This window comes from Paenibacillus pasadenensis, assembly GCF_023715725.1.
Taxonomy (GTDB): domain Bacteria; phylum Bacillota; class Bacilli; order Paenibacillales; family Paenibacillaceae; genus Paenibacillus_O; species Paenibacillus_O pasadenensis_A.
Genome location: NZ_JAMBOT010000011.1, coordinates 1 through 57,671 on the forward strand (window position 1 = coordinate 1; position 57,671 = coordinate 57,671).

General features: G+C 53.9%; 53 protein-coding genes, 1 pseudogene and 3 riboswitches. Of the genes and pseudogenes, 28 read left to right on the top strand and 26 right to left on the bottom strand.

What is annotated here, in order from left to right; all coding sequences use genetic code 11:
- From M3223_RS19520 to M3223_RS19530, 3 genes are all read left to right on the top strand, one after another.
- A partial coding sequence (locus M3223_RS19520) for an RNA-guided endonuclease InsQ/TnpB family protein (RefSeq protein ID WP_251564707.1) occupies positions 1-626 on the top strand: 626 nt, incomplete at its 5' end.
- Between the two features lie 379 nt (positions 627-1,005).
- Positions 1,006-1,551, top strand: coding sequence for an RNA polymerase sigma factor (locus M3223_RS19525; protein ID WP_251564709.1), 546 nt, complete (start codon positions 1,006-1,008; stop codon positions 1,549-1,551).
- A complete protein-coding gene (locus M3223_RS19530) occupies positions 1,548-2,498 on the top strand; it encodes a DUF4871 domain-containing protein (RefSeq protein WP_251564711.1) in 951 nt (316 codons plus the stop codon). Before M3223_RS19525 ends, M3223_RS19530 begins: the two co-directional genes overlap by 4 nt.
- A gap of 109 nt (positions 2,499-2,607) precedes the next feature.
- Here the strand turns inward: M3223_RS19530 and M3223_RS19535 are convergent, their stop codons facing one another.
- Complete coding sequence (locus M3223_RS19535) at positions 2,608-3,213, bottom strand: TetR/AcrR family transcriptional regulator (RefSeq protein ID WP_251564712.1); 606 nt, start codon at positions 3,211-3,213, stop codon at positions 2,608-2,610.
- Positions 3,214-3,307: 94 nt separating this feature from the next.
- Between M3223_RS19535 and M3223_RS19540 the strand changes: the two genes are divergently transcribed.
- A complete protein-coding gene (locus tag M3223_RS19540; protein ID WP_251564715.1) occupies positions 3,308-3,859 on the top strand; it encodes a hypothetical protein in 552 nt (183 codons plus the stop codon).
- Between the two features lie 534 nt (positions 3,860-4,393).
- Positions 4,394-5,671 carry a GTPase HflX gene (gene hflX / locus M3223_RS19545; protein ID WP_435368030.1) on the top strand — a complete coding sequence of 426 codons (1,278 nt, stop codon included), beginning with the start codon at positions 4,394-4,396 and terminating at the stop codon, positions 5,669-5,671.
- 110 nt (positions 5,672-5,781) lie between these two features.
- Here the strand turns inward: hflX and M3223_RS19550 are convergent, their stop codons facing one another.
- The 4 genes from M3223_RS19550 to clpP all read right to left on the bottom strand — a co-directional run bounded on the left by M3223_RS19550 (position 5,782) and on the right by clpP (position 8,085).
- A complete protein-coding gene (locus M3223_RS19550) occupies positions 5,782-6,096 on the bottom strand; it encodes a DMT family transporter (protein WP_251564720.1) in 315 nt (104 codons plus the stop codon).
- Positions 6,096-6,440, bottom strand: a complete 345-nt coding sequence (locus M3223_RS19555) for a DMT family transporter (RefSeq protein WP_251564721.1) — start codon at positions 6,438-6,440, stop codon at positions 6,096-6,098. Before M3223_RS19555 ends, M3223_RS19550 begins: the two co-directional genes overlap by 1 nt.
- A gap of 216 nt (positions 6,441-6,656) precedes the next feature.
- Positions 6,657-6,766, bottom strand: a riboswitch (guanidine-I (ykkC/yxkD leader).
- A 348-nt stretch (positions 6,767-7,114) separates the two neighbouring features.
- Entirely contained in the window at positions 7,115-7,318 is a 204-nt protein-coding gene (locus tag M3223_RS19560) for a hypothetical protein (RefSeq protein WP_251564724.1), read from the bottom strand.
- Between the two features lie 134 nt (positions 7,319-7,452).
- Positions 7,453-8,085, bottom strand: a complete 633-nt coding sequence (gene clpP, locus M3223_RS19565) for an ATP-dependent Clp endopeptidase proteolytic subunit ClpP (RefSeq protein WP_353057719.1) — start codon at positions 8,083-8,085, stop codon at positions 7,453-7,455.
- A gap of 137 nt (positions 8,086-8,222) precedes the next feature.
- Between clpP and M3223_RS19570 the strand changes: the two genes are divergently transcribed.
- The 3 genes from M3223_RS19570 (at position 8,223) to sdaAA (ending at position 11,064) form a co-directional block, all read left to right on the top strand.
- Positions 8,223-9,005, top strand: coding sequence for an RNA polymerase sigma factor (locus tag M3223_RS19570; RefSeq protein ID WP_251564728.1), 783 nt, complete (start codon positions 8,223-8,225; stop codon positions 9,003-9,005).
- A 161-nt stretch (positions 9,006-9,166) separates the two neighbouring features.
- A riboswitch (glycine riboswitch) is annotated at positions 9,167-9,266 on the top strand.
- A riboswitch (glycine riboswitch) is annotated at positions 9,267-9,372 on the top strand.
- A 122-nt stretch (positions 9,373-9,494) separates the two neighbouring features.
- On the top strand, positions 9,495-10,214 hold the full coding sequence (gene sdaAB, locus M3223_RS19575; RefSeq protein WP_251564731.1) for an L-serine ammonia-lyase, iron-sulfur-dependent subunit beta: 720 nt from the start codon (positions 9,495-9,497) through the stop codon (positions 10,212-10,214).
- A complete protein-coding gene (gene sdaAA / locus M3223_RS19580; RefSeq protein ID WP_251564733.1) occupies positions 10,183-11,064 on the top strand; it encodes an L-serine ammonia-lyase, iron-sulfur-dependent, subunit alpha in 882 nt (293 codons plus the stop codon). The genes sdaAB and sdaAA overlap by 32 nt, the downstream gene beginning before the upstream one ends.
- A gap of 136 nt (positions 11,065-11,200) precedes the next feature.
- Here sdaAA and M3223_RS19585 read toward each other — a convergent pair whose 3' ends face one another.
- A complete protein-coding gene (locus M3223_RS19585) occupies positions 11,201-11,719 on the bottom strand; it encodes a hypothetical protein (protein WP_251564736.1) in 519 nt (172 codons plus the stop codon).
- 314 nt (positions 11,720-12,033) lie between these two features.
- Between M3223_RS19585 and M3223_RS19590 the strand changes: the two genes are divergently transcribed.
- Complete coding sequence (locus M3223_RS19590; protein WP_251564738.1) at positions 12,034-13,836, top strand: ABC transporter ATP-binding protein; 1,803 nt, start codon at positions 12,034-12,036, stop codon at positions 13,834-13,836.
- Between the two features lie 58 nt (positions 13,837-13,894).
- Here M3223_RS19590 and M3223_RS19595 read toward each other — a convergent pair whose 3' ends face one another.
- The 10 genes from M3223_RS19595 to M3223_RS19640 form a co-directional block, all read right to left on the bottom strand.
- Positions 13,895-14,113 (bottom strand): hypothetical protein, encoded by a 219-nt coding sequence (locus tag M3223_RS19595; RefSeq protein ID WP_251564741.1) that lies wholly within the window; start codon positions 14,111-14,113, stop codon positions 13,895-13,897.
- Positions 14,114-14,665: 552 nt separating this feature from the next.
- Positions 14,666-15,109, bottom strand: a complete 444-nt coding sequence (locus M3223_RS19600) for a hypothetical protein (protein WP_251564744.1) — start codon at positions 15,107-15,109, stop codon at positions 14,666-14,668.
- Positions 15,110-15,144: 35 nt separating this feature from the next.
- Positions 15,145-15,588: a hypothetical protein gene (locus M3223_RS19605; RefSeq protein ID WP_251564746.1), complete on the bottom strand. Its 444-nt coding sequence runs from the start codon at positions 15,586-15,588 to the stop codon at positions 15,145-15,147.
- 52 nt (positions 15,589-15,640) lie between these two features.
- A complete protein-coding gene (locus M3223_RS19610) occupies positions 15,641-16,084 on the bottom strand; it encodes a hypothetical protein (protein WP_251564748.1) in 444 nt (147 codons plus the stop codon).
- Positions 16,085-16,231: 147 nt separating this feature from the next.
- Entirely contained in the window at positions 16,232-17,272 is a 1,041-nt protein-coding gene (locus tag M3223_RS19615; RefSeq protein ID WP_251564751.1) for a cation diffusion facilitator family transporter, read from the bottom strand.
- 219 nt (positions 17,273-17,491) lie between these two features.
- Positions 17,492-18,451 (bottom strand): 1,4-dihydroxy-6-naphthoate synthase, encoded by a 960-nt coding sequence (locus M3223_RS19620; protein WP_251564753.1) that lies wholly within the window; start codon positions 18,449-18,451, stop codon positions 17,492-17,494.
- A complete protein-coding gene (locus M3223_RS19625; RefSeq protein WP_251564755.1) occupies positions 18,448-19,173 on the bottom strand; it encodes a futalosine hydrolase in 726 nt (241 codons plus the stop codon). The genes M3223_RS19620 and M3223_RS19625 overlap by 4 nt, the downstream gene beginning before the upstream one ends.
- 332 nt (positions 19,174-19,505) lie before the next feature.
- The gene (locus M3223_RS19630; protein WP_251564758.1) at positions 19,506-20,399 is read right to left on the bottom strand and encodes a DUF4097 family beta strand repeat-containing protein; all 894 of its coding nucleotides are present in this window, start codon (positions 20,397-20,399) and stop codon (positions 19,506-19,508) included.
- Positions 20,396-20,956: an HAAS signaling domain-containing protein gene (locus tag M3223_RS19635; protein ID WP_251564761.1), complete on the bottom strand. Its 561-nt coding sequence runs from the start codon at positions 20,954-20,956 to the stop codon at positions 20,396-20,398. Before M3223_RS19635 ends, M3223_RS19630 begins: the two co-directional genes overlap by 4 nt.
- A complete protein-coding gene (locus M3223_RS19640; protein WP_251564763.1) occupies positions 20,953-21,273 on the bottom strand; it encodes a PadR family transcriptional regulator in 321 nt (106 codons plus the stop codon). Before M3223_RS19640 ends, M3223_RS19635 begins: the two co-directional genes overlap by 4 nt.
- A 299-nt stretch (positions 21,274-21,572) precedes the next feature.
- Between M3223_RS19640 and M3223_RS19645 the strand changes: the two genes are divergently transcribed.
- On the top strand, positions 21,573-22,025 hold the full coding sequence (locus M3223_RS19645; protein ID WP_251564766.1) for a helix-turn-helix domain-containing protein: 453 nt from the start codon (positions 21,573-21,575) through the stop codon (positions 22,023-22,025).
- Here the strand turns inward: M3223_RS19645 and M3223_RS19650 are convergent.
- Both M3223_RS19650 and M3223_RS19655 read right to left on the bottom strand, forming a co-directional pair.
- Positions 22,022-22,951: a helix-turn-helix transcriptional regulator gene (locus M3223_RS19650; protein ID WP_251564768.1), complete on the bottom strand. Its 930-nt coding sequence runs from the start codon at positions 22,949-22,951 to the stop codon at positions 22,022-22,024. The two genes, M3223_RS19645 and M3223_RS19650, sit on opposite strands and share 4 nt — an antisense overlap.
- Positions 22,952-23,129: 178 nt before the next feature.
- The gene (locus M3223_RS19655; protein ID WP_251564771.1) at positions 23,130-24,290 is read right to left on the bottom strand and encodes an epoxide hydrolase family protein; all 1,161 of its coding nucleotides are present in this window, start codon (positions 24,288-24,290) and stop codon (positions 23,130-23,132) included.
- 224 nt (positions 24,291-24,514) lie between these two features.
- Here M3223_RS19655 and M3223_RS19660 point away from each other — a divergent pair, with 224 nt between their 5' ends.
- The 12 genes and pseudogenes from M3223_RS19660 to M3223_RS19720 all read left to right on the top strand — a co-directional run bounded on the left by M3223_RS19660 (position 24,515) and on the right by M3223_RS19720 (position 38,955).
- Positions 24,515-25,849, top strand: a complete 1,335-nt coding sequence (locus M3223_RS19660) for an extracellular solute-binding protein (RefSeq protein ID WP_435368031.1) — start codon at positions 24,515-24,517, stop codon at positions 25,847-25,849.
- A 45-nt stretch (positions 25,850-25,894) separates the two neighbouring features.
- Positions 25,895-26,788, top strand: a complete 894-nt coding sequence (locus M3223_RS19665) for a carbohydrate ABC transporter permease (protein WP_251564776.1) — start codon at positions 25,895-25,897, stop codon at positions 26,786-26,788.
- Positions 26,789-26,806: 18 nt separating this feature from the next.
- Positions 26,807-27,631, top strand: coding sequence for a carbohydrate ABC transporter permease (locus M3223_RS19670; protein WP_251564779.1), 825 nt, complete (start codon positions 26,807-26,809; stop codon positions 27,629-27,631).
- A gap of 96 nt (positions 27,632-27,727) precedes the next feature.
- Positions 27,728-29,665: a sensor histidine kinase gene (locus tag M3223_RS19675; protein ID WP_251564781.1), complete on the top strand. Its 1,938-nt coding sequence runs from the start codon at positions 27,728-27,730 to the stop codon at positions 29,663-29,665.
- Positions 29,666-29,687: 22 nt separating this feature from the next.
- Positions 29,688-30,893, top strand: coding sequence for a response regulator (locus M3223_RS19680; RefSeq protein WP_251564784.1), 1,206 nt, complete (start codon positions 29,688-29,690; stop codon positions 30,891-30,893).
- A 582-nt stretch (positions 30,894-31,475) separates the two neighbouring features.
- Positions 31,476-33,170 carry a peptide ABC transporter substrate-binding protein gene (locus M3223_RS19685; RefSeq protein WP_251564786.1) on the top strand — a complete coding sequence of 565 codons (1,695 nt, stop codon included), beginning with the start codon at positions 31,476-31,478 and terminating at the stop codon, positions 33,168-33,170.
- A gap of 134 nt (positions 33,171-33,304) precedes the next feature.
- Positions 33,305-34,231 carry an ABC transporter permease gene (locus M3223_RS19690; RefSeq protein ID WP_251564788.1) on the top strand — a complete coding sequence of 309 codons (927 nt, stop codon included), beginning with the start codon at positions 33,305-33,307 and terminating at the stop codon, positions 34,229-34,231.
- Between the two features lie 6 nt (positions 34,232-34,237).
- The gene (locus M3223_RS19695) at positions 34,238-35,179 is read left to right on the top strand and encodes an ABC transporter permease (RefSeq protein WP_251564791.1); all 942 of its coding nucleotides are present in this window, start codon (positions 34,238-34,240) and stop codon (positions 35,177-35,179) included.
- A 156-nt stretch (positions 35,180-35,335) separates the two neighbouring features.
- Positions 35,336-36,313 carry an ABC transporter ATP-binding protein gene (locus tag M3223_RS19700; RefSeq protein WP_251564794.1) on the top strand — a complete coding sequence of 326 codons (978 nt, stop codon included), beginning with the start codon at positions 35,336-35,338 and terminating at the stop codon, positions 36,311-36,313.
- Positions 36,314-36,325: 12 nt separating this feature from the next.
- On the top strand, positions 36,326-37,297 hold the full coding sequence (locus tag M3223_RS19705) for an ABC transporter ATP-binding protein (protein WP_251564797.1): 972 nt from the start codon (positions 36,326-36,328) through the stop codon (positions 37,295-37,297).
- A gap of 66 nt (positions 37,298-37,363) precedes the next feature.
- A pseudogene (locus M3223_RS19710) lies at positions 37,364-37,519 on the top strand (transcriptional regulator); the annotation flags it as partial.
- 416 nt (positions 37,520-37,935) lie between these two features.
- A complete protein-coding gene (locus M3223_RS19720; protein WP_353057720.1) occupies positions 37,936-38,955 on the top strand; it encodes an acetylxylan esterase in 1,020 nt (339 codons plus the stop codon).
- Positions 38,956-39,028: 73 nt separating this feature from the next.
- Here M3223_RS19720 and M3223_RS19725 read toward each other — a convergent pair whose 3' ends face one another.
- On the bottom strand, positions 39,029-41,173 hold the full coding sequence (locus tag M3223_RS19725) for an RICIN domain-containing protein (RefSeq protein ID WP_251564799.1): 2,145 nt from the start codon (positions 41,171-41,173) through the stop codon (positions 39,029-39,031).
- 247 nt (positions 41,174-41,420) lie between these two features.
- Here M3223_RS19725 and M3223_RS19730 point away from each other — a divergent pair, with 247 nt between their 5' ends.
- Positions 41,421-42,428, top strand: coding sequence for a Gfo/Idh/MocA family protein (locus M3223_RS19730; RefSeq protein WP_251564801.1), 1,008 nt, complete (start codon positions 41,421-41,423; stop codon positions 42,426-42,428).
- Positions 42,429-42,497: 69 nt separating this feature from the next.
- On the opposite strand, the gene M3223_RS19735 is transcribed toward M3223_RS19730, so the two are convergent.
- Both M3223_RS19735 and M3223_RS19740 read right to left on the bottom strand, forming a co-directional pair.
- Positions 42,498-43,202 (bottom strand): PspA/IM30 family protein, encoded by a 705-nt coding sequence (locus M3223_RS19735; protein ID WP_251564804.1) that lies wholly within the window; start codon positions 43,200-43,202, stop codon positions 42,498-42,500.
- Between the two features lie 75 nt (positions 43,203-43,277).
- Positions 43,278-43,496, bottom strand: coding sequence for a PspC domain-containing protein (locus M3223_RS19740; RefSeq protein WP_251564806.1), 219 nt, complete (start codon positions 43,494-43,496; stop codon positions 43,278-43,280).
- 303 nt (positions 43,497-43,799) lie between these two features.
- Between M3223_RS19740 and M3223_RS19745 the strand changes: the two genes are divergently transcribed.
- Complete coding sequence (locus M3223_RS19745) at positions 43,800-43,994, top strand: hypothetical protein (protein WP_251564809.1); 195 nt, start codon at positions 43,800-43,802, stop codon at positions 43,992-43,994.
- Between the two features lie 74 nt (positions 43,995-44,068).
- Here the strand turns inward: M3223_RS19745 and M3223_RS19750 are convergent, their stop codons facing one another.
- Positions 44,069-46,480: an ATP-dependent helicase gene (locus M3223_RS19750; protein WP_251564811.1), complete on the bottom strand. Its 2,412-nt coding sequence runs from the start codon at positions 46,478-46,480 to the stop codon at positions 44,069-44,071.
- Between the two features lie 295 nt (positions 46,481-46,775).
- On the opposite strand from M3223_RS19750, the gene M3223_RS19755 reads away from it, so the two are divergent.
- From M3223_RS19755 to M3223_RS19765, 3 genes are all read left to right on the top strand, one after another.
- A complete protein-coding gene (locus M3223_RS19755) occupies positions 46,776-47,195 on the top strand; it encodes a MarR family winged helix-turn-helix transcriptional regulator (RefSeq protein WP_251564813.1) in 420 nt (139 codons plus the stop codon).
- 66 nt (positions 47,196-47,261) lie between these two features.
- Positions 47,262-47,906: a nitroreductase family protein gene (locus tag M3223_RS19760; RefSeq protein WP_251564908.1), complete on the top strand. Its 645-nt coding sequence runs from the start codon at positions 47,262-47,264 to the stop codon at positions 47,904-47,906.
- Positions 47,907-47,976: 70 nt separating this feature from the next.
- A complete protein-coding gene (locus M3223_RS19765; RefSeq protein WP_251564815.1) occupies positions 47,977-48,522 on the top strand; it encodes a translation initiation factor IF-3 in 546 nt (181 codons plus the stop codon).
- Between the two features lie 150 nt (positions 48,523-48,672).
- Here M3223_RS19765 and M3223_RS19770 read toward each other — a convergent pair whose 3' ends face one another.
- Positions 48,673-49,671, bottom strand: coding sequence for an AraC family transcriptional regulator (locus tag M3223_RS19770; protein WP_251564817.1), 999 nt, complete (start codon positions 49,669-49,671; stop codon positions 48,673-48,675).
- Between the two features lie 250 nt (positions 49,672-49,921).
- On the opposite strand from M3223_RS19770, the gene M3223_RS19775 reads away from it, so the two are divergent.
- The gene (locus M3223_RS19775) at positions 49,922-51,292 is read left to right on the top strand and encodes an MATE family efflux transporter (RefSeq protein WP_251564820.1); all 1,371 of its coding nucleotides are present in this window, start codon (positions 49,922-49,924) and stop codon (positions 51,290-51,292) included.
- A gap of 623 nt (positions 51,293-51,915) precedes the next feature.
- Here M3223_RS19775 and M3223_RS19780 read toward each other — a convergent pair.
- From M3223_RS19780 to M3223_RS19790, 3 genes are all read right to left on the bottom strand, one after another.
- Positions 51,916-54,657, bottom strand: a complete 2,742-nt coding sequence (locus tag M3223_RS19780; protein ID WP_251564822.1) for an alpha-mannosidase — start codon at positions 54,655-54,657, stop codon at positions 51,916-51,918.
- A 203-nt stretch (positions 54,658-54,860) separates the two neighbouring features.
- A complete protein-coding gene (locus tag M3223_RS19785; protein ID WP_251564825.1) occupies positions 54,861-56,189 on the bottom strand; it encodes a glycoside hydrolase family 125 protein in 1,329 nt (442 codons plus the stop codon).
- Between the two features lie 302 nt (positions 56,190-56,491).
- On the bottom strand, positions 56,492-57,415 hold the full coding sequence (locus tag M3223_RS19790; RefSeq protein ID WP_251564828.1) for a carbohydrate ABC transporter permease: 924 nt from the start codon (positions 57,413-57,415) through the stop codon (positions 56,492-56,494).
- Positions 57,416-57,671: the final 256 nt, after the last annotated feature.

Genomic DNA, 57,671 nt, shown 5'->3' on the forward strand with positions numbered 1-57,671 from the left:
AATGGTTTGCCCAAATTTCACTCACCTGTCCAACAACAGTACAAACAGGACATGAAGTGATGGGTATTGATCTGGGCTTGAAAGTGCCTGCTGTTCTTGTCACATCAACAGGCAAAACCAAGTTCCTCGGCAACGGCAGAAAGAACAAGTATATTCGGCGCAAGTACAATTCGAACCGCCGCAAGCTTGGGAAGCTGAAAAAGCTTTCTGCCATTCGAAAGCAGCGGAATAAAGAAAGCAGGTACATGAAAGATCAGAACCATAAAATCAGCCGTCACATTGTGAATCTAGCTCAACATGAAGGGGTATCGATCATTAAGCTAGAAAGTCTGACCCATATTCGAAAAACGACAAGAACAAGTCGTAAAAACGCAAAGAACCTACATAACTGGACCTTCTATCAATTGCAAACCTTCATTGGCTATAAAGCTGCAATGGCAGGCATTCAAGTCATTGAAGTCAATCCTGCCTATACCTCGCAACTCTGTCCTGCTTGCGGAGTGAAGAATAAGGCAAAAGATAGAACCTACCAGTGTTCATGTGGTTATTCTGCACACCGAGACAGAGTTGGAGCAATTAATATCATGCGCCAACCTGTGATCGATGGTAACAGTCGATCAGCCTAGTTAGCTAAACGCTCTGAACTAGGACGGGCTATTGATCTAGCCCTAAACTTGGCCGTTGAACAAAACAGAAATGGTCTGCGTTCGCTAACGAGCTAGGAATCCCACGGTTTTAACCGTGTGGAAGATCAATTGTTTTTTACAAGAGAGCCGGTAGGGATAATTTTTCAAAGTATATCGAATTGAGAAAGAGTTTGATTTAGACAAATTGAAACAAGTCATTAAAGAATAGAACCAAACTATCCGTACAAGCTTCTAGACAGACACCGTAAGGATGTTTAGAAGTTTCTTGGCGTTTTAAGGGCTCCTATCTTTAAAGAGAGAGCAATCACATGGGAACTTTTTTTGAGTTGCCTGGTTTTATAAGTAAGGGGGGAGGCGCTTGCTTGATCGTTTCGACTATTTGCGGAATTTGGCAGAAGGCTATGAACGGGGGCCTGTGCTGGAAGATATGATGAGTCGGTTTGGTACCGACGTATGGAATTTTGCCTACTTCCTGACCCGGAGAAGTGAGGCTGCGGACGATGTGGCCCAAGAGGTTTTTCTTGCAGCTTACCGGAACCTGTATTCGTTTCGCGGCGGCGAGAATTCACTGAAAAGCTGGCTGCTTAAAATAACGCGGAATAAATCGCTGAACTATTTGCAAAGCGCATTTGTGCGCAAGGTACTGTTACTTGGAGATCGGCTGCCATCTGAAAAGGCGCTTGCGGCTGAGGACAGGCATTTCGAAACTCTGGAACGCGAAATGTTATGGCAGGCGGTGCTGGAACTTCCTGTGAAATATAGAGAAATAATCATTTTGGAATATCATTACGATTTAAAATTGAAGGAAATCACACAATTAACGGGAATTTCGGAAGGGACGGTCAAATCGAGAAGCCACCGGGCAAAAAAGAAGCTGGCGGCTAGTTTGGGGGAGAACCATTGATTGAGGAGCGGTTAAAAACGCTGCTGAGGGATCCGCCCATCCAAGATGATGGTTTTCGCACGGAGCTCAGCATGCAGATTAGGAACAAGGCGCGGCAGGCTGAAAAGAAAAGGCCGTTAATTAGAATGCTTAATTCGGTAATTTATATGTCTGTCGCTGCGGCTGTGTGCATCATTGTATTATACAACCTCTTGCCGGGATGGGGAGAGCGCGGGGCTGGCAGTGACTCGTTCGTTGAGGAGCGGTTAATCTATGAGCAAAGCGGTAAGAAAATTTTAGCTATATACCCTGATCCGGAGAGAATGGCGGGACAGTACAGTGGTTTTATTTTTAGCTTCACAGAGCCGTTATCGGTATTCAAAGGAAAGCAGTTGACTATTCAAGCAATTCATCTGAAAACTGGTGCCAGTGAGCTCGTGTCAAGCGAAACAATCACAACCTCCAGCTCGGGGTACGAAGGGCTTCAAAGGTATACAACAAATCTCGTGGTGCCTTTCGGCGGCGCTTGGCGTCTAGAGGTTAAAGTAGATGGCAAGTTTTACGCCGATGCAGTCATTCATTATGCAGAGCCGAGTTGGGAGGAAAGCGAACGCTTTAATGCCGGGACCGTTAAAATGATTGGAACGGAAGAGCGAATCGGGCTTGTTGACGTTCCATTTTACGCTGGGCAGGCGCAAAAAGCGATGTGGTGTATTTGGCGGTTTCCGTTCGAGCTCAAGGAAAGCAGTCTGGAAATTCAGGCGCTACGCAAAGGAAGCGTTGAAAAACGGACGCTATTTTCATCCAAAGCTTATGGAATTAAGCAGCCATTTGCGGCAATTGGGGGAGGAGTAAGGCAGTCAGTAAATTCCTTAAATTTTCCGGAACCTGGCCTGTGGCGAATCCTTCCTTACGTAAACGGTAAACTGCTCGACACAATAGTTATAAAAGTACAGAAATCTGAATAATGGTAAACTTCAAGTCGCCGATCATTAATCGGCGACTGTTTCTTAATTTTGTTGGAATGCGATTTGAAGCTGTTCCATGGACATGGAAGCAAGTTCTTTTTTATCAGAATTATTGATCGCCCATGCCGATAATCCGGTCCAATTGGCGCTCCACGAGGGCCATCGCCGTCTCCGGGCTTAGTCCCTCCAGTTCGAAAAGGAGATGCACGGCAAGACCATCAATAAGAGCATGGAGAGCGCGGGCTTCTGCAGCCGCCACCGGCGACAGAGGGCGGTTATAGGGCTGGCCCCAGCACCTGCAAACGATTTGCTCAAACAGGCGAAGCAGGCTGTCGTGCACTTCCAGAAACAGGATGCGCAGAGATGGATCGGCTAGAGATTTGGCGGTCATTGCAAGCCACACCTCTCCCTCAATCCGGCGTTCCTCGTCTAAAGGCAGCACCTGAGCGGCAAGCATGATACAGTCTGTTCTAATATTGCCGGTAAGCGGAGTCTGCCGGATTCTTTTTGTGACCCGATTGGACACCAGATCCATGGAAAAGGCAATTAGCTCGGACTGGGTCTCGAAATAATGGCGCAGAGAGCCCAGAGACATGCCGGCTTCCTCAGCAACTTTGCGTACAGTGGCGGCTTCGATGCCGCCTTGTTTTATAACGCGCCAGGCCGCTTGGGCAAGTTCCTCCCGGCGTTGGTTGTGATCGACAATTTTAGGCATAGGTCCAGTGTAACATCTTGTTTTTTATAATACAACTGTGCTAATATGCGAAAGGTAATTTAATACAACTGTGTTGTAAAAAGGAGTCGGTTCTATGATTACCGCTTTGATTATCGGCTGTGAGATTGCGTTTTGGGCGCTCGTTGTGGCTGGACTTTCTTTTCGTTATATTCTCCGAATGCCGCGCACAGGAGCTGCTTTGCTCATTGCGACCCCTATCGTCGATCTCATTTTGCTTGCCGCCGTCCTTGTTGACTTGCAGCAGGGCGGAACTGCCGGACTGACGCACAGTTTAGGAGCGATATATATAGGCGTTTCGATTGCGTGGGGCCATTCCTTCATCGCTTGGGCGGATGTTAGGTTTCGTCATCGTTTTGCGGCCGGACCCGCTCCGGTGAAACCTGCTAAATATGGCCGAAAGCATGCCGCTCGTGAACGCCGTGGCTGGCTAAGCCATTTGTTAGCCTTTGCAATTGGAGCTGGAATTCTGTACGGCATGATTCTTTATATAGGAGATGTGAAGCGGACGGAGGCGTTTATGGGAACGATTCGCATTTGGAGCCTTGTACTGGCCATCGACTTTGTCATCAGTTTCAGTTACACGTTTTGGCCGCGTCAGGAGAAGGGGAGCGTGAAAGAAGTCTAAAGGGCGGCACTTCTCGGCATAGCTTGAAGGCAACCGGACCATTATAGGGTATAGAACAACTATAGGCGTTGTGCCCGGTTGCACGGCTGGAAGGAACTGTGATACACTCGAACCACTTACTGCGGAACGGCTCTTTTCGAAAATGGCTGTTCACGCTTGAACGGAGGGTTACGTGTGATTCATTACATCCGGATCCGCACGGTGCGTGGCTAATTGAATAGCGCCCATGTTCTGCCTTAGTGCAGGGATTTCGAGATGTGGATGAATCCATGTTCATAGCCCATTTGCGTCCTTTTTTGCTATATGCTGACGGTTGTTATACTGTTCTGCGGGCATGAGGAATGCTTCTTCACGCTATGGAGGGGTATGCGGTTGAGAATACGCGGTTGTGCCGCCTCTGTTCTCGACGGCTGCCCTCTCGGAGGTTTCTTTGCTGAACGGCACGAACACGGGCGCGAACCGCCCGTGTTTTTTTGTGCGCATTTTCCATGAGCGAGAACGACTTTACCTATGACCCCCGAGAGGATGATTGATATGACGCAACAACTACGCGAAAAAGCCATACTCGTTGGTGTGCACGAGCAAAACAACCACCAATTCGCTTACTCCATGGAGGAGCTGCGCAATCTGGCTGAAGCCTGCAACATTGAAGTTGTAGCGGAGTTAACCCAGAAAGCGGAGCGCATTCACAGCACCCATTATCTTGGCTCCGGCAAGCTGGAAGAGCTGGCTCATCTGATGGAGGCTTACGACACGCCTACCGTCATCTGCAACGACGAGCTGTCGCCGTCACAAATCCGCAACCTGGAAGCAGCGGTAAAAACGAAAGTAATTGACCGCACGATTGTCATTCTGGATATTTTTGCGGAGCGCGCGCAGACGAAAGAGGCGCAGCTGCAGGTTGAGGTAGCGCGGCTCAATTATATGCTGCCCCGCCTGGTCGGCCTGCGTGAGTCGCTTGGCCGTCAGGGCGGCGGCTCCGGCCTGAAAAACCGCGGCGCCGGCGAGACGAAGCTGGAGCTCGACCGCAGACGGATCGAGGATCGCATCCATGCGATGGAAACTGAGCTAGAGAAGTTAGTCGCCCAGCGGCAGATACAGCGCAAGCGCCGCAAAAAGAACGAAATTCCCGTAATCTGTCTCGTTGGCTACACCAATGCGGGCAAGTCGACGCTGATGAACGCTCTGGTCGACACGTTCCACCCGGAATCCGGAAAAACTGTTTTGGCTAAAGATATGCTGTTCGCCACATTGGAAACATCCGTGCGCAGCATCGAGCTGCCGGACCGCAAATCGTTCTTGCTGACCGATACGGTCGGTTTTGTCAGCGGCCTGCCGCATCATCTCATCAAAGCATTCCGTTCGACGCTGGAGGAAGTGTCGGAGGCCGATCTGCTCGTGCATGTCGTTGATTCCTCCAACCCGGAATTTAAACAGCAGATTGAAGTGACGGAAGAGACGCTGAAGGAGCTTGGCGCAGAGGGGATTCCGATGATCTATGCGTTCAACAAGTCCGATCTGGCCGGAACTAGTTATCCTCGTATCGAAAACGACCGGATCTACCTGGCAGCAGCCCGCCGCGAAGGCGTAGCAGAGCTGGTCGGAGCGATCCGCAAGCAGGTGTTCCGGGATTATGTCATGGCGGAAGTGGTTGTGCCGTACGATAAGGGCGCCTGGGTTGCATTTTTCAACGAGCATGCTCAGGTTCTGGAAACAGAATACGAAGAGGCGGGCACACGGCTTAAGCTGGAGCTGCGCGAAGCGGATCTGAACCGGTTCAACCAAGAGGTTGGAGCCGTTCAGGCGGAATAAATAAAAGCCTTTCCCTGGGCAACGGGGAAAGGCTTTTGCTATACTGCTAAGCTTGGGGCGCTGCCGGTTCTAAGCCTGGGAGCACCAATTTATTGCGGCAGAATAAGCTTTTAACTTAGCGCCTTTAATCCGACTGCGGCTGCAAGCACAAGCGTAATGCAGAGAATGCGCATCGTGCTTTTGGACTCGCCATAATAAAGCATTCCGACCAGCGCGCCGCCGGAAGCTCCGATGCCGGTCCATACGGCATAAGCGGTTCCCATCGGAAGGTCTCGCATGGCTAGGCTTAACAAAAAGAAACTGCAGACGAATCCAGCGGACATCAGCGAGTAATTCTTCATGCTGCGCCGTTGGTTTATTCGGTTGATCATTGTGACGCCGAACACCTCAAACAATCCGGCTCCAACGAGATAGATCCAAGCCATTAGCGTGCACCTTCCTTCTGTGCAGCTGGCTCGCTGCCAATCATTTTCAGACCGATAACGCCAAGCAGCAGAACGGCGATAAGAAAAAGCTTCATCGGTTTAAACGGATCGCCAAACAGTAACATATCCATAATGACCGTTCCTGCAGTGCCAAGTCCGACAAAAACGGCGTAAACGGTTCCGACAGGCAGATGGCGCGCCGCGTCCAGCATGACGTAAAAGCTGACCAAAATGCCTACGGCAGTCGCCGCCCATTCCAAAGGAGTGTTGGAATGTTTGAGGCCTATAACCCAGCCTACCTCAAATACGCCTGCCACAAAAATTTTCAGCCAGTGTTTGTTCATCTAAATAATCCCCTTCCGCGGCCGCAGCGATTAACCGTTGACCTCATACTTCAAAGAGCTGCCTTGGCAAGGCGCCTTTTCCGTATTCGCCGCCTGTATTCGCCCATTTGAAAGTTCGGCATTATTTTTGCAGCGGTGTAATGATTGCAGTATGCCCTTATTTCGCAGTCAAAATGTCCGCAAAAATGCCCGGGTAGACAGGCCGCTACAGCGGTCATCTCCCGGGCTTTTATCCCTCCGTGTGAGCACGGCCTATCGGCCGGCCGTTCCCTCTCGGACCAGTCCGGCACGATGCTGTACGCCGCGGAACCCTAGGGAACTTGGTTGTGTTGCTGCTAACCATTGAATTTAACGGCTATTATAGCAACAGTCGAACGTAAAGGCAAGGTAACGGCGATGGATATTTTTGAAGGTCGGGATTCAAACCGAAAAACAGCGAATGGGCGCGGCGTTAACAGTGGAACGAATTGAAGGACTAAAAATTAGGACTACGGAATACTACGGCTTGATGAATTTAGGCGGCCTATTTGAAATGATTGTTCTTTTATACAAAATCGAGTTTGTTGAGCATTACGTTAGAGATGAATAAATAAAGCAGGCGTTGGCCTGCAGTAAAAGCCCCGGTTTTCCGAGAGGCCGGATACGGGGCTGTAGTCGTTTCACCTTTTAGCTTGTCAGCCGAAGCCAACCTTGGGCCGTTCTCTTTCCTTCAGATTGAATTTGATTTCACGAACCGACGTGATTGGAATATAAAGCTCCTGATATTCAGTGGTGTACTTGATATACTTATCGTCAAAATCCTCTAGAATACCGCCGTCCGCAAGCGTTCCGTCGATAAAGTGGACGAGTACCTTTTGCCCTTTGAGTTTAGCGAGCATGGAAATCACCTCTTGATTAGAATGTATTCCCGCGTGTAAGGAATGTATGCGATTGATAATCGCGAATGGAACAATCGCGGTCGCGTTAAGATTGTATACGATCGATAATCGCGAATGGAACAATCGCGGTCGCGCTAAGCTTGTATGCGATCGATAATTCCATATTCCAGAGCCTCCTGCGCCGACATAAAATAATCGCGGTCCATATCCCGCTCGATTTTCTCAAGCGGTTGTCCGGTGCGCTCGGCGGTAATCCGGTTCAGCGTATCGCGAGTGTGCAGAATGCGCTTGGCGGAAATGGCGATGTCGCTTGCCTGCCCTTGAGCTCCGCCATGCGGCTGATGGATCATGATCTCGCTGTTGGGAAGGGAGCTGCGTTTTCCTTTGGCCCCGGCAAGCAGCAAAATCGCTCCAAACGAAAAAGCCGCTCCCGTGCAGATGGTTTGGATATCCGGCTTGACGAGCTGCATCGTGTCGTAAATCGCAAGGCCGGCTGTTGTTGAACCGCCCGGACTGTTAATATACATGTAAATATCCTTCTCGGCGTCATCGGCTGCCAAAAACAAAAGCTGCGCAATAACGGTATTTGCTACGGCGTCATCGATAGCGGAGCCGACCATAATTATTCTTTCCTTAAGCAGACGGGAATAAATGTCGTAGGAGCGCTCGCCTTTATTGGTTTGCTCAACGACAAACGGCACATGGTTCATTGAGTGTTCCTCCTTGGAAGGCCCGCTTTGGGAGGCGGAACCGAATGCTTCTTGCACATGGAAAACGTTCCGGGGTACGGGAAGGATACGGGCAATCAGGGAGAAAAATATTTTGAGGAATTGCGTATCCTCCGCCATCGCTCATTCGTTTACTAAGTACCGAATTCGTATATGTGGAAAGGAGCTGCCGCTGCATGAATATGGCGTCAAAGCTGGAAACGGAGCGTTCGGCGCTGCGCAGATATTGCCTGGCGCTGACAGGGAAGCCTTGGGAAGCCGAGGATTTGGAGCAGTCCGTCTGGTGCCGCGCGCTTGCTTATCCAGGCTGGGAGAACCATGCTAACCCGGAAGCTCTGCTGCTGCGCATCGCACGGAATTTATGGACGGATCAGCAGCGCCGTAATGCGCTGAGCCAGCGTCTGCTGCCCGAGCTTATGCCGCTTCAGCCGGAGACGGAGCAGCAGGCGGACAGCTGGGAGCTGGAGCTGATGCTTCACTCCCTGGACCGCCGTTTAACGCCGCTGCAGCTGGCGGTATGGCTGCTGCGCGAAATGCACGGCAGCGCCATCGCGGAAACTGCAAAACGTCTTGGCATGACGGAAGGCGCGGTTAAAGCGGCTATGCACCGGGCAAGGCGCGCATTGGGCGAGGTGCGGCGCGATTTGCAGGCGGGCGGCTTGCGAGAACCGGCTGACGAGGGGCTGCTAGCCCGCGTGCGCATGCTGGCCGCTGCGCTGCGCACCGGTGATGCCGCGGCGATCGCCGCTTTGGCGGAGCAGGACGCACTGGAGCCAGCAGTAGCGGCGGCGAATCTTGCAGGCCGCGTGCAGGCGAGCAGAGCCGTTCAACCGGAGTCTGGTGCGGCAGACAGCCCGCAAGCGAACATCGGCTTCAGCAGCACAGGCCGGTTGGCAGGCAGCTCCAGTCATCCAGCTGTTAGCTGCTGGATGAACGGCAGTTTTACTGTGGCTGCTTAGTCGCCTTAATATCATACAGAATGCGGCGTCGGACAGCGGGAACCGCCTAGATGCTGCGTTCTGTCTTTTATAAAAGACAGCGTTTGCACAATTTTCTCAGAAGAGGCTTTTCCCGGTTGATGATCGCCGTCCAACTGCATATAATGGGATATGCACAGCGGATGATGGCAGCGGGAGAGATTGCCCGGACGTTCAGGGCAGCGCCGAAGGAGCAAACCCGGCAAGGGGGAATCTCTCAGGCAAAAGGACCTTTGCCGGACGCAGCTCTGGAGAGAATTCCGCGCCGCGGGCGCAGGAATCACCCAAGGGGAAACTTTCGCCGCAAGGCGGGAGGCAACTCTCAGGTACAAAGGACAGAGCGGTGGGATACAAGAGAATGGGAGCTTAAGGCTCTTGTTTTGTTGTATGCCTCCGCCCTGTCCTTTTTTGGCGTGTTGGGTAAGATAGGGGCAGGGCGGTGTTCTGAACAAGCAAAGGAGGACGGCGGCCATGCGCTTTAAGGATGTGTTTTCAATTATCGGGCCTTCCATGATCGGCCCTTCAAGCTCTCACACCGCAGGCGCGGCACGCATCGGCCTGGCGGCCCGCAGACTGCTTGGCGTTATGCCTGACGCAGCCCGGGTCAGTTTCTACGGCTCTTTTGCTGCGACTTATCAGGGACACGGGACAGATACGGCGATTGCAGGCGGACTGCTTGGCTTCAGAACCGACGATCCTCGTCTGCCAGATGCTATCGAGCTGGCGGAAGAGGCGGGCATGGAACTGATTTTTCGTGAAGGAAAGGGCTTGTTCCCTCACCCTAATACGGTCCGGCTGGAGCTCCAAGGAGCAGGTGGACAACGGCTTTCGCTGCTCGGCACCTCCATAGGAGGCGGCAACGTGGAAATCGTTGAGGTTAACGGTTTCTCCGTGAAATTTGGCTGCGCCTGTCCTGCTTTATTGGTCCGCCACAGCGACCAGCCTGGCGTTATCGCAGCCTTGACGGCAGCGCTGCAGCAGGCTGGCCTTAACATTGCCGGGCTTTCTCTCAGCCGCATGGAGCGGCAGGGCGAGGCGCTGGCTGTCGTGGAGCTGGACGGCGAGGCGCAGCAAGGGCTGCTGCGGCAAATTCGCGGATTGCCGAATGTGCTTGGCACAGACTATGTAAATTTAAACGGAGAAGAGGAGGAGTCGCCGTTTGAACTTTCGGACGCTGAAGGAGCTAAGTGAGCGCAGCAGGGAAAGCGGATTGACAATCGGACGTTTAATGATTCAGCAGCAGGCAAAAGAATCCGGCCGTGACGAGGCGGCGGAGTTCGCCAGCATGAAGGAATACTACGGCATCATGAAGGAAGCCGTGCACAACGGCCTGACCCGGGATACAACCTCGCGCAGCGGCTTAACCGGCCTTGACGCTCAGCGGGTTGCCGCCTACAACAAAAGCTCGCAGCCCAGCCTGGGCGGCGATGCGGGGAGAGCGATGGCTTATGCGCTTGCGGTATCGGAGGTTAACGCCTCCATGGGCCGTATCGTGGCAACGCCGACGGCAGGTTCCTGCGGCATTATCCCGGGTGTATTCGTCAGCTCGCAGGAGAGGTTTGGCTGGGATGACAACCGGATGACGGAGGGGCTGTTCGCTGCCGGCGCAATCGGTTATGTCATCGCCAACAATTCCTTCGTGTCCGGGGCCGAGGGCGGCTGCCAAGCGGAGGTCGGCTCCGCAATCGGAATGGCGGCGGGAGCGCTGACGGAGCTGCGCGGCGGCACGCCGGAGCAGGCGGTGCATGCGGTAGGCCTGGCGCTGAAAAATACGCTTGGCCTCATCTGCGATCCCGTCGGCGGTCTGGTGGAAATTCCTTGTATAGTACGAAACGGCTTCGGCGCTGTTACTGCTCTGGCCGCAGCCGACATGGCGCTTGCAGGCGTGCGCAGCGTCATTCCGTCCGACGAGGTGGTCCAGGTCATGCTTGAGGTTGGCGCGGCCATGCCGGAGAAACACCGCGAAACGGCCGGAGGCGGGCTGGCGCAAACGCCAACAGGGAAAAAGCTGATGGAGGGCCTGCGCAAAAAGAAACGGTAGGTTGACTTTCCTGCTTTATGGAATCAAGCGCCGAATAACAACGCAAAGAAGAGGCTTCCCTGCGGAGTCTCTTCTTTGCGTTGTCTCAAACAGTCTTGGCTTTACGGACGGCATGCCGCAATCGCCGCGCGGCATTTTAACGATTAACAAAGGTGATGTCCGTTCTCCAGAACCCGATATTATAGTCAATCGTCGGGGCACGATTGATCTGCACCTGATCGATGTCTCTATAAGCGGATCTGCCCGAACGCCGACTTACAATCATCCGTAACTTCACTTGGCCGGCTTGTTCGGGATCTATACCGCCTCTTGGATCGTACACCCAGAACTCGGCCTCAACGTAACGGAACTCGCCGGCGGTACTTTGAACGTAGACCGTTGTACTGCCGCCATTGGGGGGAAGGGTAAGATTTGTTGGCGGCTTATCCGGAACATTTCCCGCTAGTCGATACAAAAAAAACTCAAAGTTAGTATTATTTTTAATCCCAAACCCTTCGGAGCTAGTGCCGATAATGGGATATTCTTCGGGCGCAACGGAATGTTGGGAGAAGGTGCAGAGGACGACGAAGAGGAGGATAAACAGGACTAACACGTTACTTGCGTTGGGGCGCTTGCCATAGCTATCGGTTTTATTGTATTCCAAGTTATATGGCATGAGAGAGACCCTCCTTAATTTCGTATTCTACAGAGCTAGAATATGAGAAAAGGAGGAAAGAGAACACGGCGGGCATGCAGTTTCATAACACATTTCATTTCGAGGATAATTTTGCTGGATCATCAATAATTTGGTGACGGATATGTCGCAAAGGTCCCCTTTCAAGCGTATTATTGTCCGAATTATAGAGTTGATAACATTTTCCTGCATTACTCCATTGACAGATCTCTTGACCATCTTTTATATTGCCGATGATACAGTAGAAATCGATGAAGTTAGGCTAACCTATATAGTGGCAAGGGGCGGATCACATCATGTCAAATCGGACCGCAGAGGTCCAGCTGCGCGGCAGTTCTTTTGAACAGACTTTCCAGCAAGCTGTAAAGCCAGGAAATCGGACGGCGCTGCAGTATCTTCTGTCGTTGTACAAGGGCAATTTTCTGAACTTAGCCATCTCAATCGTGTTCATGAACATCAAAAATCTGCCTGTTTATCTGCTGCCAATCGTCACAGCCAACATCATTAATATTGTGGCGAAGCCGGCGGGGCACAGCATGAATGAGCTATGGATCAACTTCGCCGTGCTGCTTGTAGTTGTGCTGCAAAATATTCCGACACACGCCGCTTACGTCAGCTATTTGAGCCGGGCTATCCGAGCCGTGGAGGCGGGACTGCGCGGAGCGCTTGTGCGCAAGCTGCAGCAGCTGTCCATTAACTCGCACCGGGAGCTGGCGGCCGGCAGGCTGCAGTCAAAGGTGCTGCGCGACGTGGAAGCAGTCGAGGGTATGTCCAAACAGCTGATGCTGGCGTTTGTTCCTTCGATTTTCAGCGTTGTGATCGCATTTGGTCTTACTCTGTATTCCAATTGGCTCGTCTCTCTGTTCTTCGTGCTGACGATTCCGGCGGCCATCGGGGTCATGCAAGTATTCAAGCGGCGCATTAAACGAAGCAACAACGAGTTCCGCAAGGAAATCGAGACGATGAGCAGCCACGTTTCGGAGATGGTCGAGATGATTCCGGTCACGAAGGCGCACGGTCTGGAGCAGGTTGAGATCGACCGGATCGACACAACGCTGAAACGGCTGCAGGGCAAAGGCTACCGGTTGGACATTGTCGAAGCTTATTTCGGCGCATCGGGCTGGGTCACGTTCCAGGTCGTACAGGTGATTTGTTTGCTGTTTACGGCGTATCTGGCGTTCATCGGCAGCATTCCGGTCGGCAACATCGTACTGTACCAGGGTTATTTTGCGATGATTCTTGGCTCCGTCTCTACGCTGATGAACGTTTATCCGATCATCGCCAAGGGCTCGGAATCGATCTCCTCGATTACGGAAATTCTCCGCTCGACGGATATTGAGGATAATTCCGGCAAGCTGAAGCTGACCAAGCTGAGCGGGGAGTTTAAGTTCGAGGACGTGCAGCTCAAGTTTAAGGACGGCGAGCAGCATGTGCTGGAACAGGTGGATCTGGATGTAAAAGCAGGAGAGTGCGTCGCGTTTGTCGGGGAATCCGGAGCGGGAAAATCGACGATTTTAAACCTTGTCATCGGCTTCCTGAATCCGACCTCCGGCCGCGTGAGCGTGGACGGAGTGCCGCTGACGGAGCTGGATCTGTCGGAATATCGGCGCCATCTGGCCGTCGTGCCGCAGACCAATATTTTGTTCTCGGGCTCCATTCGCGACAACATTACCTACGGGCTGCAAGGAATTAGCGACGAGCGGGTGATGGAGGTTGTCGAGATGGCTCATCTGACGGAAATGGTGGCAAGGCTGCCGAAAGGCATCGATACGATGGTTGGCGAGCATGGCGGGAAGTTGTCCGGCGGACAACGCCAGCGGATTGCCATCGCCAGGGCGCTCGTGCGCAACCCTAGCGTTATTTTGCTGGATGAGGCGACATCTGCGCTCGACAACGCCTCGGAGCATCATGTGCAGCAGGCAATGCAGGAGCTGATTAAAGGCCGTACCACCTTTATCGTGGCGCATCGGCTTTCTACGATCCGCCATGCGGATAGAATTGTCGTAATGAAACGCGGGCGCATTGTGGAAATCGGCTCATTTGATGAGCTGATCGCTCGAAAAGGCGAGTTTTACAACCTGAAGCAGCTGCAAATGTAACTGTACTAAAGTAAAAAGAGGTCTCCTGGGAGACCTCTTTTTTTGCATGTTTTAAACTTCAGTTCCGTTTGCGGAGCTCAAAAAATTCGCACTCCGACCGGGAGTGATAAGTAAAATCGGCGACGTCCGACTGCAGTACAACTGTCTGTTCATCGAAACGAACGATTGGACTTCCGTTTTCAATCATATGGTCATTGCGGAATACGCGAACGGGAATGCGGTCATCCAGAGCTTCTTGAAAGTCGGCGTCAGTATGAAGCGGGCGAATGTAGGCCATGGATTGGATCTCCTTATGCAGAATATAGACGGATTTAAGTTTAATTATAACATGGCCTCCAAAAGGTTCCGCCTCTATTCTTTAAAATCAGCGTTGTGCCTCCTGTGGTGTAATACTGAAAAGGAGCGCCGCCAAGATTGAGCCTGCTAAATAGTTCGGACCGCCAAGGGCTCCATGTTATGAATTTAAGAAGGTAAGGGACGCATATATCTAGAGCTGGGGAATTAAATAATAGAAAACTTATATATAATTATTGGGATTATTGTATGATAGATGGTGGAAATTCTCGGAATGGAGGGTTCAAAATAGACACGGAAAAGGAAGTACAGGAGCTTCGCCAGCGGGTGGAGGAGCTTGAAGCGGGGGGAAACCGCAGGGGCCGAAGCAATTTTGCCCGGTTCATGATCGGCTGCGCTGTCGGTGCGGCCCTCATCATTCTTTTGCTGGTAGGAATAGGAATCATTCAATTTATATCCGGTTAATAAACGCAAAGCCCGAATGCGCAGTGAACTGCAATTCGGGCATGCGGGCTAGCGGATGTGGGAAGCAGGATTAGCCCGTCACGGCAACGCCAGTCAGGCATTCGGGCCCGGAACGGCCGACATCCTCGGATAAGGATGTTACAAACATGGTATAAATCAGAACTCCGGATGCCGGAGCAGAGACTTCAAAATCCGCAGCTTCAATGGCAATGTTTTTCACTCCGGTTTCCGACGGTTGAAACTGCACGATAGTTGTCGAGACTAGCGGATCGGTTGCCTCTTCTCCTCTTACTATAGTGACCTGAACTAAAGGAGAGAAGAGATTTTCTTCAACAATATATACGCCGACCTGCCCTTCCAGCTTGACTCTGATAACGCCCTGTGTATCTGGCGGAACGTTCAGGCCGATTTGGCCGGCTAGTGTAGGATTCTCAAATAAAAAAGTGCTTGTTGGAAATAAAAAGCCGCCAAGCGGAATATTGGTCGAGGTTCTTGCATCAAGCAGCTGAAACATTAAATAGCCTCCTTTCTATGATGGATGCCATATATTTAGTCGGTAAATACGGAAGCGGTGAAGGTTTCCGGTCCCGGCCGTCCGCTTTCCCCGCCTAATGATTCGGCGAATGCCGTATAGATAAGTGTGCCGGAAGCGGGAGCGGGAACGTTATAATCATTTCCGTTGACGATGACAACATGATTGCCGGTTTGCATGTTAGAGTAGGTTTCAAATGCTGATGCTACTCTGAGATCGGTCGGGAGTGAGCCGCGTACGACGAAAAAACGGACTGAGATATTTGAAGGCTGTTCGGGTAGATTGGTCACGCCAAGCACGCCTCTGAATTCAACACGAAGTACGCCTTGCGTATTGGGAGCAACATTCAAGCCGAGAGTGCCGATTTGATAGACTCTTGCAGGTAAAAAGGTGCTGACGGGAGTTTCCCGCTGGCCGTTAGGGATATTATCGGATGTTCTTGTATCGAGCATTCTAGTCATTAAGGTCACCTCCATATATGAAAATCAGTTGCGTAAATTCAAGCCAGTTGGATTAATCCGTATAGACGGAAGCATTAAAGTTCTCCGGTCCCGGCCGTCCAAGCTCTTCATTAACCGACGTTGCAAATATGGAGTAAATTAGCGGGCCGGCTTCAGGAGGAGGGACATTGTAATCCGCAGCTGTCACCGTTACGTCTTGAACTCCCGGAATGGATGCCAAATATTGAACATAGGTTGTGGATATAAGCGGATCGGTCGGTGATGTGCCCCGCACAACATCCAGCTTGAACAAGGGATCAAATTCCGAATCCGGGAAAATAAATATGCCGGCTTGCCCTTTAATCAGGGCGCGTAACACACCGGTCTCGTCCGGTGAAACGTTCAAACCTACCTGTCCGAACAAAACCGGGGTGCCGACCGGAAATGTGCTTAACGGGAATCCTTCATTCGCTAGAGATATGTTCGTTGATGTTCTAAAATCAATTAATCTTGCCATAGTGTTCACCTCCTTGCCCTACAGTGTATTCCATGACTTCCGCAATGCTTGGACTGTTGTCTGCAAGTCTATTGTCTATTCACGCTCAAAAAAGCCCGAGCCGCAGCGATTCTGCGATTCGGGCTATTGGTGTTAATAGAAAGCGGCTCAGATGCCGAGCTTGGCGTGATTCAGCTTGGAGGTTTCGATTTGAATCGTGCAATGCTCAATTTCGTAGTCGTTTTTCATTAGAAGCAAGGCTTTTTGCAAAATGTCCTGATTGTCGGCGTTATCGTCCACTTTCAGATGGCAGGTCATGGAGTCAATGCCGGAGGTAATCGTCCAGATGTGTAGGTCATGCACATCCACAACGCCGGCAAGCGCCTGCAGGTCGCTGCGTACCGTCTCCGGATCGACGGAAGGAGGCGTTCCCTCCATCAGGATATGGATGGTGCTCTTCATCATTCCCCAGGCGCTTTTAACGATTAACAGCGACACGACAACGGAGATGATGGGATCGGCTTGGTACCAGCCGAACACGGACATCAGGATGCCTGCAACGATGGCGCCGACTGACCCGAGCGCATCCCCGATGACGTGGAGGTAGGCGCTTTTCATATTCACGTTGCCTTTCACATCGCCTTTGCGCATTAAGAACCAGGCGCTGGCGATGTTGGCGAGCAAGCCGATTACGGCGATGACAATCATTGGATTGCTGGATACTTCAGGCGGGTTCAAGAAGCGTTCCCAAGCCTCGGCAATAATAAAAATGGCGATGGCGATGAGCGTTACGCCGTTGAAAAGCGCGGCCAAAATTTCAAACCGGTGGAAACCGAACGTCCGTTTCAGCGATGCCGGTTTAGCTGCGAACCAGATTGCGAGGAGACTTAACGCCAATGCGCTTGTATCACTCAGCATATGGCCGCTGTCCGATAGAAGGGCCAAGCTGTTCGTCAGCAAGCCGCCAAAAAACTGGAGGACCATGATGCCGGCGGTAATGATCAGAGCGATCAGCAGGCCGGAACGGTTTCCGTCGCGCGCGCTGGCGTGGGAATGGCCCCCGTGGCTATGTCCATGCCCTCCGTGATTGTGGCCATGGCTGTGATCTTGGCGCCGTTTGCTCTTGGATGGAGCCCCGTCCGGCGAGCCGTCATGCGAATGAGCGTGATCCTTATGGTCGTGGTTGCAGGATGGGTTTTGCTCCTTCATCGATTGTTCCTCCCTTAGTGTAAATAACCCCGTGGTTCGCTTATAAATGTCTTTATAACATATGATCAACTGTTCATATGTTTAATTTACTCGGAAGTCGCCTCTTTGTCAAGTATGTGCAATTTTGTTAAAAACCATTGATGAAGGGCCGTGCAAAACAAAAAAAACCGAGCCGGAAGACGGCTCGGGATTAAGTATGAGTTTCAAAGCAAGACAGTGTTATGCTCTTAACAGGGCGGGATCAAATTTCGGCACAAGGCCTTCGCTAGCCGCTCTGCCAAGCAGCGACTCCACTGCGCGAAGCCCGTCTTCGCCCAAGGAGCGGGTGAATTCATTCACGTAGAGCCCGATATGAAAACGCGCGACCTCCGGCGACATTTCCTGTGCGTACTTTTGAACGTATTCGGCCGAAGCGGCGGGATTCGCCCAAGCGTATTCCACCGAAGCCTGTGTCCAGCGTGTCAGCGCCTCTACATCCATGCCGCGGCGGGCAATGATTGCGCCAAGCGGTATCGGCAGTCCGGTGTCCGCCTCCCACCAAGTCCCCATGTCCGCCATCAGCGTAAGGCCGTAGTCGGGATAGGTGAATCGCGCTTCGTGAATGACGAGTCCGGCGTCAACTTTGCCGTCGCGCACGGCAGGCATAATTTCATGGAAGGGCAGTACGACGATGTTCGGCAAGCCGCCGGGAATTTGCTGCGCGGCCCAGAGACGGAACAGCAAATAAGCCGTGGAGCGGTCGCTTGGGACAGCGACCGTCCGCCCGCTGAGCCAGCCCGGATCCATGCCTGGGGCGGACGCGCCGCTATGGGCATGGGCGGAGCCGGCAGTGGGCAGGCCAGTGACCCCGGAAGCTTCGCTTAGACGGGCATTGTCATCCTTAGAGCCGTCTGCATCGCTTAGGCGGACGGCTCCGCCGCCTGCCGTCAGCACTAGCGGGCCGCAGCCGCGCCCCAATGCGCCGCCGCACGGAATAAGCGCATACTGGTCAAGCACATAGGGGAGGGCGGCATATGATATTTTCATGACCTCGGGTCCTTCGCCTTTAGCGGCCCAGCCGTTAGTGATGTCAATATCCGCATAGGTAACGTCCAACTCCGGCGCGCCTTGGATTAAACCATGCGCCCAGGCGTGAAAGACAAATGTGTCGTTAGGGCATGGGGAGTAAGCGATTTTCATTTGAGCTCGAGCACCTCCGGTAAAATCATCGCCGTCCGCTCCAGCGCCGCAAGCGCGTCGCCGATGCGCCAGGCATCGCGGTCGCGCGGGCCGACCGCATTGGAGATGGCGCGGATCTCCATCGCCTCGACGCCTTGCATCGAGGCGGCGAGGGCCACGCCATAACCCTCCATCGCCTCCGCCGCAGCCCCGGGAACCCGGCGCTGCAGCTCGGCGGCCGTCTCTGCGCTGCCCGTCACCGTGGACAGCGTCAGCACTGGCGCCGCAACCGCCAGCAGGCCGCTGGCCCGCAGCGCCGCAGCCAGCGCCTCGGCGCGCTCGCGGCTCACCGGTACGCTTCGCGAGCCGAAGCCCAGCTCGTCCACGCTGGCAAAGCCCTGCGCGGTTTCCGCTCCGAGATCGGCGCACACGATCTCGCTCGCCGCCACGACGGAGCCGACAGGCGCGGCTCCGGGGAACCCGCCGCCGATGCCCGCGCTGATCACGCAGCGCAGCTCGGGCCCGCCGGCAATGGCGAGCGCCGTGCTGGCCGCGGCAGCCGCCGGGCCTACGCCGCCAGCGACGACGATGCAGCGGCCGACACGCCGCAGCGGACCTTCCGCCTCACCGCATACCTCTTCGGGAAAAGCTTTGAGCAGTCCGCGCACAATCGCGTCCCTCTCCGCATCAACGGCGGTAATGATCAATATGAAAGATGGCAGCCTGTCTTGTGTTTGTTTCACTAGGCATCCTCCTCTAAGCTCTAACAGGATGGCGAAAATACCGCTGCGCCAAAGATCGGCCCTCCGATCGCTCTTGACCTCAGATTTCTTTGAATGGAACAGCGACTAGCGGTAGAAATCCGACGTATTACAAGCTTACGCTTCTACGGGCTCGATCTTCGGCTCCGCTTTTTTCACCGGCCCTCTAACATTACTCCTGTGGCGGGAATCATTCAAGGATGCTGCGATCAGCGGACCATCAAAACGAAGGATGCCCGCAGCTCAAGCAGCCAATCCATAGGCGCCAGAACAAAAATCGCCCGCCGGATAACCGGCGGGCGAAATGAAATGGATTATCCTTTTTCCAGCGTAATGTTGCCGGAGCCTGTGCTTAAGCGGACGGGCACGCTGCCGCTGCCGATCACAAGCTCGCCGTCCCGCTCCGAGCCGCCCCAATTATTATGGAATTGGCCTGAGCCGGTGGAATAGCGGACGGACGCGGAATCCGGGAGAGTGTCCGAGGCGATCCTGATGCTGCCGCTGGAAGTTCTGGCTTCAATCGGGCTGGCCAGATTTTGCAGCTCGATTTTGATGCTGCCGCTGCCCGTTTCGGCCTTCAGGCTGCCTTGAACATTCTCAAGCTTAATATCGCCGCTGTTAAGGTTGGCTGTCAGCTCGCCCAAGCGGGAGTCCTCGGCTTCTACTTTGCCGGAGCCGGAATGGAGCTCGGTCTTGCTTGCCTCCATATCGCTCAGCTCGATGCTGCCGGAGCCTACCTGGATGAGCAGCTCGTTCGCGCGAATCCCTTCGGCATCCACGTTTCCGCTTCCGAGCTTCAGCTCGATGGAATCATACACCCGTTCAGGCAGTGCCAGGCGCAGCTTTACATCAACAATGCTGATGCCAAACGTAAAGCCGTGCTGCTGGATGCCCTCGACCGTTATCGTGCCATCGCGGCCGCTTAACCGAACATCGATTTGATTGCTGTACTTTTTGCTGGCACGGCCAGTGAGCGATGCAACAATAGTTTCAGAGTCGGGGAGTTTCACGAGCTCAACGTTCATGCTTCCGGTATCCAGCTTTAGCTTAGACATATCGGCTGCATCGATTGATTTTGTTTTATCAATTTTTACGGTTCCGAAGCTGAGAAAGCTCGCACGGTCCGAATTGCCGATCATGAAGCCTGCTCCGGCGACTCCAATGACCAAGAGGATGATTCCAATCAGGACAAAATTGCGCAGGTTCATTTGGCATCCCTTCCTTTCAGCATTTTTGTATTGGCCTGCAAATATTTAAGCGTCAGCCGCAAAAAGCCTCGGGTTAACCTGTAACAACCGGCTCCAAGCAGCAGTCCGAGCCCGATCGTAATCATCGCGATAAACCCGGCAAGCGGAAAGCTGAACGCATCTCCAATAAAGCCTTCGTACAGAACCGGCAATGCCGCCAAAACGAGCGAAGCCGAAACCGCCCAGAGCGCGAACAGCACGCCGAGCAGGGCGATATAAGGACCGAGCACGAAGACAAGGTTGAAAAAGCCGAGCCCTACTGCGGCGAACACCGCTTTAGATACCGAAGGCAGGCTGCCGCCGCTGCTTTGAGCTTCAGATACCCGGTAGCCGAGCAGCATTTCCTTGGCGATGAGGCGGGGATCGCCGAGCTCGCCCGCGGATTCCTCCTCGGATTTGCCATGCTCCGCTGCCATGCGGAAATGCTCCTCGTAATCGAACATCCACTCCTTGCGGGTCCCCTCCGGGACTGGAGCGAGATGCGACCACAGCTCATTCAGAAATTGATCTCTTGTCATCGCTCTACACCTTCCTTAATCAGTTCGTCCACAGCCACGGAGAACGTTCGCCACTCACTGATCAACGACATGAGATGCGCGTGCCCGAGCGGCGTCAGCTTGTAATATTTGCGCGGCGGACCCTCGGGGGATTCCCGAAGATACGTGGTGAAATAACCTTCCTGCGTCAAGCGGTTAAGCAGCGGATAGACGCTGCCGACCGCGACCTCAAACTTATTGGACATGGCAACCGCCAGCTCATAGCCGTACCGGTCTTCCCATGCGGTAAGCGCGAGCACGCATAAGTCCAGGACGCCTTTTTTGAATTGTACGTTCAAGGGCATGAGCTCCTTTCGCCTGTGATGAAGAGGTATCGTTTTCTTCATTGATTAGTATTAAACTATGTTGAATAGCGTGCTGTGATGAATACCGCTTTTGGCTATACTATACCACCAGCTATTGTTCATTGCAATATAGCGTCGCAAATCTGGGCGAATTGAAAAAAAGGCCGCCGCCGCAGGCTTTGCAGACGACGGCAACTTTGGGTTGCGGACCGCGCAACAAACGCGATCTTTACTTTTGCCCGAGGGTAACCAATAATCGGCTTATAAAAATGTCGGAAAGGCAGTTGCTGTTTATGATCTTCGGGGAAAAATTAAAGGCGGAAAGAACGAAGAACGGATGGTCGCAGGAGGAGCTGGCGGAGAAGCTGTTTGTAAGCCGGCAATCGGTGTCGAAGTGGGAAAACGGGCAGAACTACCCGGGCATTGAGATCATTATTAAGTTAAGCGATTTGTTCGGGATTACGATAGACGAATTGTTAAGAAGCGACGGAGGACTGACCAATAAAGTCATTGAAGAAAGCAGGCAGCTGGCCTATCCGAGACTGAAGTTTTTCTTTGACGTGTTGATCGTGGCAGGCAGCGCGCTGCTTCTATTCAAGCTTGTTGTCCTGGCCCTTAACCAATTAACCCCGCTGGACGTGACCATGGTTGGGGGATCGCTCTTTTGGAATTTCGGGCCCCTGCTGCTGATGATATGCGGGGGAATCGGGTCCGGCATGCTCAAGGAAAAATATAAACAAAGCTAATTCGTCTTTCCCGCATACAATGCGCCCAGGCGAGCCAGCTCTTCTTGTATTCGGCTGATCAGCTCGGGAGGCTGTTCCACTTCCGCCAGGCTGCCGTAACTCAGCACCGTATACATGGCCCGGTCCAATGAAGCAAAACCGGCCGTGATTCGGGAAGAGCCGTCCTCCAGATCCGCGATATCGACATATCCGAACTCGTCGCGCACGCGCGTCCGGGCGGCCGGGGCAAAGCGCAGCACCGCTTCCAGCCGCCGAAAGTCAACTCCTTCAAGGAAGCCGCGCTCCACGTCCTTCAGCGAGTACGGCCTGCGGACAAAAGTCCGCTCCAGACTCTCCAGACTAAGAATCCGGGAAAGCCGAAACACGCGCAGTCCGGAGCGCAGCAGACAGTACCCGTACAGATACCAGACGCTGCCCTTGAGGAAAAGTCCCATCGGCTCCACAGTGCGCTCCGTTTCTCTTCCCTGGCTGTCGAGATAGCCGAACAATACGACATGGCGCTCGCGAATCGCTTCATGAAGCGGCGTCATCCGCTGCCGGTCGTTCGGGGTAACTCCAAAATCGAGGTCGAGGGGATTGTCCTGCAGCGAGTCGGGGTGTTTGCCCATCAGCGCGGCAATCCGGTCCATCAGTCCGTCGATCTCCTCCACATTGGCTGCAGAGCGCATTCCGCGCAGCGCCGCAATAATGGAGCCGAACTCCTCCATGCTCAGCATTTGTTTTTCGATCCGGTAGCCGGGCATCAGCTCGTACCCGCCCTCGGCCCCGGTGTAAGATACGATGGGGATACCGGCCTGGTTAATGGCTTCCATGTCCCGGTAGATCGTTCTTAACGATACTTCAAAGCGTTTTGCCAAATCCGCCGCGTTGAGCCGGGACTGGCTCAGCAGCAGCATCGTAATGGCCAGCAAGCGATCGAGCTTCACTGGTGCTCGCCTCCGTTCTCCGTCCGTTTCGGTCCTAACCATCATTCGCCGTTCAGTCCCGGTTCCCTGTCATGCCATTGCATTTGTTGCGGATTTTTATTCATTTCGCAGCGGAGTATGACCTTTTGACGTTTAAATAACCCGAGCTCAAGCCCGGGCTGTTTGGCATTTCCGCATGTTACCGGAAACGGCGGAACATGCTGCGAATATCCTGGGCGAGCGGACCTGGAGCGTCCAGTGCCGCAAAATGCGTCCCTTCACTAAGCTCGCTCCAATGGACGATGTTGGAATTGTCGCGATCCGCGAACAAGCGGATCGATTTAAAATCATGAGCGCATACGGCCACGCCTGTTGGCGTCTCATTGCGCTTAAAGCCTATCGCTTGCGACATCTTATTGTTATCATAATAAATTCGGGAGGATGAAGCGGCGGTATTAGTCAGCCAATAAAGCATGACATTAGTCAAAAACGCATCTCGCCCGATAAAATCGACATGGTCGCCAAAGCCGCAAAATAAATCCGCAATCCAGCACATTTGACCGATAGGAGAATCCGCCAAACCGTACGATAGCGTCAACGGGCGTTTTTCCATAATGGCGCTGAAGCCCGCTCTTTCCGCGAAAAGCGACAAAAATGCCAGCCGCTGACCGTCTGCCTCCGTCAGCTTTGCCATTTCGCCAGGATCGCCCGACGGGAACGAAAACAGCTGCAGCACATGAATGCCAAGCAGTTCTGGAGGCTGCATAACGCCAAGCTCCCGGGATACCATGGCGCCAAGATCGCTGCCATGCGAGCCGTACTGTTCGTAACCGAGCCGGCTCATCAGCTCCTGCATGGCGGCCGCAATTCGGGATACCGGCCAAGCCTCCTCGGTCGCTCCCGACAGTCCGAAGCCCGGCAGAGAAGGAATGACAAGATGAAACGCGTCCGCCGGATCGCCGCCGTAAGCTTTTGGATCGGAAAGCGGGCCAATCAAGTCATTGAACTCCATGACGGAGCTGGGCCAGCCATGCAGGAGCAATAGGGGCAGAGCGTCCGGTTCCGGGGAGCGGACATGAATGAAATGGATGGCGGCGCCGTCGATTTCGGTGACGAATTGGGGATTACGGTTCAACCGTTCCTCCTGCGCGCGCCAGTCGTAGCCGTTTTTCCAGTAGGCGGCCAGCTCTTTGGCGTAAGGAACGGAAACGCCGTAGTTCCAGTCCGAAGCGCCGCCGGCTTGCGGCCAGCGGGTCAGCTCCAGCCGAAGCCTCAGCTCGGCGAGCGCGGACTCCGGAACCTGGAGCTTGTAGGGCTTGATTGCGGGTGTTGACGGGGCGTGCTGGGGGTTGTTTTTCATGGTTTGAACCTCCTGATAAAGGGGATGGATTACCGATAGTTCTATCTTAACGGGGCATTGCTGACAGCATTATGTCAGTGTGCGCGACCTAAAAAAAGTAAACCTTACCCCTGAAGTTCACGCATTGTTGAAAACGCTTCAGGGGCGCATAATCCAACTATAAACTTTGCAAGGGGGACTTGGACGGGATGGAAAACAAGAACAGAAAGTCCAATGCGAGTGCAATGAAAAGAGCGGCGCTTTTGCTTACGGCAGGTGCTTTGGCAGCGGGTCTTGCAGCCTGCGGCAGCAACGAGCCGTCTGGCGGAGACAACACGGGAGCGGCCAATAACGGCGGCGCATCCGGCGGGGACAGCGGCAAAAAAGTGACGATTACGTTCCAGAACATTTACCCGGACGCAACCTCGCCGGCGAACAAAATGCTGAAAGAGCTTGTTGCGGAATATGAGAAGGATCATCCAAACGTCAAAATCGAGCTCGACTCGCTTAATACCGACCAGCAAAAGCTGAAGCTGAAAACCCAGGCCGCTTCGAAAGAGGTTCCGGACATTACCATCGTGAACCCTGCTGCGCAAATGCAGCCGTTTGTTGATGCGGGCCTGCTTGCTCCGCTCAACGACATGCTGGACAAAAACGGCCTGAAGGACACGTTCCAAAAAGGACTGCTGGACTATTACACCTTCGATAATAACGTTTACGCCCTGCCGGACGGAAACAACATCGAGGTCGTTTATTACAACAAGGATCTGTTCGCGCAAGCGGGCATCACCGATATTCCGAAGACGTTTGACGAGCTGCTCGCAGACGTCAAAGCGCTGAAGGCCAAGGGCATTACGCCAATCGCCATCGGCGAGAAGGATACGTGGACGGGGTCGTTCCTGTTCATGAACATCCTGCTCCGTACGAACGGCGGCCCGGGTTTCCTGAACGACGTGCTCGCAGGCAAAAAGGACTTCAACGACCCGGCATTCACCGCAGCGATTGACGCGTTCCAGGAGCTGGTGCAGGCGGGCGCATTCCCTGAAGGCGCAACTTCCATCGACGCCAACGCCGGCGGCAACATTTTCAAAACGGGCAAAGCGGCGATGTTCATCATCGGCTCCTGGGAAACCGGCAACATTGACGCTTCCAGCGTGGCGGGCAAAGTCGGAGCGTTCCCGTTCCCGACCGTTGGCGGCAAAGGAAGCCTGAACGAATACATGCTGGCTCCCGGCTCCGGTTTTGCGGTCAGCGCTAACAGCGATCATCTGGAAGAAACGAAGGATTTCCTGAACTTCTTCATGACAAACTACCCGAAAAAGCAGTTTGAGCTGAAAAACGCGGTTGGCAGCGGGCAAATTATCGAGGGCGACTTCAAAGCGGCGGGTTACTCCGATCTGGCGATCGACATTCTGAATATGTTCAGCCAGGTGACGGGCGGCGATCTGGCGTTTGACAACACGATGAAACCGGCGGTAGCGCAGGCTCATCTGAGCAGCATCCAGAACCTGTTTGTGCAAAAGGTTGAGGCGGCGCAAGCGGCTAAAGAGCATCAGGATGCTTTTGAGGCAAATAAATAAGGTCGGCTAAGCCGGCTGGCAGCGGTCGGAAGGAGTAGAGAGATCATGAATGTACTGAAGGTGCGCTGGTGGACGATCGGAGTATTCGTGCTTCCGTGTTTGCTGCTCTATATTTTGATGGTGTTTGTGCCCATCCTTGTATCGAGCTACAATAGCCTGCTGGTGTGGGACGGAATCGGTACGGAGAAAGTATTTGTCGGGTTCGCCAACTATAAGGAAATTCTGTTCGACGACCCGCATTTCTGGCCGGCCGTCAGACGCACGCTAATGTACGCTGTGTTCTCCATGATCGAGATTCCGCTCTGCCTGCTATTTGCGATTTTGATCAACCGTTATGTGAAACGAGGCAACACGCTGGTGTCCATCTACTTCATGCCTGTCATTTTGTCGGTCGTCATTATCGGACAGCTGTGGAAAACGATTTACAACCCGCTGGAGATGGGCGGCATGATCAACGGCATTCTGAATTCGCTCGGCATGGGCGAGCATATGACGGCTTGGCTCAGCTCGCCTAAGTTTGCGATGTACTGCCTGTACTTTGTGTCGCTCTGGCAATATTTCGGCTATCATCTGCTTATTCAGTTCACAGGCGTACAGAACATTCCGTCGGACATCTACGAGGCGGCCAAAATCGATGGAGCGGACGGCTTCAAGGCGGACCGGTACATTACGCTGCCGCTTATCGTGCCGGTGTTCAAAATCTCCATCGTGCTGGCGTTTATCGGTTCGCTCCAGGCGTTCGACCTCATCATGGTTATGACGGGCGGCGGCCCGGCGCATGCAACGGACGTCATCTCCACGCTCATGTACAACAACACGTTTCTGACGTTCAAGTACGGCTACGGCAGTGCGCTGGCCATTACGCTCGTTGTCATTTGCCTGACCTTCACGGTGCTTATCAATACCGTTTTCAAGCGTGTCGAAAATAAGGTAAGCTAAGGAGGAGAGACTACAGCCATGGATTCAGCCAAAAAAGGATTTGTATATCTTCTCCTGGCCGTCCTTGTTGTCACGCAGGTGTACCCGCTGCTCTGGCTCGTCCTGTATTCCTTTAAGACGAACGAGGAGATTCTTGGCGGCAGCTTTTTCGCCCTTCCGCAGACGCCGCGGCTGGCTAACTACACGGAGGCTTACGAAGCGGGAAATTACCTGCAGTATTTATTCAACAGCGTGTTTGTCACCGTCATAACGATGATCGTGGTCATTGTGCTGGCCTCAATGGTCGCCTATGCAATATCGCGATTCCGTTGGAAGCTTGCGCCTGTTGCGCTGCTAGTGTTCATGTTAGGCTTGATGATCCCGATGCAGGCGACGCTGCTGCCGCTGATGGTGATGTTTAAGGAAATGGGCATTCTCAATACCCGATGGTCGCTCATTCTTCCTTATATAGCGTTTCAAACCCCGGTCGCCGTGTTTATCCTGAGCGGGTTTATGAGAGGCATTCCGCATGAAATCGAGGAATCGGCTTTCATCGACGGCGCGAGCGTATACCGGATTTTCAGAAGCATTATTATGCCGATCTCCGTTCCGCCGATTATGACCGTATGTATTCTTACCTTCATTAATATATGGAATGAGTACATTATGGCCGCGACGTTTATTTCGGACGAGGATCTGAAGACGCTTCCGTTCGGTGTAAACAGCTTTGTCAGCCAGTATGCCGTCAACTACGGCAACATCGGAGCGTTCCTCGTCATGGGCGCGATCCCGGTCATTCTGATTTATTTTGTGCTCTCCGAGCGCATTACAAAAGGCATGGTCGCCGGAGCTGTTAAAGGCTGAGCCTGCCCGAACATTTCACATGCACCCCGCCTGCCGCGCCCTGCGCCCGGAAGGCGGGGCTTTGCCGTCAAATTTATGGATTGGGGTGGAGACTGGATGAGGCCAGGCAGCAGAACGCTGCAGCAAAGGCTGTTTATCGTGCTGCTGTGCAGTATGGCCGGCATCGTGCTCGTCGTCAGCTTTTTGTTCGACAATCGTGCAACGGAGCAGCTGCAGCGCAAAATTTACGACCTGTCGAGCAAAAACGTGTCCCAAACGATCGGCCTGTTTGATTTGATGGACAAAGGCTTCGACAGCCTGTCCAAGTCGATTAGCCACAATTTTGACCTGGTGCGGCTGCTGCAGGCGGAGCCGGCGGAGCAGCGGCAGCGCTTCGCCAACGAACGGGCGATTACGAACATTATCGGCGCGAACTTTTTCTCCCGCGAGGATCTGATCGGTATCCATATCATGACCGATGCAGGCAAGGTGTACAATTACGCCAACTATATCAACGATATGATGCCGGGCTACCGCTCGACAAGCTGGTATAAGTCCATCGTCAACGGCGGTGGCAAAATTGTGTGGCTCGGCATCTATCCGTCTTCAATTATCGACGCCAACGAGTCCCGGCCGGTGCTGGCCTTCGGCAGGCAGCTGTTCGATCTTGACGAGCATCGGCCGATCGGAATCGTCCTTTACGAAACGAGCCCTGCGCCTATTATTGCGGCTTTGAACAATCTGAAGCTGAGTCCCAGCAGCCAAGTGTATCTGGTTGATGCCGAGAACAAGCTAGTGAGCGCAACGGACGGCTCCAAGGAGCTGCCGGTCATCGCCAGCGGCAACCGGCCTGCTGATACGGGAGAGACGTTGATGGAGGAACGGGACGGAATGATGGTCGTGTCGTCACGGCTGCCTTTTGCCAACTGGACGGCAATTACGGTAACGCCCGACCGCGATCTCAACATGGAACTGATGGAGATGCGCCGGTACCTGATCATTGTGGGTATTGTACTTGTAGTGCTGTCCATTATTGCCGCCACCGTATTTTCCAACACCATTTCCTCCCCGCTTAAACGGATGATTCGTGAAATGAAACGGGTTGAGTTGGGTAATTTTCAAGGACAGCTTGCGGCGGAGAGTTATCGTGAAATGGATGCGCTCGCCGGTTCGTTCAACCAAATGGTGCGCCAGATCGGGCAGCTGGTCGAACGGGTCCGGCAGAGCGCAGCCAGCGAGAAAAATGCGGAGCTGCAGGCGCTGCAATCGCAGGTTAATCCGCATTTTCTGTACAATACGCTGGATATGATCTACTGGATGCTCGACGAGCGGGAGGAAGACGATCTGGGCGAGGTGGTGCTGGCGCTCTCCCGGATGTTCCGTTACAGCAGCCACTGGGAGCAGGGGGCGCTCGTTACGCTTGGCGAGGAGCTGGAGCAGATTCGGGACTACCTGACTATTATCCAGATGAGGCTGGAAGGGCGGGTAGAGGTTGAGATCGACATCAGTAAGGAGCTTTACGGCGTGCCGATTCCGAAAATGACCCTTCAGCCGATCATTGAAAATGCCGTGAAGCACGGCCTGGAGCCGCTGCATGGAGACGGCCTGCTGGAGCTGACGGCCATTGCTGCAGACGGCCGGCTGCAGCTGACGGTGCGCGACAACGGTGTCGGCATGACGCCAGAGAAGCTGGAGCGGCTGAGAGCTTCCTTCGGCGTTCCTTCCGGCAGCTCCCTCGCAAGTCCCGGCCCCCGTGGGAGGACCGGCGCGGCGGTGCAAGGGGCGGAGCGCGGTTTTGCAGCGGGTGCAAATGGAGCTGCTAGCGATGTCTCATGCCCGCCCTTGGAGACTGAAACGCCGTCAGAAGGGTATGGGCGCAAACAGGGCGGAATCGGGCTGGCGAACGTTCACCGCCGGCTTTGCCATACGTTTGGCAGCGGATATGGGCTGCAGGCGGACAGCGTGAGCGGCAATGGCACAGTGATTCGCTTAACGCTGCCCATGCCGCCAGGAGCGCTGCGAATTGGCGGCGCAACGGCTAAAGGAACAGAATAATGATGCAAAGGAGGATTCGGCCATGCATATTCTGATAGCTGACGACGAGAGCATTATCCGAACCGGAGTTAGACGCACGCTGCAGCAGGCCTATCCCAATCTGTTTGTACATTTGGCGGCATCCGCAGACGAGGCGGCAAGGATTTTAGCGGAGCAGCCCATCGATATCGTGTTGACCGACATCCTGATGCCCGGAACGGACGGCCTTGAATTCATGCGCCTCTCCCGGCGCAAATATCCTGCGATAAAATGGATTGTTATATCGGCTCACTCCGAGTTTGCGTATGCGCAGAAGGCGATGCAGCTTGGCGCGAAGGATTATTTGCTCAAGCCAATCGGCAAAAAACGTCTGCTGGAGCTTATCGCAGAGCTGGCCAGCGAGGTGGCGGAGGAGCGCAGCGCGATGGAAGAGGGAAAGCTGCTCCGCAGCAGCCAGAAGTACATGCGCGAAGGCATATTTCAAAGACTTGCCAGCGGGCAGGATATCGGACAGCTGGATATCAACTCCTTAAAAGAGCGTTATCCAAGCTTTCATCTCGTTATGGTGCGGCTTGAGCCGGGGGCCCGAGATGCCGGGCTGGAGCATTTTGTCGTGGATAATGTATTCGGCGAGCTGCTGGATAAACAGGATGGCTTCGTTGTCAGTTATGACCGGAACACGCTAATCGGCGTGGCCGCTATAGAGTCGGAAGAAGCTTTTGGCGTGCTGCTGGCGAATTTGCGCGGTTATTTGGGGCGGTATTTAAAAATTCCTTTTCACATTGCCCGCAGCGAAAAAAACATTGAAATCCGCGATGTGCCGGAAATGGTGCGCAAGCTGAGCCGCTCCATGAGCGAAATGGCGGAGGAGCGCGACGGAGCTTCGGCGGTAAAGGTGAAGGGCGGCAGCGACAATAAAGCCATTGAAATGGCGCTGCAGTATATCGGAGCCCATTTTCGGGAGGAATCGCTCTCTCTGGAACGGATCGCCGCAGTTGTTTATTTGAATCCCGTCTATTTTAGCCAGCTGTTCAAGCAGAAGACAGGTCAAGGCTTTAAGGATTATCTGATTGGGCTAAGGCTGGAGGAGGCCCGGCAGCTGCTGCGGGAATCCGATCTGAAGCTGGCTGAAATCACCGAGCGCATCGGCTATCAGGACATGCGGCATTTTACCCAGGTATTTCGCAAAAGATGCCAGATGACTCCGACGGAATATCGGCAGGATAAAAAGAAAACGTTAAATACCTAACATGAGAAGTGAACTCTAAGGCGCTGTGCCCTCTACCAGGACATGGCGTCTTTTTGCTGCTGGGCCTTCCAGCCCGGACAAACCGGCCCTTGCAAGGTCGAAATCAAGTGCTGGCCGCGATACATAATCTGGCTGAATCAGGTAAAAATACATAGAGCCGCGTGGGACTGAAATCATGGCGGTTTCGTGAATTTCCCAATAATCGACTAGAAAAAAGGGGTCGATGCAGCGGTTTCAATTTTAAACTCGAAGATTAATATTAGTGTGGGCTCATAATTATTCATAACTCAAAACAGTCAATTCCGCGGATCCATTAGAGGGGGAAGAGGTTGAAGCGCTCTTAGCCCTTGCTAGCATTCAATTTTATTGCTTTAATAAATAATTGCGTTAATCTAGTAAAGCGACAATGTATTACTACATAAAACTGCATAATTATCAGTAAATTAAAATTATTTACACGATGTTTGCGGAGTGTTAAATTTATTTTACTGAAAGAAAATATTGAAAGTTGTTATTCACCCATTGTAATAGTATAATTTATATATGCTATTCAACCATTAATGTGAGGGGCGTGTAAGGTTAGTGTACAAAAAGACAGGATTGACACTGGCAGCACTTATGATCGCGGGCGGCGTGCTTGCTGCATGCGGCAACAGCAATACGGGCACCGAAGGCAACACGAATACGGGCACGAACACAGCAGCAAACAATGGTTCCGAGGCTCCAACGGCTCCGTCCGGCGACCAAGTATTCCGCATGAACCTCACTTCCGAGCCTCCTACGCTTGATCCGGCGCTGATGCAGGACAACGTTTCCGGTACGGTAGCAAACGGCATTTTCGAAGGTCTGACAAAAGACGATAAAGAAGGCAAAACGGTTGAAGGTATGGCCGAAAGCTGGACTGTCTCCGAGGATGGCAAAACGTACACGTTCAAAATCCGCCAAAATTCCAAGTGGTCGACCGGCAACCCGGTAACGGCGCATGACTTTGAATTCTCCTGGAAGCGTACATTGGACCCTAAAGCTACGACCCCTTCTCCATACGCTTACCAGTTGTACTATATCCAAGGTGCAGAAGCGTACAACACAGGCAAAGGCAAAATCGAGGATGTAGGCGTCAAAGCAATCGACGACAACACGCTTGAAGTTAAGCTGACTCACCCGACGACGTACTTCCTTTCCCTGCTCAACTTCTACACCTACTTCCCGGTAGACAAAGTAGCCGTTGAAAAAGATGCAAAATGGGCGAACGAAGCAGCAACGTTCTCCAGCAACGGACCGTTCAAGCTGACGGGCTGGGAGCATAACTCCAAGGTAACGATCGAGAAAAATGAAAACTACTACGGCAACGCTGACGTTAAGCTGGCGAAAGTTGAATTCTTCATGATGGGCGATTCCAACACGGAGCTGAACAACTTCAACACGCAAGCGCTTGACTGGGCCGGTAAGCCTACGGGCACAATTCCAGGCCCGCAAGTAGACAAGTTCCGTAAGGATAACGATCCGAAGCTGCAAATTAAGGACTCCGCTAGCTCGTATTACTATATCTTTAACCAAAGCAAAAAGCCGTTTAACAACGAAAAGGTTCGTAAAGCTCTGTCGATGTCCATCGACCGTCAGCTTATTGTTGACCGTGTCGCTCTGGAAGGTCAAAAGCCTGCCTTCGGCTTTGTTCCTCCGGTAATTAACGGCGCTGAGAAAAGCTTCCGCGAGGAAACTCAGCAAACGTACTTTGAGGAGAACGTAGAAGAAGCGAAAAAGCTGCTTGAGGAAGGCCTGAAAGAAGAAGGCATGAGCGCTTTCCCTGCTACTACGCTGATCTATAACACTTCCGATAAACATGCTAAGATTGCAACGGCAATTACGGAAATGTGGAAGCAAAACCTGGGCATCGAAGTGAAAACCGAAGTTCAAGAGTGGAAAGTGTTCCTGCAAAACCGGACGAGCCTGAACTACGACATCGCTCGCGCTGGCTGGGGAGCTGACTACAACGATGCGATGACGTTCCTTGACCTGTACATCACGGGCAGCGGCAACAACGACATCGGCCAGAAAAACGAAGCTTACGACAAGCTGGTCAAAGACGCTTACGCGTCCGCGGACAAAGCAGAGCGCATCAAGCTGCTGGCTCAAGCGGAGAAAATGCTGATGGATACCGCTGCAGTTATGCCAGTGTACTATGATACCTCCGTATCTCTGGTACAACCGTACGTGAAGGATGTCCTCATGACGTACAACGGCAACATCAACTATAACTACGCTTATATCGCGAAATAAGCCATACCTTGAGCAACTGACAGAGAGAAGAAGGGACTGCGGCTGGAGCCGTCGTCCGGCGTGCGGCGCCGGAACGTCTCCGGTCATCCCTTCTTTCTTTGCGGTTGGGCTCGGTAAGAAAATGAGGTGCTGGAATGATTCGTTTCATTGGCCGGAGATTCCTCAACATTCTCCTGTCCCTATTCGTCCTGGCGACGCTGACCTTCTTTCTGATGCAGGCAGTGCCGGGAGATCCGTTCCTGGATGAAAAAACGCCTAAAGCGGCCCGTGAAGCAATGCTGGCGGTTTATGGACTTGATCAGCCGGTCTGGAAGCAATACGGAATCTATTTGGGCAACCTGATTCAAGGGAATCTTGGCATTTCCTACAAAACGCCCGGACAGACCGTCAACCAGATTATTTCCCAGTCTTTTATTTACTCGGCTAAGCTTGGCGGCATAGCGGTTGTTGTTTCCGTTATCGTCGGCGTTGCGCTTGGCATGATCTCCGCGATGTATAACCGGAAGCTGATTGACAAACTGGCTGTTGTTATCTCTATTCTGGGAATCTCAATACCGAACTTTGTTGTGGCATCGGTTACGCAATATTATATTGCGGCCGAATGGAGGCTGCTCCCGGTATCCGGGCTTAATGGACCTCTCAGCTATGTGCTGCCGACACTGGCGCTATCCGCGCTACCTATCGCATTTATCGCCCGTCTGACCCGGTCCTCTATGCTTGAGGTGTTGACGGCGGATTATATCCGCACCGCTAAAGCGAAAGGGCTTTCGCCTATCCGAATCACACTCCGTCATGGCTTGCGCAATGCGATCCTGCCGGTTGTAACCTATCTCGGTCCGATGAGCGCCAACATCATTACCGGCTCCGTCGTCGTCGAGAAAATCTACAACGTTCCTGGTCTGGGACAGTTCTTTACGAACAGCGTCACCAACAGGGACTATCCGCTGATTATGGGCATTACGCTGTTTTATGCCATTATTTTGATGTTTGCCCGCTTCCTTGCCGATGTCGGCTACGCGATGGTGGATCCGCGGATGAAGAAAAGCACCAAGGGAGGCTGATCACAAATGGATAACGTGAATGAAAAACGCCGGCCCCTTCCGGATCCGTCGAAGTTTGTGCCGCTGAAAAAGCGCGATTCCGCGCAGCAGCAGATGGCGCCAAGCTACACGACATGGAAGCTGGCGATGATGAAGCTGACCGCCAACAAGTTCGCGATGGGCGCGGGTGTTGTGCTGGCGCTTATGATTATAGTGGCTTGGAGTTACCCTTTGTTTACCCCTCATAACTTCCGGGACCAATCCCTGCTTAATACGTTTCTGCCTCCAGGGGGCTCTTATATTTTCGGTACCGACGATCTCGGACGCGATTTATTTGCCCGCAGCTGGAAGGGAGCGCAAATCTCGCTTACAGTCGGTATTTTGGCTGCTATAGCTGACGTAATACTCGGTATTATCATCGGCGGCATTATGGGATACTTCGGCGGCAAGGTCGACGAGGTGCTGAACAAAATTACCGAGGTGCTTTACTCCATTCCTTACCTGCTCGTTGTTATTCTGCTTGGCGTTGTGCTGGGACAGGGAATGTTTACGCTCATTCTCGCTCTGGTTGCTACCGGCTGGATTAACATGGCCTGGATCGTGCGCGGCCAGATCATGCAGCTGAAAAACCAGGAATATGTTTTGGCGGCCCGCTCGATGGGCTCCGGCGGCTTCCGTATCCTGTTCAAACATTTGATTCCAAATACGATGGGTCCGATTATCGTCACGATGACCCTTACGGTTCCGAGCGCTATTTTTGCCGAAGCGTTCCTCAGCTTCCTCGGCCTTGGCGTTCAATCTCCCGCCGCTTCATGGGGCGTTATGATCAATGACTCGCTTTCGACATGGCAGCTGTATCCTTGGACGATGCTGTTCCCGGCAGGCCTGCTCTGTATTGCGATGCTTGCATTTAACATTTTTGGTGACGGCCTCCGCGACGCTTTTGATCCAAAAACGCGGGTTGAATAACGCCGAAACTTCAATATGAACGCTCTGCCGCCCGCTGCCCTGCAGGTGTGAGGCAGCGCGGACTGGCATTCTCATATTTTTTCAGCCGGACGGGCCGGAACAGCAGGGCTCGGTGCGGCTGTGCAACAACCGACAGATGAGGAAGGTGAAACCACGATGGAACCGATTCTTAAGGTCGAGGACCTGCGCGTATCGTTCCGTGTACGCGGCGGCGAGGTGCAGGCCGTGCGCGGCGTCTCCTTTGACATGCACAAAGGCGAAGCGCTGGCGATCGTCGGCGAATCCGGCTCGGGCAAAAGCGTAACGGCCCAGTCGATCATGCGCCTCATTCCGACGCCTCCGGGTTCCTACAAGGACGGCAAGATCGTTTTTGAAGGCAGCGATCTGCTGCAAAAGACCGAGAGGCAGATGGAATCCGTGCGCGGACGCGATATCGGCATGATTTTCCAGGATCCGATGACGTCGCTTAACCCGACGATGACGATCGGCAGCCAAATTACTGAGGTGCTGGTGCGCCATCAGAATATGAGCAAGGAAGCGGCCACCAAACGCGCCGTTGAGATGCTGAAGCTGGTCGGCATTCCGAACCCGGAAGACCGCGTGAAGCAGTATCCGTTTGAATTCTCCGGCGGCATGCGGCAGCGCGCGATGATCGCCATCGCGCTCAGCTGCGATCCGACGCTGCTCATCGCCGACGAACCGACGACAGCGCTCGACGTGACGATTCAGGCGCAAATTCTTGCGGTCATGAAGGATATGCAGGAAAAGCTCGGCACGTCGATCATTATGATTACGCATGACCTTGGCATCGTAGCCGATATGTGCGATAAAGTGATCGTTATGTATGCCGGACAGGTTGTAGAACGCGGCAACAAATACGAGATTTTCAAAAATCCGCAGCATCCGTATACGCAAGGGCTGCTGAAGTCCCTGCCGCGTCTCGATCAGAAGAAGGAAGAGCCGCTCATTCCGATTGAGGGCACTCCGCCGGATATGGCGAATCCGCCGCATGGCTGTCCGTTTGCGGCTCGCTGCCCTTACGCCATGGAAGTGTGCGTGGAGGAAGATCCGTTCATGTTCACGCATAGCGACACCCACGAATCCAAGTGCTGGCTTCACGCCAAGCCGGAGTAAGGAGGAGAACGTATGGCAAGCCACAACAACGCTATGCTTGAGGTAGACAACCTCAGCAAGTTTTTCGACGTCGGCAAAGGCAAAACGCTTAAAGCGGTCAACGGCCTCAACCTGTCGATCCGCAAAGGCGAAACGCTCGGCATGGTAGGCGAATCCGGCTGCGGCAAATCGACGGCTGGCCGCACGATTATGCGCCTGTACGAGCCTACCTCCGGCGCGGTGCGTTACAACGGCGAGAACATCTACAATCTTAAAGGCGCCAAGCTGAAGGCGTTCCGCCGCGAAATGCAAATGGTGTTCCAGGACCCCTACGCTTCGCTTAATCCGCGCTGGACGGTGGAGAACATTATCGCCGAGCCGCTGGATATCCACGGTCTCGTCGCAAGCTCGAAGGAGCGCAAGATCGCCGTTGAGCGTCTGCTGGACAAGGTCGGGCTGAACCCGTCGCATCTGACGCGTTACCCGCATGAGTTCTCCGGCGGACAGCGGCAGCGGATCGGCATCGCCCGCGCGCTTGCCGTTGATCCGAAGTTCATCGTTGCCGATGAGCCGATCTCCGCTCTGGACGTGTCGATCCAGGCGCAGGTTGTCAACCTGCTGCAGGACCTGCAGCGCACCGAAAGCTTGACGTACCTGTTTATTGCGCATGACTTGGCGATGGTTAAACATATCAGCGACCGCATCGCCGTTATGTACCTTGGCAAGCTGGTTGAGCTGGCGGACAGCGGCGACCTGTATGCTGATCCCCGCCACCCGTACACGCAAGCGCTGCTTTCTTCCATTCCGATTCCGGATCCGGACGTTGAAGCGACCAAGGAGCGCATCGTGCTGCGCGGCGACCTGCCGAGCCCGATCAGCCCGCCAAGCGGCTGTCCGTTCCGCACGCGCTGCCCGGCCGCAACCGAGCGCTGCGCGGCCGAAGTGCCGGAGCTTCGCCAAGTCGGACCGAACCCGACTCACTGGGCTGCTTGCCATTATGCCTGATTGTATCTAGTGCCTCTGCCGTCCTTTGGGACGGCGGAGGTTTTTTTGTGTCTCCGCAATGTTTTTATGAATTGGGACAAAGACGCTGTATTCTATGCACTTGGCGACTCGACACGGAGGCTAATTTTAGATGAGCTGTCCGAACGCAAGGAGATGACGATGTATGAGCTTACGGCCCGTCTCGTTATGAATCATCAGCTTTCCATTTCGCGGCAGGCGATAGGAACGCTCGGTTTCATCAAAAAGCATGACGTGCTGCCGGGATATTCAGATGGATTACGGTTGTTTCTCCCGATGCGCAGGGGGGGCACGGAGCTTCTGCTCGAACCGAATGAACATCCCGCTGCTAAGGATTATCAATCGCGATCTTACGATAGCTGTCTTCGACGATACAAGCGGCAATCTGATTCAACTTATACAGCAATAACGGTGCAGGCAGATTAAACAGCGGCAGTCCAGGACTTTTATTTTATAGTCCAAGGCTGGCCGCTGTTTTAATATGATTCGGCTTCAGTCGTTCGATTTCGGAAAAGGAGAGCGGCAGGAATTGACGAATTGGGTAATGAGTTAGGGCGGGACGAGCCATCCTGCCGTTAACTTTGTCCGGAAGCAGCTGTCTTGAGCGAGGAGGACTTGAAATGAACGGATTCGCAAGCATCCCCGGCAATACGGAAATGAATCATCTGGAGCGCAGGAAGATGGAACTGCAGCTCTACATGCCGCCGCTCACGATGGAGAAGGAAAAGGCGGAATGCTTTTGGCGGCCAAGGCTGAAGGAGGCTTGGGAGAAACCGCTCCATGATCGCAGAGAGCGGGTGGACGAGAGTCTTTTTCCCGGGACGGCAGTGTATCGCATCCAATACGAGGGTTATGACGACACGCCCGTAAGAGGCTGGTATATGGCGCCCTCCCAATCAGAAAATAAAAAGGTTCCATGCGTGATTATCTACCCTGGATATACAGGAGGAGCAGGATACCCGGAGCAGCATGTACAGTGGCTGATGATGGGATATGCCGTACTGGCGGTGGACGTGCGCGGGCAGGGCGGCGATACGGGCAACCGGCTCCAGTCCAGCCGCGGACAGTCGAAGGGCTGGATTACGCAAAATTTGCTGGAGCAGCCAGAGTCTTCTTACTATATGGCGATGTACATCGACAGCTTGAAAGCGCTGCAGGCGGCTTCCCGTCAGCCGGAAGTAGACGCGGCAAGATTGATTCCATGCGGCGGCAGCCAAGGCGGGGGACTGGCGCTTGCAGTGGCAGCGTTAAGCGGACTGGCTTGTTTCCATGAGATAGGCTTGGCTGCGGTATTGGCCGATATTCCTAATTTATGCCACATCGATCATGCGATTTTCAGCTCCACCGGCTCGTTAACCGAGGCCGGTCTGCTTGCCAGCCGGGAGCCGGATCAGCTCTCGCGCCTGCTGGAAACGTTGGCCTGTTTCGATAATATGAATCTCGCCTGCAGAATTACGGCTCCCGTGCTTGCCAGTGTCGGGTGGAGGGATACCGTATGTCCGCCGGAAACGGTATACGCTGCATATAACCGGATTCATGCTCCGAAGGAAATTCGGGATTATCCTTTCCTGGGCCATGAGGTTAGCGCTGCGCATAACCGGGACAAGCTGCGTTTTGCGCTGGAGCATGCGGGACGGTAAAATCGCTGTTCAGAGAATGCCGGATAAAGAGAAAAACAGCCGTGCGAGTCAAACTCGTACGGCTGTTTTTGCTTTAGTAAATAAGCTGAAGCTGGTCGATGTTGGGGCCGCTGGAGCCTTTTGTCGTAAGGCGAATCGTATGCGTGCCAGCAGTTAAAGAGACAGCCTGAGTGCTATTGCTCCATGCTGCATTCCAACTGCTTGTCCCAGGAAACGACAGGTTTGCGGCAACCGTAGTTCCATCCACGGCAAGCGTCATCGGGCGGTCTCCGGCTCCGTTTGCATACCGGAAATTTAAGGTGTAGGTATCGGTTTGCGCAACATTTACCGTCCACTCCAAGTATCCTTCACCGCCCGAGAAATCGGCGAATCCAGTTCCGTTGAATGCGCTGCCTGTAGAATTAACCGTAACTCCCGGGCCGAGCAAGGCGTTTTCCGCCTGCAAAAAGATGCTGTTTGCGGCAAGAACAGTTAACGTGAACGTTTTGGTATCGGATACCGACCCGTTCGTAATGGTTGCAGTTAACGTCGCTGTTGCGTTCGGGCTCGGATTGACGGGGCGAGTCACGTTTCCGTTCACGTCTATGACCGACGGGTTACTGGCAGCCCAAGTAATAGAGGATCCGTTGGCCCCTTGTCCGGGAAGGGTTACTTTTTTCGTTACGCCTCCGCTCGAATCCGTGCCTGTGTAGCCGATTGCAAGCGCCGCTTTATCTGCGCTGACATTAGCGGCTGAATTCGGCGATTCAGGAATAATCCACGTCTGTCCAGCCGTGATGTCAGGCTGATTTTGGACAACTAACGCTCCGTTTGCTGTGGAATTTCCTTGGATCTCCAGAAATTTCTCCGTTTGGCGGTTCATTAGCTTGTATTCGTTGTTTCCAAGATCAATCATTTTCCATTGCTGATTGTTTCCGTTGTTTCCGTAATACTGTGTCATGGCGAGCCCATTGGCATCATTGTTGCCGGGAACATCGATGTATTTGCCGCTGTTTACGTTGACGATGTAATAGTAATTAGCGCCGGAATTCGGAACCGGAATCAGATTCCATTTTTGATACGTATCGCTTGAAACGGTGGCTTGCTCAATTTTTGCGCCTGCTTTTAACCGATCCGGTCCTTGCACGGAAAGGGCTTTGCCGCTATTTTTGTTCGTAATGGAATAGGCCGTGTTTGGATCAAAAGTGGATGTAGTCCAGTTTTCGCCCGTAATGGTACCGGCGTCCACATCGATGTTCAGAACATCGTTGTAATTAAACGTCATGGACGTATTTGTAGGAAATTCAATATTGGCCCAGACGTAACGGGATTGAATGACCGGTTTGTTCCACGCTCCGGCCCAACGGTCGCCCATATACATAAAGCTTGTTGTATTGCCGCTGGAGTTCTGAATGGGAAGCACAAAAGTGGTTTGCGATCTGTAGGCGTTGCCGTCACCGACATTGACGAAGTTTGAATAGGTGCCCGTAATGCCTGTCGTGGATGTGGCATACTTTTGTTGATTCGGCCACCAGCCGGAATTGCCCGAAGTCAGCAGGAAGTAAACGCCGTTCCGCTTAAATACCGCAGGAGCTTCACGATGCGCGCCAGCCATGCTTTTGGCCAATGAGTCAACCGTCAAGTAGTCGCTGCTTAATTTGTAAAAATTCAAGTCGGCGTTTCCGTTGGAGGAAGCAATAAAGTAAGCGTCACCATTATCATCTACAAAAAGCGTACAGTCTCGGGAGCCAATGCCCATAGGACGGAAGCTGCCCGTATACGTATAATCGCCGTCGATCGTGTCGGAGTAAGCGACCGCAGCTTTCGCCTCGGAATAATCGATTCCGTTTTCCTTGTGCATCCACATGACAAACTTGCCGGTAGAGGCGTTGTACACTACTTTAGGACGCTCAATGTTAGCAAGGGCAAGCTCAGGATGAGAGCTCTGAGTTAATACGTGATTGCGGAATTCCCAGTTCTTGAGATCCGTCGAACGATACACCGATACCGCATAAAACGTGTTGTCCTCATTGCGATTCTCGCCAAAAAAGTAATAATATCCGTTATGTTTGATGATGTTTCCTCCATGTGCGTGTACACCGTTACCGTCCGTATCCGTAAATTGGTACCCGTTAAATATGGCGGCGCTTTGCGCAGACGCTCCTTGAGCCATGCCGAATATGCCGATCAGCATAACCAGCATCAACCATGAGAACTTTTTGCCCTTTCGAACTTTCATTTAATTGCCTCCTGTTCTGAGTGAGCTTTCTTAACGCCTTTAAACAGTCTCCTCCTTTCCTGTTGCGTAGATAAAAATAACAAGAAATGTAAACGATAACAATATCAAAATCCTAACCTAAATCTATAAAATTGGAAGATTTGTAAAATGGACAGGTGTCCTTTTCACCGCCTAGAGACAAGGGTAAGGTAATAGAAGGCCAACATTCGCCGAAATCGGCAATTCATAGCAGAATGGAGAATGAACATTGAAAAATGCCACACTTTGTTTTATTGGAGCCGGCTTCCATGCCTCAACGAATATACTTCCGGCCGCGGTTGAAGCGGGAGCGGATATTGGAGCCGTAGCCACTCGCAGTCTGGAACGGTCGCAGGCGGCGCTGCAGCGGTTCGGGAGCAGGGGGACTCCGTATGACGATTACAAAAAAATGCTAAGTGAAGAGAAAAGTGACGGCGTCGTTGTCATTGCACAGCCAGAGGATCAATTCCGCTTGGCGATGGAATGCATCCAGGCCGGAAAAAACGTATTCGTAGACAAGCCGCTCGGATGGAATGCCGACGAAGCGGCCCGGATTGCTGATGCGGCCGAGCAGGCAGGTGTCATTCTAATGGTTGGATTTATGAAACGTTTTGCTCCTGCATACAGGAAGCTCAAAGAGCTGATTACAGAGAGTACTCTGGGAGCTCCCCGTTCCTTTCAGCTTGTGTTTGCGGTTGACAGCACGCCGTTCTGCAACGATGAAGAAGCGTTCATCAAGCTGGCAGCCATTCATATGATCGACCTGATGCGCGAGCTGTTCGGGGAGGTGTCGCAGGTTGCGGGCTTCAGCCATAACCAAAATCCAACCGTTGCCCATACTCTTTCGCTGCAATTTGAAAACGGGGTCGTCGGCAGCGTTTATTTTGCAGGGACGGATGCTTGGTCCAGCGAAAATGAAAGCTTGCTCGTTACGTTTGACGGCGGATATGCCAAGGTGGAGGATGTGGAGAGGGTTACCGTGCACCATTCCTTGCCTGCGGGAGCCTCATCCTGGAAGTCGCTTGCGGAGCAGACTGTTAGGTTTAGCCCGTCCATCTCGACGATGTCTGGAGGCGTTAAGGATTTGCATGTGCGCGGATTTGTCGGTGAGATGGAGCATTTCATGAAATGCTGCGCCCGGGGGACGCAGCCGTTGCCGAGCGGACGCGACAATGTCGCCACGATGGCGCTTTGCGACCGGATTTTGGACGTTTTAAAAGGCCGTTCATCATCGTAAACAGCGTAAACAGCAAAAAAAGGGAGACAAGGGCTCGTGAGCCTGATGTCTCCCTTTTTCAATTATAGATTATTCGCCTTTCATTTTGCGGCGAATCGCAGCGAGCTGTTCATCAATGACCGATGAACGTCCGCTGTTTGCGGAGCTGGAAGCATGGGACGAGCTCGCGGAGCTGCTTGAGCTGTAGCTTGAACCGGATGGATTGTAGTCACGGTTCAGACCAAGTTGGGCTTCCCATTGCAGCACCTTTTCTTCGATGCGTTCGAAGCCGCGGGAAGCGCGGCCCGGCTGGAAGCCGTGGCTAAAGCTAGGAGCGGTGCGCTCGGCAGCCGATTCGGCTTTTTGGATGCGTTCAGCCAGCTCGTCGCGTTTTTTAACCAGACGTGCCAGCTCTTCCTTGGCGTCGGCAATGCGAAGCTCCAGCTCCGCTGCGGCATGGACGGCATTTTCGTTGAGGCGGGAATATTCCAGCTCTTGATCCGCATAGCGCAGCTTATGCTCCAGGGCAACGCGCGCTTCCGCCTCGCGGCCTTCTTGAAGTGCTTGTTCGGCCTTCGCTTGATTATGCTGGGCGAGCTGCGACACTTCTTCCAGGCGCTGGCTGTACGCTCTTGAAGCAGCCTGCTGGCGGCTCAGCTCGCTTTTCATCCCATCAATTTCTTCTTCCATGTTGCGGATATATTGGTTCATCATCAGAGACGGATTTTCCAGCTTGCTCAGCATTTCGTTAGCAGTTGCTTTAGTTAAATTCATGATGCGGTCAAAAACGCTCATGTTCAACACTCCTTTATCGATTCCTGAATGGGATAGGTCGGTTAGGCTTCAGTCCATTAAACGATGGGAGACAAATTAGAAGGAGCCGCGCGGCGGAGGCCCGCTGAATTCCGGTTCATTTGGCAAAACGACAGATGCGGCGGCGTAGATCAGCAGAACGGTACCTGCGCTGAATACTCCAGCTGCGATAAAGCCGATGCGGATCAGACCAGGGTCAACGCCGTACGTACGGCCAATTCCCCCGCACAGCCCCGCAAGCTTGCGGTCGGTACGGGAACGGTACAAGGTTCTCATGGCTATAACATTCTCCTCTTTGTGCGGCATCGCCGTTACTTCGGCTGTGCGGCTTGATGAATTTATTGTAACCTCCGCAAGCTATTGCCGACACAGACTGCCGGATGTAATTGAACCTGGACCCTGGTCCGGGTTAGGCTCGGGCGGAGGTTGTGCAAGTGCGCGGCTGAAGCTGTTTTTGGTCGTTTTTAATTCATTTCCCAGCTTTATGCTTCAATCGGAATTGTTTGGCGTGAATGAAAAAACGCAGGGTGCCGCATGCTAATTTCGCTCCACCAACTTGCCGAAAGAGGTGCTTAGCGAATGGGTAAAAACAAGGCTTCCAAAGCAGAGGTTCAAGCAACAAAACTGAACCAGTTTCAATCGAATCAAGATACGGAGTTTTCGAGCGATCTGACTGCCGACGCTCAAGCCGCTTTTGGCGACAACGCCAACAACAACATGAATAACAATATGAACAACAACATGAACAAAAAGCAGCGCAACCAGCAAAAATAAAAGGCTTCCGGATAAGTTCCGAAAGCCTGGAGCGGCCTGCCTGCGGCAGGCCTGCTCTTTGTTTACATATAGAATTATGCCCTGCTGCGGGGAGGGAATGGTTTGCCGGTTCGCAGCTTCCGCTGCTCCGAATTCCCCGCTCCAACTGACTTGCCATGGCCGGAATTGCTGCGCGGCGCAGGGCTTCCGGCTGTAGTTGCGGCTTTGGATGGGACGGCAGCTGCCGATTGTGCGGCAGCTGCGCCACCATCCGCCCCAGCCGGGCGGAAGGCGTCGAGCAGGAAGCGCGACACCTCGGTTTTGCGGCCGCGCCACAGCCCCGGGGAGCTGATAAGCAGCTCCTCGCGCGCCCTTGTAACGGCGACATAAACGAGTCGCCGCTCCTCCTCCAGCGCGGCTTCTTTACGAGCGGCAGGGTCGGCCGCCGCGCCTGCTCCGGCACTGTAGTCGGAAAGCTTGTCCGCCTCCAGCGCTAAGCTGTGGGGCAGAATTCCCTCCGAGGCGCCGATAAGCGTCACGCATGGGAATTCCAGCCCTTTGGACTTGTGAATCGTCATCAGCTTAACGGTATCCCGCGCCGCTTCCGGCGGAAGTGCGCGCATCTCGGCGTGTCGCTGCGCCATTTTGCCGACAAAGGCGAGAAAACCCGGCACATCCTGGAATCTTGCTGCCGAAGCCTCCAGCTCGTCCAGCGCCTCGCGCAGCGTCTCCTTATAGACGGTGTCGCTGCCTGCGCTATAACCGTTTGCCGCGCTATAATCCGTTCCGCCGCGAGCGGCTGGTTTGCCGTAACCGGTATTTCCTTTAACGCCGCTGGGACGCCAAACGCCAGGAGGAGAAGCAGCCCCCGGCTTGCCGCCTGATTCCTCCGCGTCCAGCCACGCATCATAAAATTCCTTGCGCATAAGCCGGATCGCTTCTGCCGGTTTAAACTGTTTCAGCCCTTTTGTAAAGTTAATTCTTGTCTGAATCGCTTCCCGTTGAAAATCCTTCAGCCCCTCCATCGTCAGCAGATGGATGAGCGGCCCCTTTTTTGGCCGTGGATCGTCCTTCGCCCGGATATGAGCCATCGCTTTGGCGCGGTTTAAATACATCGAGGGTAGCACGCCCTCCATCGCCGTAAAATCCCTTCGTTTCACGGACAGACGCAAATAATCCACCAGCGGCTTCACCGCTGACTGGTCGTAAAACAGATCGCCGCTGTCCTGCAGATGAAAAGGAATTTCCGACAGCACCAGCTGCTCGAACATGGCCCGGCTATTGCTCGACGTACGGTACAAAATCGCAAAGTCGCCCCAGCCGCGCGCTCCCTCTTCGACTCTTTCCTTAATATGAGCTGTGACGGAAGCTGCTTCCTGATCCGTAGAAAAAGGACGGATGTATAACGGCACATGCCGGCTCTTGGACACGGCCTTCAGCGTCTTGGGATAACGCGCTTTATTGTGGCGGATAATCTCGTTGCCGAGTCCGACAATGCTGGCGGTAGAGCGGTAGTTCGTGTCCAGCGTAATCATGCGCGCTGCAGGAAAAGCTTCGCGGAACCCCAGAATATATTCGCTTCGCGCTCCATTAAATCCGTAAATGGTCTGGTCGTCGTCGCCTACCGCCATTAAATTCGCGCGCGGGCCCGCCAGCAGGCGGATCAACTCGTATTGCAGCAGGCTTGTATCCTGAAATTCGTCAATCATAATGTAACGGAACCGGTCCTGAAGCGAGCGAAGCAGCCTCGGACGCTCCTGTAGCAGCTGATGCGACCAGAGCAGGATATCGTCAAAATCCATCCGCCCCTCGCGCACTTTCCACTCCTCAAAACGAAGCAGCAGCCGTTTCAGCTCCCGGTCGGCAGCGCTGCTCTCCGGCAGCTCCGCCAGCGGCTGCATACTAAGCTTGGCTTCAGACAGGGCGGCGAGCACTGTTTCTGGTTCCAGCCGGTCGCTCAGGCCAAGCTCGCGAAGCATGCCCTTCAGCACGATCATAGCCAGCGGCCCGTTGCCGAGAATCTCCTGCCGGTACCCTTGGCTGCGCAGCAGCTGCAGGAAAAACGAGTGGAACGTGCGCGCCGTCACCTGCTTGGCGGCTCCATAAGGAAGTCCGGGCAGCGCGGCGATCCGCTCCTTCATTTCGGCGGCGGCTTTTACCGAGAAGGTGACCAGCAAAATCGAGCGGGGATCGGCTCCGCGCATGCCGATCAAATATCCGGTGCGCGCGGTCAGCACGCTTGTTTTGCCGGAGCCGGCCCCAGCCAGCGTAAGCAGCGGCCCGTCGCCGTGGCGCACCGCCTCGATCTGCGGCCCGTTCAGGAACAATCCGCCGGCCTCCAGCGCGCGGAAATAACCGCTGTCCTGGTCGGAATCAGGAACAAGCCGGCTGCTGCCTTCGCCGGAGGCGAGATTGGCATAGGGGAGGCTGCGTCCGGTCGCTCCGAACGGTTTTTTGAAAGGTAGAGGCAGGTTCGCATTGGTCGTTGAGTTCGTCGTAGTGCTCATCTTAGCATTCGTTCTCCTGTAGGCGGTTCGCTTCGAAACAGCGAATGCCTGTTCGTTGTCATCCTTGAATCATACCGGAAACTGGCGGGGAACTGCAACGGAAAACCAAGGATATCAAACTCCTTTCCAGCTGAAAAAGTAAAAAAGGGAGAAGAGCGCGGTTCAGGGAGCAAGCTTTGAACGCTGCGGGTACAAGCTGGAACAAAGTGCACTTGCCATTTGGCTCAACCGGATATATGATTGATATATCAAACATTGATGTATCAATGATTCGGCTGCCGGAGGTGAAGGATGGATGTCATCGTACAAAACGGAAGATTTGCTCTATATGCTGATGCAGCTCAGCAGACAGCTGGCGGTCCGCTTCGAAACGGATGTCGGGCTCAGCCCCAGCCGTCTTGGTCTGCTCTGCCAGCTCAGCCGCGATAAGGAAGTCAGCCAATCCGAGCTGCAAAAGGCAGTCTGTATTGACCCCGCAGCCATAACCCGTCATGTGCAGCAGCTGGAGGCGGAAGGAGTGCTGATCCGCACCCGTTCCAAGGAGGACAGCCGAATCACGCTCGTTCGCCTTACCGATCAGGGCAAGGACTGGATTGAGGACTGCAGGCGGCAGAAGGATGAGTTTTTGGAGCGGCTGCAAGGAGGTTTGTCGGCCGAGGAGCAGAAGGAGCTGCTGCGTATGCTTGCAGTCCTGTCCCGTTCGCTGGAACCGTAAGGTGAGGCCTCAGCAATTATTTTTAAATATATAACTATAGATTAGAGAGGAGAGAATACTGTGAGCATTCAACTACCTGTTGCACACCAAACGAATGATTTTAAAGCTATCGTTGCCGGACGGAAGTCCGTGCGCGCTTACGATCCAATGGTCAAAATTAGCCGCGAGGAAATGACGGAGCTGCTTGAGGAAGCGACGCTTGCTCCTTCGTCCGTCAACCTGCAGCCTTGGCGTTTTCTAGTCGTGGAAAGTGAAGAAGGCAAAGCGAAGCTGGCTGAGCTGGCCCCAAGAAATCTGTCGCAGGTACAGACATCGGCAGCCGTTATCGCCGTATTCGGAGATATGAAGGCATTTGACAATGCGGATGAAATTATGTCCAGCGCTGTAGAAAAAGGATACCTGCCGCAGGAAGTTAAAGAGCAGCTGATGGCCAATTACACGGGGCTGTTCAGCACTGTTCCTGCTCATGTTTTCCGCGATATGATTTTGCTTGATACAGGACTGGTGTCCATGCAGATTATGCTGTCTGCGCGTTCGCGCGGATATGACACGAACCCGATTGGCGGATATGATAAGGCGCGCATTGCGGAGATGTTCGACATGGATCCGGAGCGCTACGTGCCGTCCATGCTTATTTCCATCGGTAAAGCCGCGCAGACTGCGCGTCCGTCTACGCGCCTGCCTGTTGACCGCATTGCGGAATGGAAATAATAACAACGTTTGAAACCCGGCGCAAGCCGGGTTATTCTTTTTGTAGCTTAGACGGAAGGCGTGAGCAGCGATGGCAGTATTGATCAACGAGCAAATCCGAGCATCCGAGGTGGAGCTGACAGGGCTGAGGGGAGAGCGGATCGGCGTCGTTTCCCGGCAGGAAGCGCTGGCGCTGGCCAAGCAGGCAGGGGCGGACCTGGTCTGCACCTCGCTGATGAGCAGTCCTCCGCCGTGCAGTCTTATGGCTAAGGGCAAAGCCAAAGCAGCGGCGCAAAAGGAAGCGGCGGCGGCACGCAAACCGGCAGGCGCTTCAGCAGGCGGCAGGAGCGGAGCGGGCTCCGGAGGCAAAGGCGGGGGCCAGGACAAGGCCAAGGAGCTGCGCTTCACGGCGCACATCGAGGAGCATGATTACGATACGAAGCTGCGGCAGGCGGACAAACATCTCCGTTCCGGCAAACCGGTGCAGCTCGTCGTAAAAGCATCTGGTCCCAAGGAAGGCCCTGCCGCCAAAGCGGTGCTGGAGCGGCTGCTTGCCGATTTGAAGGAGGCCGGGGTAAAAGAGACCGGCGTCCAGACGAGCGGCAAAGGCTCGCAGGTGAGAGTGAATCCTAAGTAAAAAAGGGCGGAATTCCGCCCTTTTTTTGCGCTGTGCGCGGAATGGATGCATGGGTGATGGCGCTCGACGCTTCGGGCTTAATCCGTATGCTGCAAAACTTTGCTTGACGCTCCAGCTTGTTGAATGCGCGGGGAAGCCTCCGGCATCGTATTAAGCATGCGAGAACCGCTGGCGATAGCTGCGCGGAGAGATGCCCTCGTACTTGGCGAAGCAAGAGGCGAAGTACGCCGCCTGATTAAAGCCAACCTCGCCCGCGATGCGCGAGACGGGGTAGTCGGTGCGCAGCAGCAGCAGCTTTGACTGGTCGATGCGGTAGCGGAGCAGATACTCTTTTGGCGAGCAGCCGAATTCCTTTTGCATGCAGCGGGCAATGTAAACCGAGTGGAAATTCAGGCTGTCGCTCATCTGGCGGGCGCTTATATCCTCGCGGTAGTGCCGCCGCAAATAAGCCGCCGCCATAGAGGCGCAGGACGCCGAAGGCGAGGTGGAGCGGGCGTCGCTGGATGCCGATATTTGCTGCAGCAGCTCTTGAAACAGAATTTGCTGCCGCCACATCGAACCTCCGACATGTCCGCTCTGCTGCATGGCGGTAATTTGCCCTAACAGCTCAAAAGTCGTAACCGGCTCAACCAAATTGCAATATTGGGGAAGCTGGACGGCAAACATCCGAACATTCATCTTCCAGTCCCAATCCCCGGCCGCCTCGGCCGATGGGACTTTTTTGGCTGCTGCTTCTTTCGGAGCATTTATCCCATCCGACCGACCGTCTGCAGCAACCTCCGCTCCGGGCGTTTCCTCCAGCACTGCTTCTCCCCGTTCGCCGCGCTGGTTGCGGTATAAAGGCAGCCGTTTATCCGTAGCCGTCCAATATCCGCCGTGCTTAAAATGCAGCCAGTAACAAACCGTCCGCTCGCGCAGCGGAGCAGTGCCGTAATGATGGGCGTCGGGCCGCAAAATGAGCGCTTGATTCGCCTTTACCTCGTAGCTCCGGTCCCCTTCGGTGACGAGCAGCTCTCCCTCCTCTACGGCAAGAAGATCAAACAGGCCGATGTTGCGGCGATCCACATGAGTCATGCCCGGCGGATGGTCCTCGTAGCCGCTGGCAACATAATAGGGGAGCGGGGGCAGCGCAAATTGCAGCAGCTTCATGCGGACCTTCCTTTCGTAAATTTTAGGTAAAAAGATGTAGTTTCTTTTTTGAAAGTTCTGGTTGCTTCTGTGATACATCAAGGCGTATATAGCTATTATAATACGGATTGACTAGCAGGCTCCAGGCACACGTGAAATACGCTCCATTCCTAGAAAGTTAGGTTGTTAGGAGAGCATGGCCAAGGAAAGGGCTTTCATAGTCATTGGCATTGCACACAGTACGCCGAGCTTTAGGATGGAGGTTTCAATCATGAAAAATCGCAGCTATTCCCTGTGGGCGCTTTCATGGCCCATTTTCATCGAGCTGTTTCTGCAGTTTCTGCTTGGAGCGGCGGATACATTCATGGTGAGCGAAATATCCGATGATGCGGTCGCGGTCGTCGGATTCTCTCATCAGCTGTTCAACGCGCTTACCGTGCTGTTTACGGTTATCGCAAGCGGCGCCGGTATTTTGATTGCTCAGAAGCTTGGCGCGCGCAAAGAGGAAGAAGCGCGGACGATCAGCATCATCGCGCTCAAAGCAACGATGATTATCGGCGCGCTGCTCAGCGTGGTGCTGATTATTTTTCCAGAGCCAATCGCACGTGTGCTGCAAATGCCGGACGCGCTGCTTCCGTTGGCGGGCACGTATATTTCCATCGTTGGCGGCAGCATGATTTTGGCGGCGATTATGAGCACGCTCAGCGCGGCGATTCGCAATACGGGCAATGCGCGCGGACCAATGTATACGGCTATCGGCATGAACGTCGTCCACATCGTGCTGAACTACGGGTTTATTTACGGCAAATTCGGCCTTCCGGAATGGGGGCTGGCTGGAGTTGCGACGAGTACGGTCGTCAGCCGTTTGCTGGCTTGCGCGCTGCTGTTCTATATGTACGTTTTTGCTTTCGAGCGCAAAATATGGTGGGGAGATTTAAAGGTGTGGAGCAAGGGGCTGTTCGCCGAAGTGATGCGTATCGGCTGGCCGCTTGGCGTTTACTCCGGCAACTGGGTGTTTTCGCAGCTGGTCATCTTCACCTTCATCGGCACGCTCGGCGCAAAAGAGCTGGCGGCCCGCACGTATATGAACACGCTAGAGTCCTTCTGCTTCCTGATCGGCTTCTCGATTGCTCTTGCAACCCAGATTCGCGTGGCGCATCTATTCGGTGCCGGGAACACAAGAGAGGCGTACAAGGATTGTTACAAAGGGCTGTGGATTGGACAGGGCGTCGTCGTCGCCAATTCGCTGCTGGTGTATTTTCTGGGCAGCCAGGCGCTTGGCCTTTTCACAACGGACCCCGAAATTCTCGCCATCTGCGCCTCCTTGCTGGGACTTAATCTGATTCTGCAGCCGGGCAAAATGCTCAACATGGCCATTGCCGACTCCCTGAACGCCGTTGGCGACACACGCTTCACGATGTATGCCTCCACGATCAGCATGTGGGGCGTTTCGGTAGGCATCGCGTATTACTTCAGCCTTCATCTTGGCTGGGGACTGATCGCCATCTACATCTGCATGATCGCCGACGAATATATTCGCGGCTTCGTTTGCTGGCTGCGCTGGCGCAGCCGGAAATGGGCTTCCCGCGCGGGGTCGACGGATCTGAACGTAGGGCAAGGCGGAGCTGCGGCTGAGGTTTAAGGGGTGGAAAGCAGCTTGCTAAAAGAGGCTGCCTTTGGGCAGCAGTTTAAGGCGGGACGATGGAGAGCCCGATTTTTCAGAAGGAGCTGCTGCTTGAAGACAACAAGCGGCTCCTTGAGTGTGCATCAGGATGATGTCCTGCAGAGGCTGACTTTGTAGAGTATAAGCGCGGATTCCCGAGACAGACGGCCCGACGATTTCGACGTTTCAGCTCTAGCGCAACTGAGAAGCGTTAATGGTGTGTTTTGAGCCAATTTAAACATCTAACGCAACTGAGACGTCTTAATGGTCTGTTTCGAGCTATTTCAAGATCCTAACGCAACTGACACGCCTTATTAGGCCGATTATCGAGCCATTAGGCGCTTAAACTCTCAAATAAGGCGGCTCAGTTGCGTTACGTTGTAAAAAGAGGCTTTTTGCATCAAATAAGCCTTTTCAGTTGCGTTAGGACTCCGCTAACTGTTACAGATAGCTGTGGCATTGAGGCGCTAACTTACCTTCGGGAACTGCAAATCAAAAAGGAACTTGCTCCTCTACCGGAGCAAGTTCCTTTTTTGCTGCATCTATAGAAAAAGACCGTCCCCTATGAAAAGGGACGGTCTATGCGTGCTTTCTAGCTGCGATTAACCGCGCAGTCCGATCGTCACGATCTCGGCCGGACCGACCGGCAGCTCGATGCGGCCGTCAGCCAGCTGGAGCGCCGCGTCAGACGCCTGCTCCATGATGGTGGACTTGTAGGCGGTGCCGGTGCCTGCAGGCACCTGGAGCTTCAGCTCGGCAGCTTCGCGCTTCAGGTTGTACAGACGGGCAACAACGTCGCCCGTCACCGGACTGACCTTGAAGGCGGAGAACGCCAGCGCTTCGCCTTCCCAAGCGAGCGGAGCGCCAACCGGCTTCAGCTGGCCGTTATGGACGCTGGTTTGCACCGCGGTCCAAGGCGTTTGCAGCTGGTAAGCCTCGGCATAAGCGCCTTCGGCTGCGCCGTCTCCGTTATGCGGGATGACGGCCAGCTGAACGTTGTGCTCGCCGATGCATTGCGCTTCCGGCGTCGGGAAGTAACCCCAGTCGCCAAGCTCGCCGGTGGAGCGAAGCAGAGTGACGGCAATCGTGTTGGAGCCGTCGCGCAGCACTTCGTACTCGTTGAGGCCAAAGTTTGCTACGGTCAGGCCGGCTGTAACGCCGTCCGCCGCTGCGCCGCTGACATCAACAAATGCTTGCTGATGCTGCGTGTTGCTCGGATTAACCCATTCTTTAGCCGGCTCGGTATCGCGAACAGCAGCCTCGAAAATGGAGTCCGCCGTGTGGACGGATGTTTGCAGTCCAGTCGGGAACAGCATACGCACGCGGTGATCTTTGGCCTGGTTGTTGAACGAGCTGGTAATGTCCAGCCGTCCGCTGCCTTGCTCCAGGGAAAGCACGGTCGTCAGGCGCAGCGTAACAAGCTCCGAGGAGCGGCCGGACTTGCGGTTTTGCATAAATACAACCTCGCGCTGCTCGCGCTCCAGCAGCTCGTCCGCCGAGGCGGGAACGGACCACTCGTGCACGATTTCCAGCGATGCGCGGTAAGGCTCGTTGTCCAGCACCCGTACGGAAGCGGCCAGGCCGCGCGTCGTAATCGGCTGAGTGCCTTTAGGCTCCATGAACATATATTCGTTACCGATGTCGCCGGTATTCTCATATACGCCAAGGCCGGAGTATACACGTCCGCTGCGCAGGTCGGTCAGCGTGAAGGAACCGTCCTCCGCCACCTCGGCGCGCAGAACGCCGTTGTCCAGCATCCGTTCGCTGAGCGCGATTGCCGAAGCGTCCGCAGGCTGAGCATCCGCTTTGACCCAAGCGTAAGCGGCATGTCCGAGAGCCGGAACGGAAGCTTGGAACGTCAGGCGGACGCGGCGGCATTGGTAAGGCTGACGGAACGCGTCATCCGGCAGATCATAGCCGAACAGCTGGCCAAGATCCTCTACCGTTACATGCACAGGGCTGCCTGCTGCATCCACAAGCACGCGGCCGGTAATGTCCAGCTCGTTCATGCGGCGGTTCATTTCAGGGAAGCTTACGCCTTCGCGGTAGTAAACGCGTGCAACGTCCACTTCGACGCTCACCGCTCCGCTGCGCGTCCAGCCTGTCGTGTTGTACACGACAACCGGCAGCGCGTCCGAGCCGTAGCCGCCGAATACGCTGGTATCGACTGCTTCCGCGATGAATGCGGCCGTTTCGGAAACGATTGTTTCCGCCACATGGCGGCTTTTATCGAAGCGGGTAACCATTTCGCGGTGAACCTCATCGACGCTGCAGCCGCAAATGCTGTCATGCGGATGGTTTTGCATGAGCTGTTTCCAAGCATAGGTGAACAGATGCTGCGGGTATTTTTTGCCCGTCAGCTGGCCGTATGCCGCAAGCGGCTCGGCTACGCGCTCCAGCATTGCTTGTCCAAGCGTGTTCATCTGTTTCAGGTAAACGCGGGAGGAGGCGGTGTTTACGAGCGTGCCCCAGCCGTCGGTGCGCTGGCTGCGCAGCTCGCCCTTAACGACTGACAGATTGCGATCGCCCGCAATTTCACGTACGGCGTCCAGGTAATCCGGGAAGTTGGAGTGGATGAACTCAACGTCCGGCTCCACTTCGCCCGCGACTTCGATCGCTTGAGCCAAGTCCGTTTGAATCGGTTGGTGATCGCAGCCGTTCATGAACAGCAGATGCGGCGTGGACGCGTATTTGCCTGCTTCAGCAAGCTTGCGGTTCCAGTATTCTTGAGCTGCCGCTTTATCGGTCGGCACTTCGTTGCCGTTGGAATACCAGTTAGCAAACAGAATGCCGAGAACCTGGGAGCCGTCCGGTCCTTCCCAGATCAGCTCGGAGAAGGAGCTTTCGTACGCTTCGGATTCGCCGACTTCGTTGTTAAAGCCGGTCGGTTTTACGCCGCGTCCAAAAAAGGCGTTGTCGATGCCGGATTGCTGCATCAGCTGCGGGCTTTGGCCGAACAGGCCGAACGTATCCGGGAAATAGCCGATTTTGGATACTTTGCCCCAGCGTGCGGCGTCTTCATGACCGATCTGCATATTGCGGACATTCGCTTCGCCGCTTGTCAAGAATGCGTCCTGCAAAATATACCATGGCCCGATCAGAATGCGGTCATCCTGAATGAGCTTTTCCAAACGTGCGCGATGCTCGGGACGAACTTGAAGGTAGTCCTCCAAAATAATCGTTTGGCCGTCCAGAAAGAAGCTGCGGTAGCCGGGATCGCTCTCCAGCGTATCGAGCAGCGTGTCCATCAGCTCAACGAGACGGACATGATGTTTTTCATATGGAAGGTACCATTCGCGGTCCCAATGGGTATGGGAAACGATATGCGCAGTGCGCTTTGTCATAAATAAGGACATCCTTTCCTAATGGAGAGTACAATATTAAGTCAAGCATACCCGCCATAGTGCGGATTATCTATCAGAAAAAGCGACAGCCGCCCTGCAAAAGGACGACATGTATGTCCTATATAGCAAGTCGGCTGTCGGTGATAACTTTGGAAAAGCAGGTCGCCTTAATGTTAAGGTCGACCTGCGGCTGGTTAGCAGAATTATTTTGCGTCTAACGAGCCGTCCTTCATCGCGCGGTAAACGAGCTGGGAGAACAGGCTGTTGGACCAAGCGAACCATTTACGGGTAAATACGGCCGGATCGTCGGAGTGGAAGCCCTCGTGCATGAAGCCGGTGTCGGCGTCCGTAGCTTCCAGCATGTCGATCATCGCGAGCTGTTCTTCTTTGCTCACTGCGGTGAGACCCTGCATGGACAGCGCCATATGCCAGATGTATCCCGGCGGCGTATGCGGACTGCCGATGCCTTTTGCTTTAGAGCCCTCGTAGTAGAAAGGATTCTCCTTGCTGAGCGCAAAACGGCGCGTGTTCAGATAAATCGGGTCGTCGTTCGTCGTGTATCCGACGTAAGGAATTGACATCAGACCCGGCGTGCCGGCGTCGTCCATGAGACAGAAATTGCCGTATCCGTCCGTTTCGTAAGCGTAGATTGGGCCGAATTCCGGATGGCGATAAATGCCGTACAGCTGGATGCCGTGTGTAACCTCCGCTTCCAGGTCCGCAAGCTCCTTCACCAAAGCCATATCGCGGAATACCCACTCTGCGATTTCGCGCATTTGGCGCATCGTCACAACAGCGAACATATTCGCTGGAATGTTGTAATGGAAGTCACAAGCGTCGTCGCTCGGACGGAAGCCGGACCAGATCATGCCGGTGTAGTTAACAGGCATGCCGAGGCCTTTGTTCCGCATGGAGTCGACTGGAATGCCGTTGTCACGGTTGAAGCGGTATGGCGATTTCTCAAAATGGTGCTGCTCCGTTTTCCACAGATCGATCGTAGCCCGCATGGCGCGCTTGAAGTCTGTGTCAAAAATGGCCGTATGCTTCGTTTCATTCCAATAAGAATAAGCGAGACGGAAAGAGAAACAAATGGAATCGAGCTCAAATTTGCGCTCCCATACCCACGGTCCCATGTCGGTTTCGTCGGTCGTATTCCAGTGCCAGTCATTCGCTGTTTCATTAAATGCGTTGGCGTAAGGGTCGATCAAAATCATCGTCATATGACGCTTAATGAGCCCTTCGATAATACGCTGCAGCCCGGCGTCTTCCTTGGCAAGCGGCACGTAATGAATGACTTGCTCCACGGAATCGCGCAGCCACATAGCAGGAATGTCGCCGGTAATGACAAACGTCGTGCCGTCCGGCATCAGCTTTGTCGTCGTTTCCAGCGTGTTCGGGAAACAGTTGCGGAACAGCTGGCGCAGCTTTGGACGGTGAGCCAGACGCTCGTCGGCTTCGGTCAGCACATTTTGCACGGCGGTTGGCAAAGTCAGGTCAGGCATCGGAATTTTGGGAAGGCGGAATTGCTCCATAGTTATGATCTAGCTCCTTGCTGTTAGGATAATGTAGCTAACGGACCGGACATCCTCGTAAGCCTGTTTTGCTAAGCGAATCGCAAGGCGATTTGAGGCTGCAAACGGCAGTGTAAACAAACGGAATTCCTGCTGCTGCGAGGTGTTGCGGATGTGTCGGCAGGTTTTTGGCCCGCTTGGCAGAACAAGAGCAGGTTACCTTGTATGAATTCATTGTTAGGCCATCTGAGGAGTAGTCTTTTCCATACATGGCTTTGTTTTGTTAGGTAAGTTAGGTTCATTCTGCCTGCGTTATCGCTAACTTACTCTTTCACTGCGCCGATCGTCAATCCCTGAACAAAATAGCGCTGGAAGAACGGATAAGCGAGCACAATTGGACCTGTCGCCAGCACAACCATTGCCATCCGGGCTGTGTCCTGAGGCATATCTTGAAGCCCTTCCGCCAAGGAGGCATTGCTGGAAGCTTGCGTGAGCAGGAACTGCATATTCGTCTCAATGCGCATCAGCATCGATTGGAGCGGCACAAGATTCGGGTTTTCGATATACAGCAGAGCATTAAACCAATCGTTCCAATAACCAAGCGTGCTGAACAGAGCAATTGTCGCCAGGCCGGGCAATGCAAGCGGGAGGACTAGCTTGTAGAAAATTTGCAGCTCGGAGGCTCCGTCGATTTTGCCGGATTCGATAATCGCGTCCGGAACCATCGTCATGAAAAAGGTGCGCATGATGAGCACGTAAAACGCATTGACCATCAGCGGAAGAATAAGCGCCCAAACGCTGTCCTTTAGGCCAAGCATTTGCGTTACGACGATATAGGTCGGTACAAGTCCGCCGTTAAACAGCATCGTGAAAAAGGCGAAAAAGTTGAAAAACTTGCGGTACTGGAAGCTTTTTCGCGAAATGCCGTAGGCGTAAAGAGCAACGATGATTAGCGACAGCACAGTGCCGACAACGGTAACAAAAATCGTGACGCCGTAGGAGCGGAGCAGAGCGTCGCCGTTTTGCAGCACGTAGCTGTAAGCGGACAGGCTCCAGCTTTCCGGCCACAGCTGATAGCCGTTTGTGGCTAATGACTGCTCCTCCGTGAAGGAGATGATGATGATAAAAATAAACGGAAACACGCACAGCAGTGCGAACAATCCGGCAACTAGGTTGAAGATGACGTTCCAAGCCGGATTAAGCCGTTGAAAGTCGCGCGGCTTCCGTGTAGCGGAGCGGGTAGACATGGTTGTAGCTCCCTTCTTTGGTGTTGGTGGCGTGCTGGCTTAAAGGTTCGACCGTCTGCAACGGAACTGGGGTCTCGAACCGAGGCTCGACCGTCTGCATCGGAACTCCGCTGCGAGTCCCGAGCCTTCCTCCGATTCCACTGGAACACAGATGCCTCGATCGCCTAACCCCCAAAAGGGTAGGCATCCGTGTTCCAAGAGGACCGCTGCCGCTTCTCCGGAAGGCATCGGGCCTCTCCGCTGCGCCGCCGCAGCC

What these genes read in the sequence shown, in the direction of transcription:
- M3223_RS19680 (WP_251564784.1), top strand. Translation starts at nt 29,688, where the DNA reads ATGCATATTCTGATAGCTGACGACGAGAGCATTATCCGAACCGGAGTT.
- M3223_RS19765 (WP_251564815.1), top strand. Translation starts at nt 47,977, where the DNA reads ATGGCAGTATTGATCAACGAGCAAATCCGAGCATCCGAGGTGGAGCTG.
- M3223_RS19735 (WP_251564804.1), bottom strand. Translation starts at nt 43,202, where the DNA reads ATGAGCGTTTTTGACCGCATCATGAATTTAACTAAAGCAACTGCTAAC.
- M3223_RS19740 (WP_251564806.1), bottom strand. Translation starts at nt 43,496, where the DNA reads ATGAGAACCTTGTACCGTTCCCGTACCGACCGCAAGCTTGCGGGGCTG.
- M3223_RS19635 (WP_251564761.1), bottom strand. Translation starts at nt 20,956, where the DNA reads ATGACAAGAGATCAATTTCTGAATGAGCTGTGGTCGCATCTCGCTCCA.
- M3223_RS19630 (WP_251564758.1), bottom strand. Translation starts at nt 20,399, where the DNA reads ATGAACCTGCGCAATTTTGTCCTGATTGGAATCATCCTCTTGGTCATT.
- hflX (WP_435368030.1), top strand. Translation starts at nt 4,394, where the DNA reads ATGACGCAACAACTACGCGAAAAAGCCATACTCGTTGGTGTGCACGAG.
- M3223_RS19585 (WP_251564736.1), bottom strand. Translation starts at nt 11,719, where the DNA reads ATGCCATATAACTTGGAATACAATAAAACCGATAGCTATGGCAAGCGC.
- M3223_RS19720 (WP_353057720.1), top strand. Translation starts at nt 37,936, where the DNA reads ATGAACGGATTCGCAAGCATCCCCGGCAATACGGAAATGAATCATCTG.
- M3223_RS19755 (WP_251564813.1), top strand. Translation starts at nt 46,776, where the DNA reads ATGTCATCGTACAAAACGGAAGATTTGCTCTATATGCTGATGCAGCTC.
- M3223_RS19645 (WP_251564766.1), top strand. Translation starts at nt 21,573, where the DNA reads ATGATCTTCGGGGAAAAATTAAAGGCGGAAAGAACGAAGAACGGATGG.
- M3223_RS19560 (WP_251564724.1), bottom strand. Translation starts at nt 7,318, where the DNA reads ATGCTCGCTAAACTCAAAGGGCAAAAGGTACTCGTCCACTTTATCGAC.
- M3223_RS19570 (WP_251564728.1), top strand. Translation starts at nt 8,223, where the DNA reads ATGAATATGGCGTCAAAGCTGGAAACGGAGCGTTCGGCGCTGCGCAGA.
- M3223_RS19745 (WP_251564809.1), top strand. Translation starts at nt 43,800, where the DNA reads ATGGGTAAAAACAAGGCTTCCAAAGCAGAGGTTCAAGCAACAAAACTG.
- M3223_RS19540 (WP_251564715.1), top strand. Translation starts at nt 3,308, where the DNA reads ATGATTACCGCTTTGATTATCGGCTGTGAGATTGCGTTTTGGGCGCTC.
- M3223_RS19675 (WP_251564781.1), top strand. Translation starts at nt 27,728, where the DNA reads ATGAGGCCAGGCAGCAGAACGCTGCAGCAAAGGCTGTTTATCGTGCTG.
- M3223_RS19620 (WP_251564753.1), bottom strand. Translation starts at nt 18,451, where the DNA reads ATGAAAATCGCTTACTCCCCATGCCCTAACGACACATTTGTCTTTCAC.
- M3223_RS19615 (WP_251564751.1), bottom strand. Translation starts at nt 17,272, where the DNA reads ATGAAGGAGCAAAACCCATCCTGCAACCACGACCATAAGGATCACGCT.
- M3223_RS19705 (WP_251564797.1), top strand. Translation starts at nt 36,326, where the DNA reads ATGGCAAGCCACAACAACGCTATGCTTGAGGTAGACAACCTCAGCAAG.
- M3223_RS19750 (WP_251564811.1), bottom strand. Translation starts at nt 46,480, where the DNA reads ATGAGCACTACGACGAACTCAACGACCAATGCGAACCTGCCTCTACCT.
- M3223_RS19780 (WP_251564822.1), bottom strand. Translation starts at nt 54,657, where the DNA reads ATGACAAAGCGCACTGCGCATATCGTTTCCCATACCCATTGGGACCGC.
- M3223_RS19590 (WP_251564738.1), top strand. Translation starts at nt 12,034, where the DNA reads ATGTCAAATCGGACCGCAGAGGTCCAGCTGCGCGGCAGTTCTTTTGAA.
- M3223_RS19660 (WP_435368031.1), top strand. Translation starts at nt 24,515, where the DNA reads ATGAAAAGAGCGGCGCTTTTGCTTACGGCAGGTGCTTTGGCAGCGGGT.
- M3223_RS19785 (WP_251564825.1), bottom strand. Translation starts at nt 56,189, where the DNA reads ATGGAGCAATTCCGCCTTCCCAAAATTCCGATGCCTGACCTGACTTTG.
- M3223_RS19610 (WP_251564748.1), bottom strand. Translation starts at nt 16,084, where the DNA reads ATGGCAAGATTAATTGATTTTAGAACATCAACGAACATATCTCTAGCG.
- M3223_RS19550 (WP_251564720.1), bottom strand. Translation starts at nt 6,096, where the DNA reads ATGGCTTGGATCTATCTCGTTGGAGCCGGATTGTTTGAGGTGTTCGGC.
- M3223_RS19725 (WP_251564799.1), bottom strand. Translation starts at nt 41,173, where the DNA reads ATGAAAGTTCGAAAGGGCAAAAAGTTCTCATGGTTGATGCTGGTTATG.
- M3223_RS19665 (WP_251564776.1), top strand. Translation starts at nt 25,895, where the DNA reads ATGAATGTACTGAAGGTGCGCTGGTGGACGATCGGAGTATTCGTGCTT.
- M3223_RS19595 (WP_251564741.1), bottom strand. Translation starts at nt 14,113, where the DNA reads ATGGCCTACATTCGCCCGCTTCATACTGACGCCGACTTTCAAGAAGCT.
- M3223_RS19600 (WP_251564744.1), bottom strand. Translation starts at nt 15,109, where the DNA reads ATGTTTCAGCTGCTTGATGCAAGAACCTCGACCAATATTCCGCTTGGC.
- M3223_RS19670 (WP_251564779.1), top strand. Translation starts at nt 26,807, where the DNA reads ATGGATTCAGCCAAAAAAGGATTTGTATATCTTCTCCTGGCCGTCCTT.
- M3223_RS19700 (WP_251564794.1), top strand. Translation starts at nt 35,336, where the DNA reads ATGGAACCGATTCTTAAGGTCGAGGACCTGCGCGTATCGTTCCGTGTA.
- M3223_RS19555 (WP_251564721.1), bottom strand. Translation starts at nt 6,440, where the DNA reads ATGAACAAACACTGGCTGAAAATTTTTGTGGCAGGCGTATTTGAGGTA.
- M3223_RS19605 (WP_251564746.1), bottom strand. Translation starts at nt 15,588, where the DNA reads ATGACTAGAATGCTCGATACAAGAACATCCGATAATATCCCTAACGGC.
- M3223_RS19655 (WP_251564771.1), bottom strand. Translation starts at nt 24,290, where the DNA reads ATGAAAAACAACCCCCAGCACGCCCCGTCAACACCCGCAATCAAGCCC.
- M3223_RS19695 (WP_251564791.1), top strand. Translation starts at nt 34,238, where the DNA reads ATGGATAACGTGAATGAAAAACGCCGGCCCCTTCCGGATCCGTCGAAG.
- sdaAB (WP_251564731.1), top strand. Translation starts at nt 9,495, where the DNA reads ATGCGCTTTAAGGATGTGTTTTCAATTATCGGGCCTTCCATGATCGGC.
- M3223_RS19790 (WP_251564828.1), bottom strand. Translation starts at nt 57,415, where the DNA reads ATGTCTACCCGCTCCGCTACACGGAAGCCGCGCGACTTTCAACGGCTT.
- M3223_RS19535 (WP_251564712.1), bottom strand. Translation starts at nt 3,213, where the DNA reads ATGCCTAAAATTGTCGATCACAACCAACGCCGGGAGGAACTTGCCCAA.
- M3223_RS19775 (WP_251564820.1), top strand. Translation starts at nt 49,922, where the DNA reads ATGAAAAATCGCAGCTATTCCCTGTGGGCGCTTTCATGGCCCATTTTC.
- M3223_RS19770 (WP_251564817.1), bottom strand. Translation starts at nt 49,671, where the DNA reads ATGAAGCTGCTGCAATTTGCGCTGCCCCCGCTCCCCTATTATGTTGCC.
- M3223_RS19690 (WP_251564788.1), top strand. Translation starts at nt 33,305, where the DNA reads ATGATTCGTTTCATTGGCCGGAGATTCCTCAACATTCTCCTGTCCCTA.